Origin of the sequence: Vibrio sp. NC2, from assembly GCF_025195005.1 — a bacterium.
Lineage (GTDB): Bacteria > Pseudomonadota > Gammaproteobacteria > Enterobacterales > Vibrionaceae > Vibrio > Vibrio splendidus.
In genome coordinates this window covers 173,014-222,038 of sequence record NZ_JANVFC010000008.1, presented here as the reverse complement: position 1 = coordinate 222,038, position 49,025 = coordinate 173,014, and the positions used below count along the sequence as shown (strand labels likewise).

The following is a 49,025-nucleotide window of genomic DNA, read 5'->3' as shown; positions in this document are numbered from 1 at the left end:
GGAGCCGGATTTGAACCGACGACCTTCGGGTTATGAGCCCGACGAGCTACCAAACTGCTCCATCCCGCGTCCGGATGCATTGTTAAGTACAATGAAACTTGACCATCTTCTTCAGTGCTAAGCACAAGAGAGAATTTGGAGCGATACATCGGGTTCGAACCGATGACCTCAACCTTGGCAAGGTTGCGCTCTACCAACTGAGCTAGTATCGCAATCTGAAACGTCTTTCGTCGTTCAGGGCTGCGAATTATAAGAGCATTTTTTTGTGATGCAAGTCCTTAATGCAAAATTACGAAAGTTTTTACTCAACTGCTGTAAAAGCACGCAGATTTGCAAAAAAATCAGCTCTTATGTCCCTGAAAAGTTAGATAAACGTGATCATTTGATCTGATTAGATGTTAATAATCGTTTTTCGGTAGTACTGCAGTTCAGCGATCGACTCACGAATATCATCCAATGCAAGGTGACTTCCCGACTTTGAAAAACCATCAAGTACTTCGGGTTTCCAGCGACGAGTCAGCTCTTTCAGGGTACTTACATCGACATAACGGTAATGGAAGTACTCTTCTAGCTCTGGCATGTGTTTGTATAAGAAACGGCGATCTTGGCCAATGCTGTTACCACAAATCGGTGATTTGCCTTTTGGTACCCACTTCTCAAGAAACTCAATCGTTTGTTGAATAGCCTCTTGCTCTGAAACCGTGCTTTCTTGAATTCGTTTCACTAGGCCGCTGCCGGTGTGGGTGGTTGTACACCACTCGTCCATCTTGTCCAATTCACTCTGAGGTTGGTGAATAGCCAAAACAGGTCCTTCAGCCAGGATGTTAAGCTCACTATCAGTAACGATAGTAGCAATTTCAATGATTTTATGAGTTTCAGGATCAAGTCCCGTCATCTCTAGATCAACCCAAATCAGGTTCTGATCGCTAAAGGACATAAGGCGTCGCCTATTTGTTTATGTATAAAAGAGGTACTATACCCAAATAACTATACTCAAACTAGCTTTAGGGCCATCGAAATCAATGGTACCAACAACATTCCGTTTGAGTCCTCAATCATCAAGTTAGATGTGTTAAGTGAAAAATTGTGGCTAAAAAAAAGAAGTTAACCAAAGGTCAAGTGCGTCGTGTTCGTAGCAACCAGAACAAGCGACTCAAGAAAGAAGATTCTATCCAGTGGGATGAGAACATGCTTGGCGGAACAAAAAGCGGACTCGTAATTACGCGCTTTGGCCAACATGCCGATATCGAAGATCTTGAAACCAACGAAGTTCACCGTTGTAACTTACGCCGCAGTATTGAAACGTTAGTTTCTGGAGACAAAGTCATTTGGCGCGCAGGACTTGAATCAATGGCCGGCATCTCTGGTGTTGTAGAAGCCGTTGAGCCAAGAACGTCAATGCTAACTCGCCCTGATTACTACGACGGCCTAAAACCGGTTGCCGCAAACGTAGACCAAATGGTTATCGTTTCAGCTGTACTGCCGGAGCTATCACTTAATATCATCGACCGTTACTTGATCGCCTCTGAAACGGTGAATATTGCCCCGTTAGTTGTGCTCAATAAAGTCGACTTGCTGACAGAACAACAAATTAGCGAATACCGCGAAACGCTGAAAATATACGAGAAAATCGGCTATAAAGTCATGTTCGTCAGTAAAGAGTCGGGTTACGGCATCAAAGAGTTGGAAGCTGAACTGAAAGATCGTATCAACATTTTCGTTGGTCAATCTGGCGTAGGTAAATCCAGCGTAGTGAATGCACTCATGCCGACATTAGACATTGAAGAAGGCGCGGTTTCTGAAAACTCAGGACTGGGTCAACACACTACGACTGCGGCGCGTTTGTATCACTTCCCTTCTGGTGGTGATCTTATCGATTCCCCAGGGGTACGTGAATTCGGCCTATGGCATTTAGAACCCGATGAAGTCACTGATGCTTTCATTGAATTCAAGCCATACCTAGGTGGTTGTAAATTCCGTGACTGTAAACACAATGACGATCCTGGATGTCTTCTACGTGAAGCCGTTGAAGACGGTAAAATTAGCCGCTTACGTTTTGCTAGCTACCATCGCATTATTGAAACAATGGCTGACAACAAAGATAACCGTCAGTACTCACGAAGCAAGAAAGCCGATCTCTAATCGCGTTTTTGTGAACAAATGTGTGCATTTACTGACAATTGGCGCGAATTTAAGTAACATCTCGCGCCCTAAACCGTCATCGACAGATTTAATTGAAAAACAATTAGCATTGGAAAATTAATACAATGGATAAGATTAAAGTTGGATTGCAGTACTGGATCCCACAGCATGGGCTAACTCGCCTAGTCGGTAAACTGGCATCTGCTAAAGCGGGTGGCTTAACGACAGCGATCATCAACTGGTTCATCAAGCAATACAAAGTAAACATGGATGAAGCTCTGCATAGCGATCCAAAACACTTTAAAACATTCAATGAATTCTTCGTACGTGAATTGAAAGAAGGCATGCGCCCTGTCGCAGAAGGTGACTCTGTTATTGTTCACCCTGCTGATGCACGTGTAAGCCAGTTTGGCCCAATTACTGACGGTCAACTGATTCAAGCTAAAAACCATAACTACTCAGCTCGTGAGCTATTGGGTGGTGATGCTGCTCTAGCGGATGAATTTAAAGACGGCGAATTTGCAACGCTTTACTTGTCGCCAAGTGATTACCATCGCGTGCACATGCCATGTGACGGCACACTTCGCCAGATGATCTACGTTCCGGGTGACCTTTTCTCAGTTAACCCGTTAACGGCAGAGAACGTTCCAAACCTATTCGCACGTAACGAGCGTGTGGTTTGTATCTTTGATACTGAGTTTGGCCCAATGGCACAAGTGCTGGTTGGCGCAACTATCGTTGGCAGCATCGAGCAAGTATGGGCTGGCACCATTACTCCACCTCGTGGTAACTCAGTTTACAAATGGGATTACCCTGCACAAGGTGATACAGCTGTCGTCTTGAAGAAAGGCGAAGAGATGGGCCGCTTTAAGCTTGGTTCAACGGTTATCAACCTGTTCGCTAAAGACGCAATCAAGTTTGACGAAACGATGCAAAATGGTGAGAAAACCGTTCTAGGCACCCCTTTCGCGCATATTGCGGGCAAAGACGTTGAAGTAAATGAAGAGACTGCTGAAGCTGTTGATTCAACAGAGAACACAGACCAAGTCTAACTCTCTGAGTTAACTTAGTAAGCTTTAAGGGCGCGTTAGTTTTCTACTTTTAGAGAATAACGCGCCTTTTTCTTATCTAGTTCGAGATATTTCCCTTAAAGATTTCAACAAATCTAACTACCGATAACCTTATTCTCAACGAGCAGTACGTCGAATTACCAAGAAAAAAGATTGACCAAAAACAAAACAACTGTCGAAACCTTAAACAACTTTCCGATTTTACAACCCGTCTCCAAGTACCAAAAATCCAGATAACTTACTCTATTTGAAGATATTTTATTCATAGGGTCTTTGTACATGCCTAAACTCAATGTTGGCGTTCTGGCCAAGCTGTTGATTTGTTTTGCGATTCCCTTGGGCGTGTTATTCATGCCGATAGATTCAATACCAATCGATGATCTCACGCTGATTCAACACCGCTTGTTGGCTATATTCTTGTTGGCCGCTCTACTGTGGGTGCTTGAACCTGTTCCGGTATTCGCCACTTCCATTTTGATCATTGCGCTTGAACTGGTGATGATTTCCGACAAAGGTTTGCACCTATTTAGAAACCCACCAGCAGGACACGATCTCGGTGAGTTAATCAAATATACCGACATATTCGGTGCATTTTCGTCACCAATCATCATCCTCTTCATGGGTGGTTTCGCTCTCGCGATATCGGCATCCAAGTACGAACTCGACAACAACTTAGCGCGAGTATTACTCAAACCATTTGGTACAGAACCGCGCTTCATTATGCTCGGCTTAATGCTGATCACCGCCGTGTTCTCAATGTTCATGTCGAATACCGCCACAACGGTAATGATGCTCGCGCTGCTAGGTCCAATCGTGGCGTCAGCACCAAAAGGCGACATGGGCATCAAGGCGTTGGTGTTGTGTATTCCAATTGCTGCTAACACCGGTGGTATCGCGACACCAATCGGTACACCGCCCAATGCCATCGCACTGCAATACCTGACGGGTGAGAACAGTATCGACTTCCTAAGCTGGATGATGATGGGCTTGCCCTTTGTGATCATTCAACTGACCATCGCTTGGTTCCTTCTACAGAAGTTTTTCCCGTCCAAGGAAAGAAACATGGTGCTCAAGCTTGATGGCCAATTTAGAAAAAGCTGGCGTGCGATTGTGGTTTACGTCACCTTCGCCGCCACTATCCTATTGTGGATGACCACCAAACTGCACGGCATGAACACCTATGTGGTGTCTATCATTCCACTGGCGGTGTTTACTCTCACCGGTATCATGGGCAAAGAAGAGCTTAAGCTGATTAACTGGGATGTATTGTGGCTAGTAGCCGGTGGTATTGCGATTGGTATAGGACTCGATAAAACAGGCTTAGCCGTGGCACTCGCACACGCGATTGATTATGAGTCGCTCTCACCAACGGCGGTAGTGCTAACGTTATCCATCGTATGTTGGTTAATGGCGAACTTCATGTCAAACACCGCAACGGCCAACTTACTGATGCCGATCGCCGCTGCGATTGGTGCATCAATGGAAAGCTTGGTTGCGATAGGAGGCCTGCAAGGACTACTGGTTGTGGTCGCCTTCTCTGCATCGCTAGGTATGATTTTACCCGTATCGACACCACCAAACTCGTTGGCCTACTCGACCGGGCTTATCGAAAGTAAAGACATGGCGAAGATGGGTATCATCTTAGGAATCGTCGGCTTGCTGATGGTCTACCTCGCACTGTTTATTATCACCTAGCACGTTAGCTTATTATCACCTAACACGTTAGCTTTTCACTACAACCCTCCAGATAGCAATCATGATTTCGCTATCTGGAGGGTTTATCAGTTTTTAATCGATAGATAATTGTGATTCTACTTCACGGTTTATTAAAAATAACGATAAGTCATTTTAAATTTTTGATTTTAAACACATTTACTAACATCAAGACAGCGACAATATCCCCCTATAAGAAACACATCAGTTCAATATCAAGTACGTCACTGTCGTTAGCATTTGTCTAATAAGAGAGGAATAAGCTGTGAGACATACTATTAAGTTTAAAATTCAGATCGCGATTGCGGTCATTATCGCCGTCGTGAGTGGCGCTCAAGCCTGGATATCAGTTAATCAGCTGACTCAAGAAACCGAGGTCGCGATTAACCAAGAAATGAAAAATGTCAGTGTTGGCACCACGAATTACATTGCCGATTGGCTCTCAATCCGCAGTGATATGATGCTTGCCAATGAATCGACTATTTCAAGTAGTAGCAACTCTGATCGCGAGTTATTGATCACCAAGCAAGCCGGACAATTCTTGTCTGTTTATGCAGGGTTCAGCGATGGCACGATCGCTTATGGCGACAAAGGTGAAGATTGGCCAGCAGGCTATGACCCGCGCACTCGCCCTTGGTATAAAGATGCCAACGCAACATCAGATCTCATCATTACCGAACCTTATCAAGACTTTGACGGCAGCATTGTCATCAGCTTTGCGAAAGCATTCAGTGGCGATAGACAAGGTGTTCTCGCGGCCGATCTAACCGTAACCAGCATTATCGATACGGTTCTCAATGTAAAACTGGATAACGATGGCTTTGCGTTTTTAGTCGACGGCAATAACAACATTGTGGCCTACAGTGATGAAGAACTGAGTCAAAAACCACTGACCAGTCTGAACCCCGAACTAACAACCAACAAGGTGTCACAACTGCTTCAAGACCAAATGATCACTACTCTCACTTGGCCGGGTCAAGGCGATAAGCTGGTCTATATTGCCAACGTCCCGAATACTGATTGGTCGTTAGGTATTGTTATCGATAAAGAAATGGCGTTTTCTGCAGTATCCGATGCCATTCAATTCATCACGCTGACCTCTTTGGTTTTGTACATCATCATTTCAATTGCGAGCACAATGGTGATTAACCGCCTACTTTCTCCATTACAAACCTTGTCTGAAGCCTTAACTCAGCTCGCACAAGGCAGAGGTGACCTCACTCAACGTATTGATATCACACGTATGGATGAGATTGGCAAACTTGCCGAGCTCGTGAACCAGTTCTTAAGCCAGATGCAAAGCATGTTGAAGGGCGTAATAGAACACAGCCACGATCTCAACAATCATGCAGAGAAAGCCAATCAACTGGCGACCCAGTCTTCGATTAGCGTTGAGAATCAACAAAACGATATCAACCAAATTGCGACCGCGATTCATGAGATGTCCGCCACCGCAGCCGAAGTGGCTAGCCATGCCGAATTAACGGCATCCGCTTCTCAGGCATCCGCTACTGCTTGTAACGAAGGCCAAGAGGTCATCCAACAAAACCGCGATGCGATTACTGGCTTGGCGACTCAAGTTGAAGATGCCGCCAATGTGATTCGTGAATTAGAGAGCAATGCTCAAAGCATCAACCAGATCCTCTCCACCATTCAAGGCATTGCCGAACAGACCAACCTGTTGGCATTGAATGCGGCGATTGAAGCCGCTCGAGCGGGTGAACAAGGTCGTGGGTTTGCGGTTGTGGCCGATGAAGTTCGAGTGCTCAGCCAAAGAACGCATGGCTCGACCGAAGAAATCCGCGTGATGATTGATACGCTGCAGAAGAATACCGAACATGCCGTCGAAAGCATGACCACCAGCACTCAACTGGCAGAGAACAGTGTTGGCTTCGCAGAACAAGCCCATGGCAGCCTGACTAAAATCACGCAAGCAATCACTGAAATCAACGACATGGCGCTGCAAATAGCCAGTGCTGCAGAAGAGCAACGCGCGGTCAGCGAGGACATCAGCCGCAATACGCAAGGAATCAAAGACGCATCCGACGATCTTGCCCAGCAAGCGGAAAGCAGTCGCAATAGCTCAAATGAAATGAGCAGCGCTGCTGAGTCGATGCGCCAAGACGTGGAGCGCTTTAAGGTATAGCGCTTTAAGGTTTAGCGCGCCTCAAGCAAAATAAGTGAACCACACCAGCAAGCGACAGCTGACATATACTAATAACTGAAACAAAGTCGTTCTTTCATAAGAATCACTTTGTTCTCAGTTCGGTTTGATGCATATTGATGAGCTAATTTATCCCAGACACAAGGATGTTATTCAGATGGGATTCGAATGGTTAGCTCTTGCTGCCGCTTTTCTTTGGGCGATTGCGAGCCTGATGTCAGTAAAACCTGCTCAACACTTAGGTTCTTTCGCCTACAGCCGCTGGCGAATGGGTTGTACCGCGATCATCTTATCAAGCATGGCTTGGTTTACCGGTGGTTGGTCAAGTGTGGAAGCTGACTTAGTCACGCCGATGATGCTGTCGGGTCTAATTGGTATCTTCATTGGTGATACGGCCCTATTTGCCTGTTTGAACCGAATGGGACCGCGCCAAGCGGGTTTGCTGTTCTCTTGTCACGCCGTGTTCTCGGCGATTCTTGGTTACTTCCTGTTTAGCGAAAGCATGACTTCGGTGGAGCTTATTGGCTCGGCGTTGGTGTTTAGTGGTGTATTAACCGCAATCTTCTTTGGTCGTCGTGGACAAGCGAACAACCAACTCGAAACCATTAAGGGCACGGTGTGGATTGGTGTTGCGTTGGGAATCACCGCCGCGATCTGCCAAGCATTGGGCGGCATTATTGCCAAACCCGTGATGCAAACTAGCATTGACCCAATAGCCGCCTCTGCCATTCGAATGATCACCGCCTTTGTGGCTCACTCACTGTTTCGCTTAACAGGCGCCAAACTTTCACGCGCACTTAACCCAATGAATAAGCAGATATTCGCGATTACCGCGGTTAACGGCTTTTTGGCAATGGCGGTGGGAATGACGCTGATCTTGTACGCGTTGCAAGAAGGCAATGTCGGCATGGTCGCTCTGTTATCTTCAACCACGCCCATCATGTTGTTACCGATACTCTGGTTGTACACCAAGCAGAGACCAAATGCCTACGCTTGGATAGGTGCCATTGTTGCCGTGGTGGGTACTGGGATTCTGGTCAGCTAGTAGGCACCGGTATTTTGGTCAGATAGAGCACCGGTATTCTAGTTAGCTAGTGAAGCGGATTGAAAGCTGAGAGTTAATAGCTAACCGTTAATAGCTAAGGACTATTAACTCTCAGTAAAAACAAAAGCAAAAAGCTAAGAACGCGGGAAAGGAAAAGCCGTCACGTCATCGATGTGGTCGTAGCCCAGCGCCAGCATGATCAGACGATCGATACCTAGAGCAACACCCGCACAGTCTGGTAAGCCCGCTTTTAATGCCTCAATCAAGTGATGGTCAATCGGTTGAGGCGATAAGCCCATCTCAATGCGTTTGGCATTATCACCTTCAAAGCGCTGAAGTTGTTCTTGTGGCTTATCGAGTTCATGGAAGCCGTTTGCCAATTCAATCCCTTTGAAATACACCTCAAAGCGATCCGCCACTCGTGGATCATTCGGGTTAATCTTGGCTAACGCCGCTTGTGATGCTGGGAAGTCATAAACAAACGCAGGCACTTGCTGCCCTATCTTAGCTTCAACCCCAATACTAAACAGCAGCTGCAATAACGTGTCGCGGTCTTCTTCTGGATCTGCAATGTCGCTGAGCCCTAGTTTCGCTGCAGCTTGCTTTAGCGTATCCATCGAATCTTCCAGTGGACACACACCCAACACATCAATAAAGGCTTGTTGGTAAGTCATTCGCTGTGCTGAGCCTGATTTAAGTACCTGCTGTAACAACAGATCCATTTCATCCATCAAGTCATGATGATCAAAGCCAACACGATACCACTCCAACATAGTGAACTCAGGGTTGTGATAACGGCCATTTTCTTCGTTACGGAAAGACTTACAAATTTGGTAGATACAGCCACTGCCTGCCGCTAACAGTCGTTTCATATGAAACTCTGGGCTCGTCATAAAGAACAGTGGTTGGCCGTGCGCATAACCCGGCCCTACGAATTCAGTTTTGAACGTATGCAAATGCACATCCGTCACCGTGGCGTGACTCATCGCAGGCGTATCCACTTCCATCACGTTTCGTTCTGTAAAGAACTGGCGAATTTGATTAAGGATATCAGCACGTTGCTTTAACTGCTTAATGGTTGCGGCCGGTTGCCATGTAGAGTGCATTATTAAGTTCCATATCACTGAATTCTAGGCGACGAAAATTACCACCTTTCGTCTCTTTTGTAAGCTTCTATCTGTCTATTGATGAAAGCAAAATGTTGTTTTAATGAAGCCAGAAAATTACGTTCTACAATACAATTATCAATACAGCTTTCACATCAACATTGATAACGAAAATCATACTCAACAAGCCGTTAACACCCGCCCTGTGGGTTAATCGTTATCAACAATTCATTGCCGTGATTGCAGTCACATAACCTATAATTTCTATGCCTCCATATGCATTACCGACCTAAAAACCCAAATGCATCAATTTTTGAAATGCCTTCCTCTCTTACACTGAACCTACCACTTAAGGCTTAGGGGTGCTAAATGGTTCCTACGATTTAGAACCTCCTAAATAAGCTTTTTATAATAACAAGCGGAATACTCCGCATCACACTGGAGAATAACTGTGAAGACAATTACCACAGATATCGCAGTCATCGGCGCAGGCGGCGCTGGTCTTCGTACAGCTATCGCTGCGGCTGAAGCTAATCCTGAATTGGAAGTAGCACTGATTTCTAAAGTTTACCCAATGCGTTCGCACACGGTAGCAGCAGAAGGCGGTTCAGCAGCAGTAATTAAAGACGAAGATAGCCTAGATAACCACTTCAACGATACTGTTGGCGGTGGCGACTGGCTATGTGAACAGGATGTTGTTGAATACTTTGTTGAAAACTCGACTCGCGAAATGATCCAAATGGAACAATGGGGCTGCCCATGGAGTCGTAAAGAAAACGGTGAAGTAAACGTACGCCGATTCGGCGGTATGAAAGTAGAGAGAACGTGGTTCGCAGCGGATAAAACCGGCTTCCACATGCTTCATACTCTGTTCCAGACTTCGATGAAGTACGACACAATCAAACGATTTGATGAGTACTTTGTGGTGGATTTGATCGTTGAAGATGGCGAAGTACAAGGCCTAATCGCGATTCATATGTCTGAAGGTGAGCTTGTTACGATTAAAGCGAAATCTGTTGTATTAGCAACCGGTGGCGCAGGTCGTGTTTACCACTGCAATACCAACGGCGGCATCGTGACTGGCGACGGTATGGCAATGGCTTATCGCCACGGTGTTCCACTGCGTGATATGGAGTTCGTTCAATACCACCCAACAGGCCTACCGGGTACTGGCATCTTGATGACTGAAGGTTGTCGTGGTGAAGGCGGTATCATCGTCAACAAGAACGGCTACCGTTACCTACAAGATTACGGCATGGGCCCTGAAACTCCAGTGGGCGAGCCGAAAAACAAATACATGGAACTGGGTCCTCGTGACAAAGTTTCTCAAGCATTCTGGCACGAGCAGCAGAAAGGCAACACCATCAAGCACCCACTTGGTGATGTCGTACACCTTGACCTTCGCCACCTTGGTGAAGAGTACCTGCAAGAGCGTCTTCCGTTCATCTGTGAGCTTGCAAAAGCGTACGTAAACGTAGACCCAGCAAAAGAGCCAATCCCAATTCGCCCTACCGTTCACTACACCATGGGTGGTATTGAAACTAACGGTACGTGTGAGACTCGCATTAAAGGCCTATTCGCCGTTGGTGAATGTGCTTCAGTTGGCCTACACGGTGCAAACCGCCTAGGGTCTAACTCTCTGGCTGAGTTCGTGGTATTTGGCCGCGTAGCCGGTGAACAAGCCGTGAAACGTGCCGCTGAATTCAAAGGCTGGAACGAAGAAGCTATCACTAAGCAAATCAAAGCGGTTGAAGATCGCATCGCAGGTATCTTGGCTCAAGAAGGCGATGAGAACTGGGCTGACATCCGTACTGAAATGGGTCACACCATGGAAGCGGGTTGTGGTATCTACCGTCAAGAAGACTTGATGCAAGAAACCATCGACAAAATCACTGAACTGAAAGCGCGCTACAAGAAGATCAGCATTAAAGACAAAGGCAAAGTGTTCAACACTGACCTACTTTACGCTATCGAAGTGGGCTACGGTCTTGAAGTTGCAGAAGCGATGGTTCACTCAGCGATCCTTCGTAAAGAGTCTCGCGGTGCACACCAACGTCTAGACGACAACTGCACAGAACGTGATGACGTGAACTTCCTGAAACACTCTCTATCTTTCTACAACGAAGATGCAGCACCAACCATCGACTACAGCGGCGTTAAGATTACTAAATCTCAACCTAAAGCTCGTCTATACGGTGAAGCAGCCGAGAAAGCCGCTGCTGCTGAAAAAGCAGCAGAAAAGAATGCGAAGAAGAGCGAAGAGGAGCAAGCATAATGTCAGCGAATCGAATCCAAAAAATTGAAATCCTGCGTTATGACCCTGAGCACGATGCAGAACCTCACTTTCAAACATTTGAAGTTCCGTTTGATGAAACCATGTCAGTACTTGATGCGATTGGTTACATCAAAGATAACCTAGATAAAGACCTGTCTTACCGTTGGTCTTGTCGTATGGCGATTTGTGGTTCTTGCGGCATCATGGTTGATGGCGTGCCAAAACTGGCATGTAAAAGCTTCTTACGTGACTACCCGAATGGCTTCAAGATTGAGCCTTTGGCTAACTTCCCAATCGAGAAAGATTTGATTGTCGACATGACGCCGTTCATCGAGCGCCTTGAAGCAATCAAGCCTTACATCATTGGTAACGACCGCAAGCCAGAAGACGGCACTAACATCCAAACTCCAGAGCAAATGGCGAAGTACAAACAGTTCGCTGGCTGCATCAACTGTGGTTTGTGTTACGCAGCGTGTCCTCAGTTTGGTCTAAACCCTGAGTTCATCGGCCCTGCGGCACTTGCTCTTGCTCACCGCTACAACCTAGATAGCCGTGACAATGGTAAAGCTGAACGTATGAAGCTTATCAATGGCGACAATGGCGCTTGGGGCTGTACGTTTGTAGGTTACTGTTCTGACGTATGTCCGAAGAAAGTAGACCCAGCGGCTGCAGTAAACCAAGGTAAAGTTGAGTCTTCAATGGACTTCGTTATCTCGATGTTTAAACCTGATGGCGAACCGGTTAAAGCGACGGAGGAAGCGTAATATGAGCAATCGTAAACCTTATGTTCGTGAAATGAAGAGAACATGGTGGAGCAACCATCCGTTCTACCGTTTCTACATGCTACGTGAAGCGACTGTACTGCCTTTGATTCTATTCACTCTGTTCCTAACCTTCGGTTTGGGTTCGCTAGTGAAAGGGCCTGAAGCGTGGGAAGGTTGGTTGAGCTTTATGGCTAACCCTGTCGTTGTTGGTATCAACATCGTGGCACTGCTAGGCAGCTTACTGCACGCTCAGACCTTCTTTAGCATGATGCCTCAAGTAATGCCAATCCGTCTTAAAGGCAAATTGGTAGATAAAAGAATCATCGTACTGACCCAGTGGGCAGCGGTGGCATTTATTTCTTTAATCGTTCTTATGGTGGTGTAAGGAGCTTCGTTATGAACACAAATTACAAAATGAAACCTGTTAACCACCTTAAGTCTGTTAACCAAAACCCTAAACGCTCTGATGAACCAATCTGGTGGGGCCTATTCGGTGCTGGCGGTACTTGGTTCGCGATGATCACACCAATCACGATTTTAGTGCTGGGTATCTTAGTGCCAATGGGCATTATCGATGCGGATGCAATGAGCTACGAACGTGTTTCTGAATTCGCCACCAGCATTATCGGTGCGTTATTCATCATCGGTACGCTAGCACTGCCAATGTGGCACGCAATGCACCGTCTTCACCACGGCATGCACGACCTTAAGTTCCACGTCGGCGTTGCAGGTAAAGTGGGCTGCTACTTCGTTGCAGGCCTAATCAGCGCACTGTCTGTTATCTTCATCTTTATGATCTAACAGTTAAGAGCAGATTCGAGATTCGGGTAAACGAGTATCGAAGAGCTTAAGAGCAGATGCGGGATTCGAGTAATCGAGATTCGAAGAGCTTAAGAGCGAAAGATTAGAAGCAGAGCTAGGTTATCCAGCTCTGCTTTTTTGTTGCTTGTCGAATCTCACACATCTAGCTCGCTCTTGTTCTTCCTGCTCTTCGTATCTCGCATCCCGTTTACGCGCATCTGCCCGTCAAGCTCTTCGTATCCCGCATCTCGTTTACGCGCATCTGCCTTTCCCGCTCTTCGTATTTCGCATCCCGTTTACTCGAATCTGCCTTTCCCGCTCTTCGCATCTCACATCTCGTTTACTCGAATCTGCTCTTCTGCTCTTCTGCTCTTCTGCTTTTCCTGATCGCCAGATACAAAAAAGGCCGCTCATAAGCGACCTTTTCTATTTCACTGAGCCATCCTAAACAAGATGGACACAATCAAATTATTTTACACGACCAACGTATTCGCCAGTACGAGTATCAACTTTAACAACTTCACCGATAGCGATGAACAGAGGTACACGAACAACCGCGCCTGTTGCTAGAGTTGCAGGTTTACCACCCGTGCCCTGTGTATCGCCTTTCAGGCCAGGATCAGTTTCAGTTACTGGGATCTCAACAAAGTTTGGCGGAGTAACAGTGATAGGGTTATCATTCCACAACGTTAGAGTACAAACGTCATTTTCAACTAACCATTTTGCTGAATCAGCGACTGCTTTTACGTCTGCTGCGATTTGCTCAAATGTTTCGTTGTTCATGAAGTGGTAGAATTCGCCATCGTTGTATAGGTAGCCTAATTCAACGTCAACAACATCTGCAAGCTCGAAGCTTTCGCCTGACTTGAATGTTTTCTCTAACACTTTGCCTGACAGCAGTTTACGAAGTTTTACACGGTTAAACGCTTGGCCTTTACCTGGCTTAACGTATTCATTGTCGATAATTGCGCAAGGCTCATTATCTAACATGAATTTTAAACCGCCTTTGAATTCATTGGTGCTTACTGACGCCATGATTTTCTCTTCCACATCTTTGAGTTAATTTCAATGCCGCATATCATAACCCGAAAAGTCGAATCTGTTGAGCAAAACTGGCTCAAACAACTATCGAATGCGATCTCTGACCCGTCAAAACTGCTTGAGGCATTAGAAATAGACCCAACACCGTGGCAAGCAGGCTTCGCTGCTCGTGAATTATTTGCACTTAGGGTACCCCTTAGCTTTGTCGAACGAATGGAAAAAGGCAACCCACACGACCCTCTATTGCGTCAGGTGTTACCGCTAAGTGAAGAGTTCGAGGTTCATCAAGGCTATTCAGCCGACCCACTAGAAGAGCAAGAAAACACAATCCCGGGGTTGCTGCACAAATACAAAAGTCGCGCATTGATGATTGTAAAAGGGGGCTGCGCCATCAACTGCCGCTACTGCTTCCGCCGTCATTTCCCTTATCAAGATAACAAGGGCTCGAAGTCTGTGTGGCAAACCAGCCTCGACTATGTAGCCACTCATCCAGAGATCAACGAAGTTATCTTATCCGGTGGCGACCCTTTAATGGCCAAAGACAGCGAACTCGAATGGCTGATCCATGCCATCGAACAGATTCCGCATGTAAAAACCGTTCGAATTCATAGCCGATTACCGGTTGTAATCCCTGCTCGAGTGACGGATGAGCTATGCCAATTATTAGCTCAAACTCGCCTCAACGTGGTGATGGTCAGCCATATTAATCATGCTAACGAGATTAACTTAGAACTCAAGCAAGCCTTTCATAAGCTTAAGCAAAGTGGGGCTACTCTGCTCAACCAAGGCGTGATGCTTAAAGGCGTAAATAACAGCGCTAACTCATTGAAAGAATTAAGCGAAAAGCTATTCGACGCCGGTGTTTTACCTTACTATATGCATGTACTTGATAAAGTTCAGGGCGCCGCTCATTTCTATATTTCTGATGAAGAAGCCAAGCGTCACTTTAAGGGATTAATCTCTGAGGTTTCTGGCTACCTCGTACCTAAGTTAACTCGTGAGATTGGTGGACGCAGCAGCAAGACGCCACTCGATCTACATATTGAATAACTCTATCTCGAGCAATGGTCGCTTCTTATCGTATTGAGTATCAAGAAGCGACAACAGAAAAACTCCCCTAGCTTCACCTTAACGACAAACGGCTGCTAGACTTTAAGTGACCTCTATCAGTCGTTAAGACAAAAATTTTTTGTTCGATCGTCCGGTCTATTATTAGCATACTCGGCTCTATTCTAAATTCTTAGGAGGGGTGATATGTCACAATTTATAGAACAAACTCTCAACCTTGCCCCCTTTAGCTGGGCAGGCCTCGCTGCATGCATGTTATGTGGTTCTTTAATCGGAATAGAAAGGCAAACACGCGGTAAACCCGTCGGAATCCGAACGTCGATTCTGATCATCAGTGGTACCTATTTCTTCCTCACCATGGCGATTAGCCTATCCCCCAACACGCTCGATCAGGCCCGTGTACTTGGTCAGATCATTACGGGTGTTGGATTCCTTGGTGCAGGGGTCATGATGACATTGGATGGCAAGATTCATGGTGTGACTTCAGCTGCGATTATTTGGGTACTCGCTGCATTAGGGATGATGATTGCCTTAGGCCATCTCTCTCAGTCTGTCATCATCACGCTAATGGCATTGGTTATCCTGCTTGGTGTCGACAAAGTGGAAAATAGCTTCCAGAGCCTACGCCGTGGTGTGCATCAGAAGTGGATGAGAAAAGGCCGCGTGAAGAAGTAACCTCAACCGGAAACAGACATTAAAAAGGCCTAGTCACACGACTAGGCCTTTGTGTATCCAACTAATTAATACACCTGAATACACACCTGGTTCTTACCAGCAGCCTTGGCCTTATAGAGCTGCTCATCCGACGAACGAATACTCTGGTTTTCCCACAAGTGGCCGACACTGTCGAATTTATACAGAGAGTAGAGCGTCGCCCCACCAGAAACAGAAATATTCACCTTGTCACCCGTTGGGCATCGATAACTTTGCAGGCTAATATCGTTTTGAATTCGCTCAAAGATCGACGAAAGCAACTCAGAAGATTCACCCGTGATCGCGACAACAAACTCTTCACCACCAAACCGTGCCACGATATCTTGCTGCCTAACGCTGTTCAGCATCAACTGAGCAACATGGCAAATCACCTCGTCCCCCGTTTTGTGGCCATACTGATCATTAACCACTTTAAAATCATCGATATCAAACACGCCAACACCAATAATCGGCTGTTCATCCTGAGCCAGTAATCGAGCTTCAAAGCCACGTCGATTCAGTAAGCCCGTTAATGGATCGCGCATTGCTAGGTCATTCAAACGCTGGTGTTCTTGTCTTGTATAAAAACGCCATAGCCATAAAACCGAGAGCAAATACAAAACCAACAGTATCGAAAGCTGAATCTTCTCCATCGCCAATACATGCAGAAAGTGCTCGATCTTATCTTCTTCAATACTCAGATATAGCTGGGTGTTAATGTCATCAACATAGAGAGGCTTGGAATAAGTAAAGTCCATAAACCCGTACTTGTTTGCGCCTCGAGTGCTGGTGACTTTATAACCATGGGTAGGGTTCGATACGAGGTTAGAGACATAGCCATCGACACCCAATACCCCTTTAAACTCACCATTAACGTAGATCCCTTTGGTTAAGGTCACCACTTTCTTACCTGTTAAGTAATCATCGTATTGGCCGGTATACACTACCTGATCTTGCCCCTGAGCTAAGCCAAAGCGAATCGTATTAATCCAATATGGTCGGCTATTTACGACAGAGTCGAACGTATCGCCTTTCATATATTGGGCAATATCGGAGGGGGAAGAGATAATAAACTTCTCTTTCGAAATGAAGTAAATCGCAGAGATGGTCTCTATGGTATTGGCAAAATAAGCCATGGTCGGCGCGATAAACAGGCGCTTCCCCGCCTCGGTATAAAGGTCCGATTTCGGATCGCACATCTCGCGAGGGCCAGAGAACATAAAGTCAAAGCGAGGGGCATGCTGCTCTTCACTGGTGAAATAGCACGTTTCATCTTCGATCTTTTTCTCATGCGAGAATACGTAGGTGTCACCATGCAGTGGGTAGAGCGCAGTGATGTTGTACTCAAGCGCATTAATGATCTGTGTGAGCTCCGCTAAAGAGCGTGTCACGCCTTGGTTTTCGATTCCATACTGTTTATCTGATTCTTCCGCTGAATCAACGAGCAACAAGCTCAAAACTACTAAAAAACTGGCGGTTAGACTTAAAAAAGCCTTTTTAAAATCGACGGTATGGGTATTAATCAAAGCATATAAATCATCGTTGGAAATTTATCGCACATTGTACTTATAAGTAAAAATACTGCAATAGCAAATATAAAACAGAATGCTTATTGGGTCATTTGAGATATGTGAGTTAGGAATGGAAAGCAATGACGCCTAAGCTCAAGGGCTTAGGCGTTAATAGGTTTAAACATTGAAAGCTTTAAGCCTTACTAAAAAAAGCAACTCGCCAATAGGGAGTTGAAAGGCTCACTACAATTTACTTAGCAAAGTTCACAATCGGGAAGCACGGGAAGAAGCCGTTATCAGCACAGTTGATCAAGCCAATTTGCACGCCTTCAATCTTCGTTGTTTTGTTGAAGATACCAACCTGAACCGTAGAAACTTCTGAAAGGTTCGCCGCACCCACATCAACCATAGTGTCGCCTTCAGAATAGTTAACAAAACTCACGTTCGCGCCTTTTACATCATTAGTGATGTTCACTGCACCCAAGTTCAAACCTGTTGTTTTTCCTGGGTTCCAGTTGAATATACCCAAAGAAGCACCGGTCATTTCTTGGTTTACTTTATGCGCACCAAAAATACCCAAGTTTACACCTGTCGTCGTTTGCGTCTCTGACATACCAATAATAGCAAGGTCGACACCTTTAACGTCATTCACTTGCCCATGAAGCAACGCAACACGTACACCGCCAACCGCATCTGAATCCGGAGCATTGAAGCCGTTGATCGTTGAAAACATAACAGGCGAAGAAGCAAATGCCGCCGGTGCCATTACTGCTGCAGACACAGCAAGTACTGAAAGTAATTTTTTCATTGGGGAGTCTCCACTGACTTATTGTTGACTTGATTAATCCATTTTCAATCAAGCATTTATTATCCTTTATTCAACAGCTATCCATGTTAGATCAATGTCATAACTGTACTGTTGAATATAAGACGCTAAATCATAAAGAGCAATATAAAGAAAGGGATACGGTGAGAGGTAAGAGTAGCGATCTAGGCCCATGTTTCTATTTGAAGGTTGTAAAGATTCCCTATCACGCTCGTGCCTCGCTGTAGGGAATGACGAAACGCAAAATAACTCTAGCAATAACAACCGTCATTCCAGAACTGAGGAACGAAGTATCTGGAATCTCAGTTTAACGACGAATCCAATTATAACGAGCAAAAAAACGGAGACCGAAGTCTCCGTTTTCTAAAGCTTATGTATGGCTTTCTCTGTTATGAGAAAGGGGGATGATTACATCATGCCGCCCATACCACCCATACCGCCCATGCCACCCATATCAGGCATTGCAGGGCCAGAATCTTGTGGCTTATCAGTGATCATCGCTTCTGTTGTGATCATAAGACCAGCTACCGATGCTGCGAACTGAAGTGCAGAACGAGTTACCTTAGTTGGATCTAGGATACCCATAGCAATCATGTCGCCGTATTCGCCAGTAGCTGCGTTGTAACCGTAGTTACCTTCGCCAGCGCGAACGTTGTTAGCAACAACAGATTCTTCATCACCAGCATTGGTCGTGATTTGACGGATAGGCGCTTCCATTGCACGTAGTGCAACGCGGATACCTACGTTTTGCTCTTCGTTGTCGCCTTCAAGGCCAGCAACTTTAGACGCAGCGCGGATAAGAGCAACACCACCACCAGCAACCACACCTTCTTCAACAGCAGCGCGAGTTGCGTGAAGTGCATCTTCTACGCGGTCTTTCTTCTCTTTCATCTCAACTTCAGTCGCAGCGCCAACTTTGATTACTGCAACACCGCCAGCTAGCTTAGCTACGCGCTCTTGAAGTTTTTCTTTGTCGTAGTCTGAAGTTGCATCTTCGATTTGTTGACGAATTTGAGAAACACGACCTTTGATCATCTCTTCATTACCCGCACCATCGATGATGGTTGAGTTTTCTTTAGTGATCGTAATGCGCTTAGCTTGACCTAGGTCTTCTAGCGTTACTTTCTCAAGGTCTAGGCCGATCTCTTCAGAGATAACCGTGCCGCCCGTTAGGATAGCGATGTCTTGCAGCATAGATTTACGACGGTCGCCGAAACCAGGTGCTTTAACAGCAGCCACTTTAACGATGCCACGCATGTTGTTCACAACAAGAGTTGCTAGCGCTTCGCCTTCTACATCTTCAGCAATGATAAGAAGTGGACGAGATGCCTTAGCAACTGCTTCTAGAGTCGGAAGAAGTTCACGGATGTTCGAAACTTTCTTGTCGATTAGAAGAATAAATGGGCTATCTAGATCAACAGAACCTGCTTCTTGGTTGTTGATGAAGTAAGGAGATAGGTAACCGCGGTCGAACTGCATACCTTCAACTACGTCTAGCTCGTCTTGCAGAGCCTGACCTTCTTCAACCGTGATTACGCCATCACGACCTACTTTTTCCATCGCTTCAGCGATGATGTTACCTACTGTCGAATCAGAGTTCGCAGAGATAGTACCTACTTGCGCGATAGCTTTCGTGTCTGAACAAGGAACAGAAAGGTTCTTCAGCTCTTCAACAGCCGCGATAACCGCTTTGTCGATGCCGCGCTTAAGATCCATTGGGTTCATGCCAGCAGCAACGGCTTTTAGGCCTTCAGCGATAATAGACTGAGCCAATACTGTTGCTGTTGTTGTTCCGTCGCCCGCCGCGTCATTCGCTTGCGAAGCCACTTCTTTAACCATTTGTGCGCCCATGTTTTGGAACTTGTCTTCAAGTTCAATTTCACGTGCAACTGAAACACCATCTTTAGTGATAGTCGGTGCGCCAAATGATTTGTCTAGAACAACGTTACGGCCTTTAGGACCTAGCGTTACTTTTACTGCGTCAGCCAGAACGTTTACACCTTCTAGCATTTTAATACGTGCGTCGTTACCAAATTTAACGTCTTTAGCAGCCATCTTAATTTCCTTTAAAATTCTTTATTAAATCAGTTCAATGTGTGGCGCGGATTACTCAACGATCGCCATGATGTCGTTTTCAGACATGATCAGAACTTCTTTGCCGTCGATCTTTTCAGTTTTAGTGCCGTAGCCTTCAGAAAAGATAACAGTATCGCCAACTTTAACGTCCAATGGTTGTACTGAACCATTTTCTAAAATGCGGCCTTTGCCAACAGCTAGAATAGTACCGCGCGTTGATTTTTCAGCGGCAGAACCAGTTAGAACGATGCCACCAGCAGATTTAGATTCAACTTCTTGGCGCTCAACGATAACTCGGTCGTGTAGAGGACGGATATTCATCGGTCGGATCTCCTGATAATTTCCATTTAATTTGATAGTTGCCACGATTGGCATGGGGTTACCCAATATGTTGGGGCGATGTGGAAGAACCCAAGGGGGAAAAGATAAAAACTGTGATCTAAGGGGCAGATAAGAATAGGTAAGAGCAGATGCGAGTAAACGAGATGCTAGATACGAAAAGCAAAAACGCCCCTGCGAATAATCCTGTGTAAATGTCAGGGGGTTAAGCAAAAGAAGGCTGCTTTTCTTTTCTCCGCTTTTAGCTCTTCGATACTCGTTTACCCGCATCTCGTATCTGCTCTTCAATCTTTTCGCATCTCGAATCACGTTACCCTCATCTAGCTCTTTGTATCTGCTCTTCAAGCTCTTCGCATCCCGAATCTCGTTTACTCGTATCTGCTCTTTCACATCCCGCATCTGCTTTTCTTCCCTTCCCGCCCGCATCTGTTTATCCTACGCTTTTGGTTTCTATCGGCGTTTTGCATGCAAGATAAGCACGGGCTATTAACCGCCCCAATTGAGAGTACATTGCGTACCATGACCATACCGACCATATTCGGTATGGTGGCGATCTTGATGTTTAACCTCGTCGATACTTTCTTTATCTCATTACTGGGTACACAAGCCCTTGCTGCGGTGAGCTTTACCTTCCCAATCACCTTTGCGATTAACTGCATCACCATGGGGATCGGCATCGGCCTTTCGACATGTATTGGGCGCTTACTCGGTCAAGGCTGCGCGCAAAACGCAGCAAGGTTTACCTGTCATGGATTATTACTCGCGCTACTTCTGGTCTGTTGCGCTTCCGCCGTTGGCATTATCTCACTCGAACCCCTATTTACTTTGTTGGGTGCCGAAGCGGAGTTACTGCCTCTGATCTCCGAGTACATGCTGATCTGGTATGTCACCATTCCCCTATTAGTGATCCCAATGGCAGGCAACAGTGCCATTCGTGCTAGTGGCGATACCAAAACGCCCGCTAAAATTATGATGCTGGCAGGGTTAATCAACGGCGTTCTCGATCCTTTGCTCATTTTTGGTTACGGCCCCTTCCCTGAATTAGGGATTCAAGGCGCTGCAATTGCCAGTGGGTTCAGTTGGTTTGGCGCTCTGTGCTGCTCGCTGTACATCTTGATTAAACGAGAAAAGCTTCTGGCTTTACCGAATATCAAAAGCATCCTTAGCGATTGGCATCAAATACTCACCATCGGCACGCCTGCTGCGCTGTCCAACGCGCTCAACCCATTAGCGGGTGCCATCATAATGATGATGTTGGCCAAACAAGGAACCGAAGCCGTTGCTGCTTATGGCGCTGCCCAGCGTATTGAATCCATTCTTATCATTGTGTTGATGTCTCTGACCTCGGCGCTTATGCCTTTCATGGCGCAGAACTTTGGCGCAAACAACCCTCAACGCAGCTTTAAGGCACTGTTTCTGAGTATGCGTTTTGCAGTGATGTTCCAAGGTTTGATTTTCTTGATGATGGTGCCGCTAAGCATTCCTTTGGCCGCCCTATTTTCTCAAGAAGAATCCGTACGAGGCATTTTGTGGCATTACCTGTTGGTCGTCCCCTTTAGCTATGGGTTCCAAGGTATTGTGATGATGCTGATCAGCGGCATGAATGCGATGCATCAACCACTCAAAGCCTTTCAATGGAGCTTCATGCGTTTGTTTGTCTTTACCTTGCCGTTTGCTTGGATAGGCAGCCAAATTGATGGTGTCGAAGGGTTGTTTATCGGTTTAGCCTTGGGGAACATTGTCGGCGGTATTTCAGGGTATTGCTTTGCACTTCGTGTTAGGGGTAAAGCAGATGCGGGATGCGAGTAAACGAGATGCGAAAAGATGTAAGAGCAGATACGAGATGCGAGTAACCGGGATACGAAAAGATGTAAGAGCAGATGCGAGATTCGGGTAACCGGGATGCGAAAAGATGTAAGAGCAGATGAGAGATTCGAGTAACCGGGATACGAAAAGATATAAGAGCAGATGAGAGATTCGAGTAACCGGGATACGAAAAGATATAAGAGCAGATGAGAGATTCGAGTATCGAGATTCGAAGAGCTTGAGAGCAGAAAGAGACTAGAAGAAGGAAGATGACATGGAAGACACCACTTACAAAATGCTTTATGACGCACCAATTGGCAAGATGATCATTGTGAGTAACGGTGTGTCGCTTATTGAAATTGACCATGTGAATCACGAAGAGCTAATGACTAGCAATCCAGATGAGCTTTGCCAACTGGCGACGAAACAGTTAGATGAATACTTTGCCGGAAAACGTACAAACTTTGATTTGCCTTTAAAGCCACAAGGTACTGATTTTCAGCTCAAAGCTTGGGTCGCTTTAACAACCATTCCTTATGGCGAAACCATCAGTTACGGTGAGCAAGCAAAGAGAATGGACAACCCAAAAGCCGTAAGAGCAGTGGGTGGTGCTAACGGCAAGAACCCATTTAGTATTGTTGTTCCCTGCCACCGAGTGATTGGTGCGAATGGCACATTAACCGGCTACACCGGCGGCATGAACCGCAAAGAATGGTTGTTGGACTTTGAGCTGAAAATGCTAAACAACGAGTAAAAATAGAAAACGAGCTAAAAATGCTAAACAACGAGTAATAGTAAACAACGAGCTAAAAATCTTAAAAAAACAGATAGCCGAATAAACCAAGATACATGTTTAAGTGCTCTTTAAATCTTCGCAACAGCCATAGCGAAACGTTGTTTTTTCGCCACCCATAACCCACCAACGATAAGAACAAAAAACAAAATATGCAGCCATAACTTTGGCCCGACATCGGTGTTCAGTGCAGATAACGAACTGATAGACGGAAACTGTTTTGTCGTCACGAGTTTCACCACCCATTCATTGGCTGGCGTTGCAATAAGCGTGGTTATCCAACCCAATACGGCGATTTGGATGAGGTTAACGGAAAGCGATGAATTGAAGATAAAAATAAGATTCGAAAGAAAGGCATAACACAATGAAACACCAACATGCACAACCCACGACAACACCAGTGCACTCGTTGGATCATAACCACCTAACGTCACGTACGCAGAGGCGTGTCGAGATGTCAGTGTCGACATACCAAACAAAGGCTGAATCAAGATAAAAGCGATACTAGCCATCACCCCGACAACAAGTGTCATGATAAGCGTCTTTTTATTCATATTTTTAACTTCCATTAGAGAAATAGAACAACTTGAATAGAAAAACACTCCAAGTGCTTATTGTATTTGTCTTCATCAAATCAAACCCTGAACGATCGTTCAAGAATTGAAAATTTAGCACTAACAAAATAGATGTGCAAGGTTTTGTTTATTTGATAAACAATGAGGAAATGAATCCATTTCGCTTCGATGCTTATGCTCATGCTTAGAATCAGGCTCAAACTCATCAAGAGCGGATGTCGGCCATATTGGCTATAAAATAGAAGCAGGATGAAAGATAGGTAGACAGGTAAACAGATAGACACTGGTTTTACTGGCTTGACATTGAGGACAGAAAAATCACAAAAAAAAACGGCCACACTCGCGTGCAGCCGTTCTCGTATTCGATGAAAAGTAAGTAGCTATTTATCTAAAAAACATCTACTTAACTTAAACAGTCACTGCTTATCTTAAACAGTACTACTTAACTAAAATATCACCTGACATTTCAGCTGGAATTGCGATACCAGACAGAGAAAGCATCGTTGGTGCAAGGTCAGACAGCTTACCGCCTTCTTTGAACTCAACGTCTTTGCTGCCCACGTAGATAAGTGGAACAGGTAGGTTAGTGTGCGCCGTGTGGATGCCGCCCGTTTCTGGGTTTACCATCATTTCCGCGTTACCGTGGTCCGCTGTGATAAGCAGTTGGCCATCGGCTTCTTTGATTGCTTCAACTACTTTACCCAGACATTCGTCTAGCGACTCTACGGCTTTAACCGCTGCATCGTAAACGCCAGTGTGGCCAACCATGTCACAGTTAGGGAAGTTACAAACGATAGCGTCGTATTTGCCGCCTTTGATTGCTGCAACCAACTTTTCAGTCAGCTCTGGTGCGCTCATTTCTGGCTGTAGGTCGTACGTTGCTACTTTTGGAGAAGCAACAAGCTGACGCTCTTCGCCTTCAAACTCGTCTTCTTTACCGCCGTTGAAGAAGAACGTCACGTGCGCGTATTTCTCTGTTTCAGAGATACGTAGCTGCGTTTTGCCTTCTTTCGATAGCCATTCACCGTAGGTGTTCTCTAGAGAAGCCGGTGGGAATGCACATAGAAGCGGGATGTCGGCTGCGTATTGAGTCAGCATCACGAAATCGATCGCTGGGAATACATTACGCTCAAAACCGTCGAAGCTAGGCACAAACGCACGTGTGATTTCACGAGCACGGTCGGCACGGTAGTTCATGAAGATAACCGCATCGCCATCAACGATAGCGGCAGACTCTTCGCCTTCCGCTTTGATTTCAGTCGCTTTTACAAACTCATCGTTTTCATCACGAGCGTAAGCTGCTTCTAGGCCAGCGACGGCTGTATCAAACGTGAATTCACCTTTCGCTTCGGTAAGAAGGTCGTAAGATTCTTGAACGCGATCCCAGTTGTTATCACGGTCCATTGCGTAGTAGCGACCAATAAGCGAAGCCACACGGCCTTTGCCTAGCTTAGCGAACAACTCTTGGAAACGCGCTAATGTGTTTTCTGCGCTGCGTGGCGGTGTATCACGACCGTCTAGGAATGCGTGTAGGTAGATTTTCTCTGCGCCACGCTCTGCTGCCATTTCAACAGCTGCGTAGATGTGATCTTCATGAGAGTGAACGCCACCTGGAGACATAAGGCCCATGATGTGAACCGCTTTGTCTGCTTTAACTGCTTTATCAACCGCATTCACTAGCGCTTCCGTTTGAGCGAATTCGCCGTCTGCGATTGATTTAGTAATGCGCGTTAAATCTTGGTATACCACACGACCCGCACCGATGTTAGTGTGACCCACTTCAGAGTTACCCATTTGGCCATCAGGTAGGCCTACATCTAAGCCAGAAGCAGAGATTAGCGTGTTAGGTTGGTTAGCAATAAGACCGTCTAATACAGGTGTATTAGCGTTCGCGATAGCGTTGTCTTGGTTGTCTTCACGGTAACCGTAACCGTCAAGGATCACTAGAGCCATTGGCTTCTTAGCTGACATAGGACTGACCTCGTTCAATTCAAAATAAATCGGTATAAAAACAAATTAGCGTAATTTTACTACAGTTTACAGTCAAAACTGTAGTGGAAGATCAAGAAAGGGCGCAGGTAAGAGGATCGGATATGAAAAAAAATGTCATTTTGTGTTTAAGTATCATGCTTAATAGCGATAAAAGTCAGTAGTTATATTGACAATAATCATAATCAACAGCATGTACATAAAACAGATTTTAGCGTAAAATACACGCAATTAAAATTCATACAAAAAATTGGCTAGAGTTAATCATGTTATTAGAGCTATCATTTGTTGGCTTCTTCTCCTTTTCCTCACTCTTTTTGATGCGAAAAGTGGCGAAATCCATTGGCTTAGTGGATAAACCTAATGAGAGAAAGCTACACACAGGCGCGATCCCATTGGTAGGAGGTATAGCGATCAGCTTAACCATCAGCCAATTCATCGTTACTCACCCGGATGTCATCCCTCATAGCCCACTCTTTTTAGCATCCATTATTGCGCTTATTATTATCGGAGCGCTTGATGATAAATTCGACATTAGCTTCAAGATACGACTTGTAGTTCAAGCTATTCTCTCTATCAGCATGATGTATTTCGCCGACATTCGACTAGAGAACATTGGTAACCTTTTGGGTACTGGAGATTTGCATTTAGGGGTTCTTAGCCCCGTAGTAACAATACTTGCTGTGATTGGGGCTATTAATGCGTTCAACATGGTGGATGGCATTGATGGCTTATTAGGTGGGCTTGCGATAGTGACCTTTGCTGGTATCGCGATTTTACTTAAAGTAGACAGCCAACACGGCTTAGCGTATTTATGCGTGGTGTTTATTGTCGCGATCATTCCTTATATCTTAATGAACCTCGGCATTCTTGGCCGCGAACGAAAAGTGTTCATGGGCGATGCCGGCAGCATGATGATTGGCTTTACCGTAATATGGTTACTGCTGGGCGCTAGCCAAGATATAGCCGAACCTCTGATGCGACCAATTACTGCACTGTGGTTAATTGCTGTTCCGCTGATGGACATGGCTGCCATCATGTTCAGGCGCGTACGACGCGGTGATTCTCCTTTCAAGCCCGACAGAGAACACCTACACCACATTTTCCAACGCCTTGGCTGCACATCACGTCAAACTTTGGCTATTATTTGTTTAATCGCAAGTAGCTTCGCTGGGTTCGGTATTTTTGGTGAGTTCCTAGAAATTGCCGAATCAACCATGTTTATCCTATTTATGATGTGCTTTGCTTCTTACACCGTAGCCATGAGCTATGTTTGGCGCATTACAAGCTGGATTAGAAGTTGCCGAAATCTCCCTGAGAAAGTGTATTAAACCTTAAATAGAAAGCTAGTTTCCGATATCCACCTCCGCTAGCGGAGTAAGAGATTTATCGCGAATAACAGAAATAAAAATGGCCAAGTTCATAGTATGAACTTGGCCATTTTTTATTGACTAGGTTTGAATATCAAGGAAAATTTATAACGCAACTTAGGCTAATCCCATGAGTCTTAATTTAGGTAATCAGGTATCAATGTCATTCGATACTCAATAAGTAAATCAACCTTAAATGGAAGTTACTACCTTATTAAGCGATCTTCCTAGTGAGGAAACATCAATACCTCATGCTCAACGACTACACCTTTTCAGTAGCGGTTTGATCCATTTCTGCTTTGCTGCCTTTCAGATAGACGTTTTTATAACAGTAGTTCGTCGCTTCGATATAGCCATCGACGCTACCACAGTCAAAACGCTTACCTTTAAACTTGTACGCAATCACACAACCATTTTTGGCTTGCTCTAAAAGCGCGTCTGTAATTTGGATTTCACCGCCTTTGCCCGGCTGCGTTTCTTCCAAAATATCGAAGATATCTGGAGTTAGAATGTAACGACCAATAATCGCTAAGTTACTTGGCGCGGTCCCTTGCTCTGGTTTCTCTACCATATCGGTAATGCGAATCAGGTCATCACTTAGGTGCTCGCCGGCAATCACGCCGTACTTATGCGTTTCAGATTCTGGTACTTCTTCAACCGCGACAATAGAGCAGCGGAACTGACGGTACAGCGCGGCCATTTGTGCTAGCACGCCTTTGTCATCATTGATGCACAAGTCGTCAGCCAGAACGACAGCAAATGGGTTGTCACCCACTAACTCTTTGCCCGTTAAAATAGCATGCCCTAGCCCTTTCATTTCACGTTGGCGAATAAACGTATACTGAGCCGAATCAATCAAAGAACGTATATCATCGAGTAAAGACTCTTTATTAGTCCCTTGAATTTGGTGCTCAAGTTCGTAGTTCTTATCAAAGTGGTCCATTAACGAGCTTTTACCACGGCCAGTAACAACGGCCATGCTGGTCATACCCGCTTGAATCGCCTCGTCAACGCCATATTCAATAAGCGGCTTGTTAACAATAGGCATCATTTCTTTTGGCATGGATTTAGTCGCAGGTAAAAAGCGCGTACCATAACCCGCTGCAGGGAATAAGCAGTGTTTGATCATTATTTAGGTTCTTATGTTTTATTAACTGACGTATATAAAATATTGCGGATGATATTGAAGTCGTCATACCGAGGTGAAATGTCTCAAACAAAAAGAGGATGAGACACTATGGGTAGTCTTTATAAACAACAACAATATGGAATTTTAAAATGCCAACATAGATGATGCCTAAATTTTTAACACTTTAATTATTTTTTCAAGATACCCACAACAGTATTGCTTTCTTGAACAATTAATGAAGTTATCCCTTTACTCTCCATCACTTCATAAGCCTCTTGTATATTAAGTTCAGGGGATATTGAAGCCGGATTAATTGAAGCTATATCTTTTGCTACCAAATCGAAGGCATCTCTACCCTTTGACTCCATAGCTCTCCTCAAGTCGCCATCAGTGATAATAGCTAAGGTTTCATTATTTAAATTGACTAATGTTAACCCTAAATGGCTTGATGATATTTTATGAATAATAGAAGTAAAGTCAGCATCCGAAGAAACACTGGGAATGTTGTCAGAAAACATTTCATCTCGTACTTTCGACAGCAACCGACGACCTAAACTCCCCCCAGGATGAAAGCGAGCAAAGTTTTCAGGTTTAAAGCCACGCACATCCATTAGAGCTACAGTTAAAGCATCACCCATAACGAGAGTTGCAGTAGTTGAAGATGTTGGTGCTAACTGCAGAGGGCAAGCTTCTTTAGGTACAGCAATATCTAGATGACAGTGCGAATTTGACGCAAGTGTAGAGTTTTCTTTACCTGTGATCGCAATAACGAAGTTATCATTATCACGCAAGAAAGGTAATAGCTTTAAAACTTCATCAGTTTCACCCGAATTCGATATAGCAATGAACACATCTTCAGGCTTCACCATTCCAAGATCACCATGAAATGCCTCACCGGGATGCATAAAGAAACTTGGTGTACCAGTACTCGCAAAAGATGCTGCTATTTTTTTTCCTATAATTCCGGATTTTCCCATCCCACAAATGATTGTTCGACCTTTTGTGTTAATAATGGCATTGATAGCCACTTCAAATTCAGAACCTAACCTTTTTGCCATGTAATCCAATCCTTCTATTTCGGTTTGAATTACCTCTCTTGCAATATCAATTGAACTAGCCATTTAAAACGTCTTCTCTTCCATTATTTTTTTGATAGTTTCGTAATCGTCACTAGTATCTATACCATGAGGGACGACACCGTCAAATGTCATTGCCCCGATACTCATTCCATGGCTTAGAGCACGTAACTGTTCCAATTTTTCATAACTCTCAAGTTCATCTTCTGCGTATGAACAAAATTCTTTCAAAGCAGAAACCCGGTAGGCATAAATCCCGATATGTCTTTTTGCAAATGACAAATCAGAAGGGTTATCACGATTCATTGGCGACGCGGAACGAGTAAAATAAAGCGCTCGACCATTATGACCAAGAACCGCTTTAACTACATTAGGGTTTACAAAATCATCTTGGGAACGCAAAGGAACTACTGCAGTTGTGAGATGGTAAGAGGGATTTGACAACGTAAATGAGACAAGTTGTTGAATAAGCACTGGTGGGATCACTGGCTCATCTCCTTGCACGTTTACGACAACGGTATCACCGCTCCACTCTTTGAGCTCAACAACCTCATTGATACGATCCGTACCGGATTGATGTGACGAGGACGTTAAAACCACTTGGATGCCCTCATCTTTTAACACATCACTGATTCTTTGATCGTCAGTGGCGACAAAAATATCGGTTTGCTCGATGCCCGCCTCTTTACAACGCTCTATTACATGCCAAATAACAGGTTTATCAAGCAAAGTTAATAAAGGTTTACCTGGCAGTCTAGATGAGCCGTATCGCGCTGGAATTACAACTTTCACACTCATTATTTATTGCTCCATTGTTGCTACGTCATCTAAGCGGATTTTATCAAGTAAAGGTTCGTATACCTCTTTTAGTGGTTTATCAAGTTGTGTCACCAACAATAGGTCAACAAACTCTCTTACCATCCCCTTGCCCCCTTCAAGAGATGAAACCCAATCAGCACTATCGATAGCTAAACTATGAGCGTCAATTGGCGCCACAGCTAAACCTACCTTATCAAAGATCGGTATATCCAGCACATCATCACCTAGGAAAGCAATTTGATCTGATGTAATTTCATATTTAGAGCAGATATTAATTAAAGCAGGAAGTTTATTTTTACAACCAGTAATTATTTCATCAAAACCCAATTGTTGGCATCGAGTATCTAAAGCTGAACTCGCTTTACCTGAAATAACACCAACAAGAATATTATGGCTGCGTAATAACTCGATAGCCAAACCGTCTTTGACATTAAATGATTTGAAGAACTCACCATCTTGATTAATATAAATTGAGCCATCAGTCATTACACCATCAACATCAAGCAAAACCATTTTTATATTATTACAGATCTGATTATCCAACATAATTAAACCAATTTAGATTCAATAAAAGCACGACGATGAACGACTTCATCAATCTCAAGCAAAGTCTCTAGTAGTTCTTCCATATGTTTCAAAGGCAACATATTTGGTCCGTCACATAATGCTTTATCTGGATTAGGGTGAGTTTCCATAAACAAACCATCAATACCTACAGCCACTGCAGCCCTTGCAATAGCTGGGACGTGATAACGATTCCCGCCAGTTGAACCATTCAGGGTACCAGGCATTTGCACACTGTGCGTTGCGTCCATTACAACCTTACACCCGGTTTCTTTCATGATAGTTAAACCAGGCATATAGTTAACAAGTTGACCAAAACCAAAGCTAGTACCACGGTCACATAGCCAGATGTCATCGTTACCGACTGCACGACATTTTTCTACTACTGGAGCCATGTCTGATGGGTGCATCCATTGACCTTTTTTAATGTTTACAGGTTTACCCATTGAAGCAACTCGCTGAATAAACCCCGTTTGACGTACAAGAAAAGCCGGAGTTTGTAAAACATCAACAACTGAAGCGACTTCATCCAAAGGAGTATCGTCATGAACATCAGTTATAATTTTCACTCCTAGCTGATCTTTTGCTTTTTGAAGGATCTTCAATCCTTCTTCAATACCCGGACCAGTAAAAGCAGAAGCTGATGAACGGTTAGCTTTGGTAAAAGAAGATTTAGCGATATACTCAATACCAAGTTTATTTGTAATTTCTTGTAACTGTGCAAAGGTATCTAGGACCAAAGATTCAGACTCTATGACACATGGGCCTGCGATTAAAAACATAGCTAAACTCCTTTATTAAATTTTGATTTATATATTAAATAGATAGTAGACGCCAAGAAAATAGGCACCATAACGTTGGAAATTCCAGACCTTGACAGCATAGGAGTTACATACATTACATTTAGCCATATATAACACACAAAAACACTAATATTTCTTCTTGATTCAACTATAGAACTAACATAACCCAAGAAAGCCGCAAAAAATATACTCCCAAAAAAGCCAAATATTAAATAGCTTTCAGAAACGATACTTGAACCTAAACCACCACCTAACTCATAAGCTTTTGAGTTTGCTAAATAACTTATAAACTGCCCGATGCTGCGTTCATAAAATTCAATATTACCACCAAAAGATGTATAAATAGTGTTCGTAAAGGGTATAAAACTTTTTATGGCCAATCTAAGCGGAACATCAGACACATCAAATATTGAGAAGCCGATAATGCCTAAAGTCGTCCCTTGTGAATATAACAACAAACCTAAAACTTCTATCAAATTAATCGAATCTTCTTTTTCCAAATTAACTCTTAGTGAGAAATTCATGATAAAGTTTACTATTAAAATTAAAATTGACACTAAGAAAAAAGCTCGAACTAACGAAATATCCTTTAATCTTCGACTCGTCGCTGCTAATATTACCATTTTTGAAAAAAAGGCACCTCTCTGCCCAACCACTATATCTAAAAGAGCCAAAAATAAAATAAAATAAACAAATGGTGCTTTTTTATTCTCTGAAAACAAAATAGAAAATGAAACAATAAATAATGTAAAAACAATATTTTTGAAAAGTGTTAAAAAGTAAGAGTCATCTCCCCGCATATACAATGCTAAATATCCGCCTCTCAATACTGAAACTATATCCTGTAGTCTAAAAGACAGCATTAAAAATAATGAAGTAAGAAGAAAAAACGTCACCATCTTGTTAGACTTAACCGGATGGCATTCATTAACGTAAGTCAGCGAAGAATTAACTCTAGATTTTTGGGTTAACATAAGAATAGCACTTGTTAACACATAAACGGCTATCCATAAAAACACAAAAATCAAAATATAGTTTGCCTGATCCATACTAATAGAAGTTTGCACCATTCTCTCTTGCTCAAATATTGTTTTATAATCCGCCGGGCATACAGAGAAACCATTAAAAACCGAAATAGCACAACCTAGAAATCTTCCACCTACAAATAATGAAAAGAACAAAACAAAAACAATAGGTATACTAAAAAAAACATACCCGACCTTTGTTAAAATAAAAATCGACATTATTACAAAAACACTAAATAACAGACTTATGATTGACACATCAAGATCTGATAAAACAAGTGAGAACACAAGAATTGTGAGTATTAAAACATAGATAGAAACGTATATTAAGTGTCTTAAATTCATATTGAAAACTTATTTTTTAAAATTTTAATACTCAGAACTAACATAGGAACAATAAGAATAGATTGAACTAAGAAAAATGGTAATTTAAAAAAATACGAACAATACAACCCTAACATTACTGCGCACGCATTATAAAGGACATAGAAAAGGAAAGGTTCTTCTTGAAAAGAGCGAACTATATTATGTATCACGGACTTAACCAGAACTAAAAAGAAAAATACCATAAGACTAATCAAATTCTGTGATTGTAATAACTTGTCAAATAAACCGAAATCTGGGTACTCCGTCCTAGTTATATATAGTAAGAAAGAACCAGAAATAAAGATAACAAAGGAAATAGTTGAATTGACTACTGTTAGTTTTTTCAAAAGGTCAAAGTCAAACTTTCCTATCGCGTAACTAATCTTAGAAAACTGAGATTGAATGAAAGCAAAAGATATATCATAAATTGCTTTTATCATTGCAAAAGAAAATAGTATACTCGCAATTTCATTTTCATTTATCGGCATTAAATTTACTACAAGAGCGGTACCATTCCAAAAGAAAAAGCCACAAGTCCATGTTGCCATCGTCTTAACTATAATAGCTCTATGCCTATTAAAATAATTTTTAAAATCGACTACAGACAACATCACTGGATTAAAACCTAGCCTCTTCAAGTGTCTCATTGAAAAAAACACAAATGAAACGACTAAAGAAAGTTGTGAAAGGACGATCGCGAGTAGAGTATATCCCAAAAAAATAGAAACAGCATTGACCGTAACAGACACTATTGCTGAATACAATAAAGTTAGCCTATATTGCTTTTGATACTGAAGTCCATCTAGATAAGCATCAATAGGTAAAGATGCAACTCTTAAAGCAGAGAAAAGACATGCAATGACAATGAGAATAAGATCAAAATCGCTAATATTATTTACGAAAAAATAAAAATAAAAACTAGCAAAAAGTGATGAGAATACAAACAACAATAACGAGGATATGGCAAACCATGTCACAGAAAATGACAAGTTCCTTCTGACATCACCACCAATGTTTAGAGCGTACTCTCGCTTAATAACATTCGTCATGCCACCTTCAAATATTGTTCTCATATTAAGAAAACTCAAACACAAAAAATAAACTATGACATCTGTAGGTTCAAATTTATTAGATATGATATATAAAATCAAAGGGGCAGATAGCATCCTGATTCCAACAGATGCCATGTTATAAATAGACGAAACATTAATCACTTCTTTAGTCTCAACATAGATAAAGTGAAACGTGGAAACAAAAGGAAAGAAAAGATTGTCACTTTATGAAAGAAATCCATGCTAATCTTAATCAATTCCATCAAGCTTATTTCACCTCTTACCTGGGCTATAAGTTCAGGTTTGACTTGTTTATATTTGCTCATTCGAATGATTGAGTCGAGTATACCCTTTTTATAACGAACGAACGTAAACAAATCATCACTACCGATGATATCAATAAATTTATTCTTAGCCTGCTTTAGGCCTAGAAAAATATCTAGATATTTTTCTTCAAACTGACTGCTTTTGGTAATTGACCCTGAGCGCTGTCGGTAATAGTAAAAACAATCAGGTATTATTGATACGCTTTTTGACATTAACAAAAGGCTTGTTGTTGTAGGCGTATCTTCAAAATACAAACCTTCAGGATAACAAATACCATTATCTTTAAATAACTTAGTCAAATAAACTTTATCCCATGCAGCAACTCTCATGGCCTGAAATGCTCGAATAAAACTAGTCTCAACTTTTATTTTCTGCTTTTCTAACGAATAAGGCACTACAACATTATTCTCGTACACCAAATTCATTCCACACGCTACGATTTCACTCTCATGTTCTTCTGCAGTTTTTACCAACTCATTATACATTTCGCTAGAAACCCAGTCATCAGAATCTAAGAATGCAACATACTTTGTTCGTACTAATTTTAACCCATAGTTTCTAGCTGAACTTAAACCACCATTTACCTTTTTCACATAAGTAAAATCATCTCGGTCTTTACAAAAATTTATTGCAATATCACCAGTCAAGTCAGTCGAACCGTCATCAACAAGTATAACTTTTAAATTCGCGATAGTTTGTTGATCTAACGTATCCAAGCAATCCTGAAGATATGGGGAAACATTATACATTGGTACAACTACGGTTAACATTGATTCAGTTTTCATTGGATATTTTCTTTTTAAATTTAGCATATATTGAGTTACACATACGCTGTTCAAGTATTTTATAAGATAGCGCTCCAGTTAGTACTGAACCAACTGCCATTAATATAACTAATAATATTGAGTTTATTACCAAGTTCATATCAAATATTCTCACAAAAACAATGGCTATCGCATTTATAACAAGTATATGTGAAAGGTATATTGAATACGACCAATCGCCTATTTTTTCAGATAAGTTTAATACATAACTTTTCGTGGACAAATTATTATTAAATTTAAAAAATAGAGCTATCATAACTAGAACGAACGAAGGTAAACCAAAATATATAATTCGAATAAAGTTGCTATTATGTGATTTATAATCAAAAGAATAAAATAACAACACAATAAAAAAAACAGTTAATATTGGAAAAATAAAAGATGACATTCTCCAACTATTATTCATTTTGTCATTGTAAATATTTGAACAGAACGTTCCTAGAACAAAATCAATCATAAATGGATTAAGTACAAATCCTTCTGTATAGTCAACGCGAGAATAGTATATATTTAATAATATTACTATTACGTACAAGAAATAAAAATAACGATGAAAACTCCAAGGTAAGATTAAAATTAAAACAAAAAAAATAATATAAAAATATACCTCATAACTCAAACTCCAACCAACCATAAGAAGGGGTAATAGATCATGTGGTATAAGAAGAAATGAGTATATTATATTAACATCACCTCCCTGACTACTATTAACCATGGAGGGATATAATAAATATATAACAAGAACAGCTGAAGAGTAAATCCAATAAACTGGGTATATTCTAAAAAATCTCTTAACCAAAAATTTAATTGCAACATCTAATGATGGCTTATAATCTCGACCTATATAAGAAATAATAAAACCACTAATAACAAAGAATAAGTCAACACCGCCAGAGCCATTGCTGAAATAATCACCCATTTCAATTGATGGAAAGTATTTTAAATTAACAGCCTTAATATGATATAACAACACAGAAATTACAGCCAAAGCTCTTAAATACTGTATATTGGTAATACGATTCATACTTTATACCATTCTTTCCTAACTGTACAATATTTCTTAATAACTCTAGCTGGATTACCTGCAATTACTGTATAATTGTCAAACTTTCCTCTAACTACTGCATTAGCACCTACAATGCACTGTTTCCCTAGGGTGGTACCTGCTAAAATTACCGCTCCGGTACCAATAAAGCTATTTTCACCTATAACTGTCTTAGTAACAATATTACCCTGTTCCATAATTGGCATATCTATTTTTTTGTACTCATGATCCATATCAGTCAAAAATACATTACTTGATATCGTAACCCCTTTCTCAATCAAGATTTCACCTGCGCACGTAATATTAACATTAGGGCCAATGGAAGTATTTTCACTTATCTTTAACATTGAGCCCTTACCAATACATTCAATTCTAGCATGAGGGAATACTCTAACCATTCTGCCAACTGAAATATTACCACAACCTTTCAAATACATAGGCTTAGCTATATAAGATGGTAATGAAAATTTTTTAAAAAAAAGCTTATACCACAAAGAAAACAACACCCAAACATATTTACTCACGATAAACCTCCTCTATTCGATCAACAAAATCTTTACAGAGTTTATTGATATCATCATCTCTATAGTGGCCTGTAATATAGTACTTGAAATATAATTCATTCAAAAAACCACACACGAGTTTTGAATCAACTTTATAACTTAAAGAGCTCTGTAAAGTAAATCTTAGTTTTTCAGTCGAATCCAATTTCAAACATATATCACTACTATCATATAATGCATTACCAAGAACAACTGTTGGTTTATTATTTGAGATGGATTCAAGGCCAACCGTTGAGTTATTTACTATAATAACATCAGCTTCATCTAAAGCTAGCTTCAGATCTTTATCACTTTCTATACTAATTCCTGTTGATGCACATAATTCGTAAAGTTCATTTTCATAGCCATTTTTATATAAAGGGTGCTCCCTTACGGTTAAGTAAGTACCTTTAGGCAAGTTATCACTGACAGCTTTTACGATTTCATAATGATTTACAAAATTCGGGCTGTGATAAACCATATTAACATCAAATGGCACTTGTAAAATCAACAAAAACTCTTTACATTCGCTTGTTAACTTATGGCTTGATTCTCGTTTTATTTTCCGCTTAAACTTTGAGGTAACAGTATTATAAGTGGTGTTCTTCATCTCAGGTGGGAGTATTTTTGTTTTACCAAAAATGAAATTAATGATGTAATCACCGGCACGATAGAATGGACTCCTCTTGTATTTCTTATAACGATCTCTTCCATAGAAAGCAGATAAATTACTCTTTATATTTTTTTCTTTCTCTTTATTAGCTAAAAAGACTTTCCCCCTAATACTAGCGTTAGCATTAACACCTTTAGTATCTAATGCTGTTGTATTAAATGGACCTTGTTCAAAATATAAAATTTTTATACCTTCCATTTTAGATATATAAGCTGCTACCTCAGAAGCCAATCTAGAGTCACTACTGCAAATTATTATATCAATGTTGTTTTTTTTTATCCCATCATAAATAGCATCGATATAACCGCATGCTTGCAACATTAAATCTTTAGCATTAACACCTAAACTCAAATGATAACTAATTACATCGCTAAGCTTAATCCCTCGATATTCACCTTGGTTTTTAACAATTGATATGTATTTCCTATAGTTTTTAAGTACTAAGAGCCTAGCTTTAAACGACAAAAGTTCAACTTTTCTATCGCGCAACTTCCAATAAAGGTAGCCACTAGGATATATAGCAAAATGACTGTGATTAACTTGATCATCTTGCTGATTTAGAACTTTTTTTACTTTCAGGAAAAATCTTGAAAAATCATCATAATAACCAATTGTCAATACATTCATGATCTCATACCCATTATTAATGTAAACTCGTCTTAAGCGTCGTTAGTTGTCTTTTTGAAAAAAGGAATCTAACGGCACTTCGAATGTGCCAAACAAAATGCTTAGACAATAACTTCCGATTATTATGTTGTGCGAAATGTATTGCTTCAATCTCATGAATATAACGCACCTTACTATTCAGCATTGCACTCCTAAAACAGATATCAATATCTTCACAATACATAAAATAATTTTCATCAAAGCCACATAGCTTCTTATAGTGCTTTGACCTAAATGCTAAAAAAGAACCAGCAGCCCAGTCTACGTCTAAGCTTCCATTTAGACTTGATTTATCGATAATAGATTCATTACCCAAACCCAAAAATGATTTAATGAAGTTTATTGCCGTTGGAAAATATCGTATCGAGTTATCATATTCAGTTTTACTTTCATTTTTATAAAGATTAATCGAAGCCAAATTTATAACTTCTGATTCCATTATATTTATTAGTTTTAGTATTGCATCTTCATCTATTTTTACATCTGGATTTAGAACTATAAAAAAATCTTCATCCTTCATATCCAATTTATTAACACAATAGTTATATATATAATTATTGTTTTCTCCGAACCCTACACCATAAAAATCATCAATCCAATGAACATTACATTTTTGGGTAATATCTGTTAAATTATCACCAGTTTTATTACTTTTTATTACTACATTAAAGTGATTTGCCAACAATTTCAAACAACCTATGTTATTTATAATCGTGTCATGCCCATGAGAAACAACAGCTAAATAAATATTCATTTTATTATTCCAATTATTTCGCTTAAATTAAATCCATCTATATCTTTCTTTGAAAGTATTGGATTAGAATGTATAGGCCACTCTATATCGAGTTCTGGATCATCCCATTGAATCGAAACTTCGGCATTAGGATTATAATAATCTGTACATTTATAAACAAACTCTGCTTCATCACTCGTCACGTAAAACCCATGAGCAAACCCTTCTGGCACCCACAATTGACGTTTGTTTTGAGCTGAAAGGTATTCACCGACCCACTGACCAAAGGTTGGCGACCCTTTGCGGATATCAACCGCAACATCGAAGACTTCACCCGACACCACTCGTACAAGCTTGCCTTGGGTGTTTTCCGTTTGATAATGCAAACCGCGTAAAATCCCTTTCTTAGACTTAGAGTGATTATCTTGGACGAACTGCGTAGGTTTACCTGTCACTAGCTCTTCAAATTGCTTTTGATTCCAAGTTTCCATAAAGAAACCACGTTCATCACCAAACACACTTGGTTCTATGATTTTCACATCAGGAATATGAGTATCGATTACTTTCATTTTATTAATCCGTATACGCTTGAATATTGTTTAATGCCGCCTTCCAATCGCTCGCTTTAACCGAAAAACCTAGAGTTATTTTTTCAGTACTTAATCGAGAATTGCTTGGCCGCTTTGCTAGCGTTGGGTATTGCTCGGTGGTGATACTCGTTAAGCTTGGCTTATTTGCAAGAACTGCTTGCTCTACGGCAACATCAAAAATGGCATCAGCAAAGTCAAACCAGCTGACGTGAGGCAAACCCGAGTAATGGTAAACACCGTACCCAACCGCATCACCCTGAGTAATGCACTGCGCGATTTGAATCAATGTACCCGCTATATCGCCCGCATAAGTCGGCCCACCAAACTGATCACCAACAATACTCAATGCATCTCGATTTTCAGCCAAACGCAGCATGGTTTTCACGAAGTTATTTCCACTTTCACCAAACACCCATGCAGTACGAAGGATAATGTGTTTTTCACATGCTTCAGCGACCGCTATCTCACCCGCTAACTTGCTTTCACCGTAAACACCTTGTGGATTGGTAGCATCCATTTCCACATACTCACCCACTTTATTGCCTTCAAACACATAATCGGTCGAAATATGCAAAATGGCGGCACCAACACTTTGTGCGGCTTCGGCTAAGTATTTGGGACCGTCACGGTTTATCGCGTAAGAAAGGTCGACTTCCTCTTCTGCTTTATCAACCGCGGTATGTGCCGCCGCATTAATAATGATGCTCGGTTTAAACTCAGCAACCGCTGCATTGACGGCATCTTGACTTGTGATATCAAGGTGCTCTCTATCAAGCGCTAACACTTCAGTATTCTCATGGTTCGCTAACTGCTCAGTTAAACTTGAACCCACTTGGCCATGGCAACCCGTAATTAAAATACGCATTAGCTTACTGCCTTTTTCTGAGTTTCAGTCACTAAACGCGTCAAATACTGACCGTATTCGTTTTTCATCATCGGCTTAGCGAGCGTCAATACCTGCTCATCACTCAACCAACCGTTACGCCATGCTATTTCTTCTAGACAAGCTACTTTCAAACCTTGAACATTTTCAATCGTTTGCACGAAAGAAGACGCTTCATGCAGGCTTTCATGAGTCCCTGTATCTAGCCAAGCAAAACCACGACCCAATAACTCTACGTTTAATGAACCATCATTGAGGTACATTTCATTTAGTGTGGTAATTTCTAGCTCACCACGATGAGATGGCTTCACTTGTTTGGCCATTTCCACCACGCGATTATCGTAGAAATACAGCCCTGTTACCGCATAGTTGGATTTTGGTGCTTCCGGCTTTTCTTCAATAGAAACAGCTTTCATCTCTTCATCAAATTCAACCACTCCAAAACGCTCTGGATCTTTGACTTGATAACCAAACACGGTTGCACCCGATTCTCTTGAAGCGGCACTTTGCAAGGTTCTTGAAAAAGATTGACCATAGAAGATGTTATCACCCAGAACTAAACACACGCTGTCATCACCAATGAACTCTTCACCGATGATAAACGCCTGTGCTAAGCCATCTGGGCTTGGCTGAATAGCATACTCAAGATTAATACCAAAATCGGAGCCATCACCCAGTAGACGTTGAAAGCCAGCATTATCTTCTGGTGTAGTGATAATCAAAATATCTTTGATGCCCGCAAGCATTAGTGTCGATATTGGGTAAAACACCATTGGCTTATCATAGATAGGCAACAGTTGCTTTGATACGCCGCGAGTGAGTGGGTATAAACGTGTGCCAGAGCCGCCCGCTAATACAATCCCTTTCATTATTTATTCACCTTTGATTCTGTTGTTTCTACACCCAAACGCTCACGTTGGTAGCTACCATCTTGCACATTTTGGCACCATACCGAGTTATCTAAATACCACTGAACCGTTTTACGAAGACCGGTTTCGAATGTCTCCTCAGGTGTCCAATTTAGTTCACGCTGCATTTTACTCGAATCAATCGCGTAACGGCGATCATGACCAGGACGGTCTTGCACGTAGGTGATCTGCTCTGCATACGCTGACTCTTTCGGTACTAACGTATCTAGGATGTTACAAATCGTATTGACGACTTCAAGGTTTTTCTTCTCGTTGTGGCCACCGATATTGTAGGTCTCACCCACTTTACCTTCAGTCACCACTTTGTAGAGTGCTCGAGCATGGTCTTCAACAAACAACCAATCACGAATTTGATCGCCTTTACCGTAAATAGGCAAATCTTTACCTTCTAGCGCATTAAGGATAACCAGTGGAATCAGCTTCTCAGGAAAGTGATACGGGCCGTAATTGTTAGAGCAGTTGGTTACGATAGTAGGCAGGCCGTAAGTGCGTAACCATGCACGCACTAGGTGGTCACTTGAAGCTTTTGATGCAGAGTATGGGCTTGAGGGCTCATAAGAGGTTGTTTCTAAGAACATTGGCAACTTTTTATTGGCTGAAGGCTCTGTCCCTACTTCCACGTCATCTGGATGTGGAAGATCACCGTAAACTTCATCAGTCGAGATATGGTGAAAACGGAACTCTAATTTCGCTCGTTCTTCAAGCGTGTTCCAGTATTCGCGTGTCGCTTCTAGTAGCGTATATGTTCCAACAATGTTGGTTTCGATAAACGCCGCTGGACCAGTGATTGAACGGTCAACATGTGATTCAGCCGCAAGGTGCATCACCGCATCTGGTTTGTGATCAGCGAACACTCGGTCAAGCTCTGCTCGGTTGCAAATATCGACTTGTTCAAAGGCATTGCGTTCACTTGAATCCACTTCGATAAGAGATTCTAAATTACCTGCGTAAGTAAGCTTATCAACGTTGACCACGCTGTCAGATGTATTCTTAATGATATGACGAATAACTGCAGAGCCGATAAAGCCAGCACCACCAGTGACGAGGATCTTCATAGTTTTCTCTTGTAATATACTGTTTAGAACAACTCACGAGCGTGAAGATGTATAAATTTTTGAGGTTTAATCTCACGAGAACATCTCAGTCAATATTAAGCCCCTGAGACACTTTTTATTCATTTTGAGACAGTCTATTTTAGACAATCCCATATAAAACCTAGATTTTGCTTACTTTCTTAAAACCGTCCCAATAGGCCTTATAAACGGCTAATCAAACCCTTTAGGCTTGCCGCATCTTTTAACTTGCTATTACTTGCTAACAAGCTGCATTTGGGTACGCTACCGCCCTTAGGTTTGGCTCCTAAAGGCAATAATGACAAGTTGTTCGCTTTTATGCGGTTTTCATACGATTTTAAATTTGGGCGCATTTTAGCAAAGTAAGTGCATATTAACCAGTTTGAAATTAACCCTATTTGGACTGACCTCTCACCAAGCATTTACCCAGCGGAAGCATTGTACGTCTTGCAGGTACTGAGTGCCTATGTGGTAGCGGTTTTCTTGTGCTGCATCGCAATAGCGCTTTTCTATATCAATAAAAATGTTGCCGTTGCGATACAGCGACACGAAGCTTGGGTTGTTGTTCACCGATAATAACGCTTTGATCTCGGTGCGTGTTAGCCCTTGTGGGTAGTGGCTAACCAGCAATTTCAAGAACTCGCCAATGCGCCCTTCCACTCGTGCTATCTCTTTCTCTAAAATGGTTACTTTTTCTTCCGTTGTCAGTTTCTTTAGGCTGGTATCGTCCATGGTGCCCTCTCCCTAATTCTACTTTTGTATCTTGACGTTTTTTGTCTGTATTCACGTTTGGTTCGCCTTAGCCCTTGATCTTTCTAAGTTATTGTTTTCCAATAGCTTTGGGCTGTGTGAACAAGCGTTTAGTCTGTTAATAATCGAATGGTCACTGCTTAGAATCCGTGCCGGGCGATTTGGATTGAACTAGGGCCTTGATACGCGCTTCGAACGGGTTGGTGGTGCTTTTGGCTTTGTAGTCCGCTAGGGCCTGAGAGACAGGTGTGGGTTGTTTCGGTTCCATGGGCTTAGTTGCCTGTTGGGTGTTAGCTGCGTTGGTTGGTGTAGAAGCCTTTGCTGGTTTTCCTGCCCTTGTTTGTTTAGCCGCTCTTGTTTGATGGGGAAATGGCGATGAGCTCTGCTTCGCTTTGGCTTGGGCGCTTCTTCTTAGCCAGCCATTCACAAAGTGGCCAATGTGCTCGAAGGGTTTGCGTTTATCGGGGTTGATGTACAACCACGCTTGCATGGCATGCAGTTCTTGCAGCACATCTAGCTTTGGGTAGGTGCGTTCTAATATTGTGCTGAACTCATGATAAATCGGCGCGCTGCCTTCTTTGGTGAGCAGGTGAATAACGGCTTCATTCTTTTGGCTTATGAGTTTGGTCGCTTTGGCTTGAGGTGTTGCTGGTTCTTTCTCGAGGGACAAGGCAGCTTCAAGATCTGGGGCTGCTTTACAAGAAATGTCTGTTTTATGTTCTTTATGAAAGATTATGTGTGCAGGATGATCACTCTCCGTGTTAGATCTTGAGTCACCCTGGGGAGTGTCTGAATGGCCTATTTCCTGCGCATGTTCGGTTTTCTTTGCATTTTCTGACGAGGTTGGCGGTAAGTCTGTTTGTTCTACATTGGCATTATCTAGGTCGGTTTGATCATTTAGGTCTAGCTCTCTGTCTTCTTGATCGAGAGCTCTGGCTGCTTGGTCTAGATCGGCCTGCTGAATGTGGCTGTCGCTGGGTAGGCGCAGCTGATATATGTTGCTGCGCTGGCGTCCTGAATCATCAAACCGCTTTATCCGCTTCACAAAGCCTTGTTTTTCCAATTCATTAACGTGTCGTTTCACAGTTCTTACCGACACTTCGCAATATTGCGCCAAGTAATTTAGGGAAGGGAAACACACGCCACGCGCATCTGCGTTATCGGCCAATTTTAATAACACCAACTTGCTAATAGGCGAGCCGGTTTTTAATGGGATGAAAGAAAGAATGAGGGAAACACACATGGGTAACGCTCCTTGTTAAATGATCATTCGTACAGAAATCCATTGATATAAAGGGCATTAACAACACTTTTTGGCGCTTTAGGGGCGAAAGGCCTATGAGATAAGTTGTAAGAAAAGATGTTTGGTTAATCGCCTCGGATAGATATGCAACATTAACCTTATCAAGCAATGACTTTTCGAAGCATCTCTCACTTTTTTGTGTTCCTCCGTTTTCGCGCTATTACCGCCAACCCCAATCAAGAATCTTGAAGTACATTGCCCTCCCCATGCAGCAACAAGGTGCTTAATGAAGGCGATAGTTTCTCTTTTTATTTCAGCGTACCAACCCGGAATGGCGAGTATCGAGTGCCGACCTTACTCCCTCAACCAGTCGCGTCAGCCGTTATTTTTTAGTGATAGCTACGGGTGTAGCCAAGTACTGAGCTATGAAGCTAGCGGTTATAAAGAAAGCCAAATGGAAAGTTGTCATTTTAATGAGGATGAATGCGGTGACGTCCCCAGCTATGAAGATATTTGTTGGATGATCAGCCGAGCACGGCGCAGCCAGCCACTGGGTTATTGCGTGATGTATTTACGTTATGTCAGCCACCACTCTGGTTGTGCCAAAACCGTAGCCACCAGTTTGCGACAACACATCGCATTGCACCCTACTTTAAAAGAATCGTTATCAACGTCTTTAATCTCCTATTTACAACAACACGAGGATTTATTTTGTCAAACACTCCACCAGCAACTGATCGAGTTCCACACCAGCCGTTAGAAGCGTCTGCTGATTCACAAGAACTGGCTGACTCGGAAGAGCGAAGTCCTTCGTTAGAGCCTTGTTTTTCACTCGCACCCTATTCCTTCAGTCTCGTTTCGGTTTTACTCCGTTTGCCTCATTGCCCAGGATTCTCATTTATTACGGTGCATTGCAGCGCAACACCACCACAACAAGATGTAGACGTAGCCGAGATTCGTCGATGGCATAAAAAGAAAGGCTGGCGCGATGTGGGCTATCACTTTGTTATTCGTCGCAACGGGGATGTCGAACTTGGCAGGCCACTGTCGCAAACCGGCGCGCATGTGAAAGGACACAACAAGGGCAATATTGGGATTTGTTTGGTCGGAGGCTGTAATGCCGAGCTGCAACCAGAAGACAACTTCACACTTGCGCAGCGTAAGGCACTGTTTGGTTTGACGGCTGCATTGCAAGAGCAGTTCTTGATTTCAGATGAGAATGTTAAGGGGCATAAAGATTGGGGCGTGAATAAGGCGTGTCCGGTTATGGCTTTAAGAGCTTAGGAGCAGATACGGGATTCGAGTAATCGGGATACGAAGAGCAGTAGCGGGATTCGGGTATCGGGAGACTAAGAGCGGATGCGAAAAGTGAGGAAAATAAAGTGAGAGTGGTGCTTTTAGCTCCTCCCCTTTATCACGACTGTTACTTGGCAAGAAATATCCAATATAAGGGGAGGCTGGGAGGGGTTGGTTAGGCATTAACTAGCACCCCCCTCTAACTCCCCCTTCTATTAACATCACCACTCACAATAGTCCGGTGTTCAAGAGGGAGGACAAAAAGCTAAGTCTTCGAATAATTTGAAGTGCAGATGTGGGATTCGAGCCAGCAGGATACGGAAGGCTTAAGAGCAGATTCCAGATACTTCGTTCCTCACTTCTAAAGCAACAGAATGGCGGAATGACGAGAAAGGCGAGAAAGGCGCTATATAACCATCAATAAACCAAGGAGCAGTATGACATTGTTCGGAAGAATATTCGGGAGCCAGTCTTCGATTAGCAAGGGGTTAGATGCACTCACCAACACAGGAGATGCGATGTTTTTTACTGATGAAGAAAAAGCGAAGCACAAGCTGGCACTGCTTAAAGCGTATGAACCTTTTAAGTTGGTACAACGCTACATTGTGTTGTTGTTCACCATTCCTTATGTGGCACTGCATGTGATGGTGATTTTGGGTTGCATGCACGGCTACGATTGGAAACCGTTGGGGGAAATGACCAATGAAGCGTTTGGCTATCCGGTGTTAGCGGCGATTGGATTGTATTTAACGGGTGGGGTGGTGAAGAAGTAGAAGAGCAGATGCGAGTAACGGGTAAACGGGATACGAAGAGCTAAAAGAGCGGATACGGGTGACGGGTAAACGGGATGCGAAAGGCTTAAGAGCGGATGCGGGATACGAGTAACGAAGAGATGAAGAGATGAAGAGATGAAGAGCAGATTCGAGTGGCGCTTTTCGTATCTCGCCACTCGAATCTCGTATCTGCCTTTCTGCTCTTCGTTTACCCGGTTACTCGAATCTCGTTACTGCTTTTAGTTATTTCTTGTCGCTCGAATACGTGTAGTTGTAGTAGCCGTAAGAGCTTGATGCTTTCTTCTCGATGGCGTTGAAGATAACGCCTTTCACTTCGATACCCGATTGTTCGAAACGGTTACGAGCAACATCGATTTCTTTAATGGTGTTTTGGCCGTAACGCGCAACCATTAATGTGGTGCCAGCGAAGGCACCGACAATGCTTGGGTCGGTTACTGCCAGTACGGGTGGAGTATCGACAATCACCAAGTCATATTCTTTTGATGCCCATTCCATTAGTTCTGCAAAGCGCGGGTGCATTAGCAGCTCAGATGGGTTGGGTGGCACTTGACCACGGGTAATGATTTCTAGGTTTTCGACTGGGGTCGACTTCACTGATTGAGCGAATTCTGTCTTGCTGCTCAATACATCAGAAAGGCCGTTTTCCCACTTCAAACCAAAGCTTTGTTGTAGATAACCTTTACGCATGTCGGCATCAATCAACAATACCTTTTGGCCTGTTTTTGCAGCTACTGCGGCAAAGTTAGTCGAGATGAATGATTTACCGATACCCGGTGCAGGGCCAGAGATCATCAAGACGTTATTTTTCGCTTCTAACATCGCAAAGTGCAAGCTGGTACGAAGGCCACGCAGTGCTTCAACCGAAAGGTCCGCAGGGTTCGATTCGGCAAGCAGAGCTTGGGTACCCTTGGTTTGCTGTTTTTTCGATTTAAAGCGGTTGGTTAGCTCAATCTGTAAATCAGATTTAGGTACCGCTGCATAAACAGGCAGACCAATTTGTTCAATTTGATCTGGGCTTTCAACGCCACGGTGGAACGCAGCTTTCACTAATACAAACGCCACACTCAACATACCACCCAGTAGCGTCGCTAATACAACAATCAGCGGCTTCTTCGGTTTAACGGCGCGAGCATAAGCTTGTGCATCATCTAAGATACGAACGTTACCAACCGTACCGGCTTTAATAATGCTCAGTTCTTGAACCTTGTTTAAAAGCTGGATGTAGATTTGTTGGTTTACTTCAACATCACGTGTCATACGCAGTACTTCACGTTGTGTTTTCGGTAGCTTTTGTACTTGCTTGTTTAGGCGCTCTTTCTCACCCAATAGCGTTTTACGCTTATCAAGCAAGGCTTTGTATGCAGGGTGATCTTTAGTGAAGCGTTGGCTGATTTCACTCTCTTTAAACGTCAGTTCATTCAATTGCGCTTCAAGCTCTACCATTACTTTCAAGGTTGATTGCGCCTCTAAGCCCAAGTCGATCGATTCGTTCTTTTGACGGTAATTGTTCAGTACGTCTTCATAGCCGGTTAGCTCAGATTTAATGCCCGGAAGGTGGCTTTCTAAGAACTCTAGGCTCTTCTCTGCTTCTGCTGAATTACGCTTCACGTTTTGTAAGAAGTAGATCTGGCTAATGTGATTAAGGATCTCAGAAATCTGTTGCTTGTTTTCACCTTCAAAGCTTAGCTTCAAAATACCGGTTTGCTTACCTTGCTCAGACAGAGACAAAGAAGCTTTCAACCATTCGATCGCTTCTAGTCGGCTACGCTGACCTATTGAAAATTCAAAATCGTTATGCGATTCAAAACCCGCCACAAACAAGCTGTAGTCGTCAGCGGTGGCTAGCTCACCCACTTTGCCTTGCAAAATAACACGCTCATCGTCACGAACCAGTTGGTAAGTGCCTTTTTCAGCATCAACGATTTGAATCGTGTGTCCGTAATCGCTCGCGTAGCTTGGCAAGGTAAAACGACTCACTGCGATGTGGTTGATATCGCCAGTTAGGCGAGCAAACCCCTTACCGACGATGGGTGCATAGTTGGGTGAAGTCACAGTAGTCAGGTTAAACTTATCAACCGTTTCGCCCAAGATCATACGAGATTTGATGATCTCGACTTCTGTTGTGGCAGAAGACTCCTGAGAGAACAGATCCCCCATATCACCGACCATGGATGAAATGCCGCCAGAGCTCTTCTCTTCTATTTGAATCAAAGCATCGGCTTTGTATATCGGCGTTGAAAGCAGAGCAAACGCAATACCAAACACAGCAAAAACAAATGTGGTCAGTATGATTAACCATTTAGCATCTAATAAGATACCAAGCAGTTTCCCTAGATCTATCTCATCAGAGTTATCTGTGTGTGATTGCTGAGATGGTTGTGTTGTCATCAGATTACTACTTCCTAAATTATTGCTATTTAAGAGACGATATATACGCTCCGCGTACTTCTCTTCTATATGATTCTGTTAGTGGTTTAGCCACGCCTACGTGTAGAGCATGACATTTAAAAAGCTGTCTATTTAAACCTACTGTCTTTTTAAACCTACAGCTTTTTCGCCCAAGCTTGTGCGGCTTCGTCAATCAGCTTATAAGCGTATTCAAACGCTTCGCGGCTTTGACGGTGCGGGTCGGGAATATCTTTTTGACCAATCCACT

The 49,025-nt window shown here is 42.7% G+C and carries 46 protein-coding genes and 1 tRNA gene (1 of these 47 running past the window's edge); 17 read left to right on the top strand and 30 right to left on the bottom strand.

Features of this window, described 5'->3' with window-relative positions:
- Window positions 1-136: 136 nt before the first annotated feature.
- Window positions 137-212 (bottom strand) — tRNA-Gly (locus tag NX845_RS13320).
- A gap of 179 nt (window positions 213-391) precedes the next feature.
- On the bottom strand, window positions 392-937 hold the full coding sequence (gene orn, locus NX845_RS13315; RefSeq protein WP_004733351.1) for an oligoribonuclease: 546 nt from the start codon (window positions 935-937) through the stop codon (window positions 392-394).
- A 149-nt stretch (window positions 938-1,086) separates the two neighbouring features.
- Here orn and rsgA point away from each other — a divergent pair, with 149 nt between their 5' ends.
- From rsgA to NX845_RS13290, 5 genes are all read left to right on the top strand, one after another.
- Window positions 1,087-2,142 carry a small ribosomal subunit biogenesis GTPase RsgA gene (gene rsgA, locus NX845_RS13310; RefSeq protein ID WP_004733350.1) on the top strand — a complete coding sequence of 352 codons (1,056 nt, stop codon included), beginning with the start codon at window positions 1,087-1,089 and terminating at the stop codon, window positions 2,140-2,142.
- 125 nt (window positions 2,143-2,267) lie between these two features.
- Window positions 2,268-3,194 carry an archaetidylserine decarboxylase gene (gene asd / locus NX845_RS13305; RefSeq protein WP_102575981.1) on the top strand — a complete coding sequence of 309 codons (927 nt, stop codon included), beginning with the start codon at window positions 2,268-2,270 and terminating at the stop codon, window positions 3,192-3,194.
- A gap of 297 nt (window positions 3,195-3,491) precedes the next feature.
- Window positions 3,492-4,907 (top strand): DASS family sodium-coupled anion symporter, encoded by a 1,416-nt coding sequence (locus NX845_RS13300; protein ID WP_004733348.1) that lies wholly within the window; start codon window positions 3,492-3,494, stop codon window positions 4,905-4,907.
- Window positions 4,908-5,190: 283 nt separating this feature from the next.
- Window positions 5,191-7,071 (top strand): methyl-accepting chemotaxis protein, encoded by a 1,881-nt coding sequence (locus NX845_RS13295; protein WP_017086895.1) that lies wholly within the window; start codon window positions 5,191-5,193, stop codon window positions 7,069-7,071.
- A gap of 175 nt (window positions 7,072-7,246) precedes the next feature.
- Window positions 7,247-8,134, top strand: coding sequence for a DMT family transporter (locus tag NX845_RS13290; protein ID WP_016799445.1), 888 nt, complete (start codon window positions 7,247-7,249; stop codon window positions 8,132-8,134).
- 134 nt (window positions 8,135-8,268) lie between these two features.
- Here NX845_RS13290 and epmA read toward each other — a convergent pair whose 3' ends face one another.
- Complete coding sequence (epmA, locus tag NX845_RS13285; RefSeq protein ID WP_017061301.1) at window positions 8,269-9,240, bottom strand: elongation factor P--(R)-beta-lysine ligase; 972 nt, start codon at window positions 9,238-9,240, stop codon at window positions 8,269-8,271.
- Between the two features lie 451 nt (window positions 9,241-9,691).
- On the opposite strand from epmA, the gene frdA reads away from it, so the two are divergent.
- Genes frdA through frdD form a run of 4 tightly spaced genes read left to right on the top strand, consistent with a single transcriptional unit; the run spans window position 9,692 to window position 13,080 of the window.
- A complete protein-coding gene (frdA, locus tag NX845_RS13280) occupies window positions 9,692-11,515 on the top strand; it encodes a fumarate reductase (quinol) flavoprotein subunit (RefSeq protein ID WP_260256902.1) in 1,824 nt (607 codons plus the stop codon).
- The gene (locus NX845_RS13275; protein WP_004733343.1) at window positions 11,515-12,279 is read left to right on the top strand and encodes a succinate dehydrogenase/fumarate reductase iron-sulfur subunit; all 765 of its coding nucleotides are present in this window, start codon (window positions 11,515-11,517) and stop codon (window positions 12,277-12,279) included. The genes frdA and NX845_RS13275 overlap by 1 nt, the downstream gene beginning before the upstream one ends.
- A 1-nt stretch (window position 12,280) precedes the next feature.
- Entirely contained in the window at window positions 12,281-12,664 is a 384-nt protein-coding gene (frdC, locus tag NX845_RS13270; RefSeq protein ID WP_004733341.1) for a fumarate reductase subunit FrdC, read from the top strand.
- A gap of 11 nt (window positions 12,665-12,675) precedes the next feature.
- Window positions 12,676-13,080 (top strand): fumarate reductase subunit FrdD, encoded by a 405-nt coding sequence (gene frdD, locus NX845_RS13265; protein WP_004733339.1) that lies wholly within the window; start codon window positions 12,676-12,678, stop codon window positions 13,078-13,080.
- A gap of 468 nt (window positions 13,081-13,548) precedes the next feature.
- On the opposite strand, the gene efp is transcribed toward frdD, so the two are convergent.
- Window positions 13,549-14,115, bottom strand: a complete 567-nt coding sequence (efp, locus tag NX845_RS13260) for an elongation factor P (protein WP_004733338.1) — start codon at window positions 14,113-14,115, stop codon at window positions 13,549-13,551.
- Between the two features lie 33 nt (window positions 14,116-14,148).
- Between efp and epmB the strand changes: the two genes are divergently transcribed.
- The gene (epmB, locus tag NX845_RS13255) at window positions 14,149-15,171 is read left to right on the top strand and encodes an EF-P beta-lysylation protein EpmB (RefSeq protein ID WP_102575983.1); all 1,023 of its coding nucleotides are present in this window, start codon (window positions 14,149-14,151) and stop codon (window positions 15,169-15,171) included.
- Window positions 15,172-15,375: 204 nt separating this feature from the next.
- The gene (locus NX845_RS13250) at window positions 15,376-15,864 is read left to right on the top strand and encodes an MgtC/SapB family protein (RefSeq protein ID WP_004733333.1); all 489 of its coding nucleotides are present in this window, start codon (window positions 15,376-15,378) and stop codon (window positions 15,862-15,864) included.
- Between the two features lie 65 nt (window positions 15,865-15,929).
- Here the strand turns inward: NX845_RS13250 and NX845_RS13245 are convergent, their stop codons facing one another.
- The 4 genes from NX845_RS13245 to NX845_RS13230 all read right to left on the bottom strand — a co-directional run bounded on the left by NX845_RS13245 (window position 15,930) and on the right by NX845_RS13230 (window position 20,616).
- Complete coding sequence (locus NX845_RS13245) at window positions 15,930-17,408, bottom strand: diguanylate cyclase (RefSeq protein ID WP_102575984.1); 1,479 nt, start codon at window positions 17,406-17,408, stop codon at window positions 15,930-15,932.
- 235 nt (window positions 17,409-17,643) lie between these two features.
- Window positions 17,644-18,201: a VC2662 family protein gene (locus NX845_RS13240; protein ID WP_102536759.1), complete on the bottom strand. Its 558-nt coding sequence runs from the start codon at window positions 18,199-18,201 to the stop codon at window positions 17,644-17,646.
- Between the two features lie 426 nt (window positions 18,202-18,627).
- Window positions 18,628-20,274, bottom strand: a complete 1,647-nt coding sequence (gene groL / locus NX845_RS13235; RefSeq protein ID WP_017079119.1) for a chaperonin GroEL — start codon at window positions 20,272-20,274, stop codon at window positions 18,628-18,630.
- Window positions 20,275-20,325: 51 nt separating this feature from the next.
- Window positions 20,326-20,616, bottom strand: coding sequence for a co-chaperone GroES (locus tag NX845_RS13230; RefSeq protein WP_004733324.1), 291 nt, complete (start codon window positions 20,614-20,616; stop codon window positions 20,326-20,328).
- 483 nt (window positions 20,617-21,099) lie between these two features.
- Between NX845_RS13230 and NX845_RS13225 the strand changes: the two genes are divergently transcribed.
- Window positions 21,100-22,443 carry an MATE family efflux transporter gene (locus tag NX845_RS13225; protein ID WP_102575985.1) on the top strand — a complete coding sequence of 448 codons (1,344 nt, stop codon included), beginning with the start codon at window positions 21,100-21,102 and terminating at the stop codon, window positions 22,441-22,443.
- Between the two features lie 271 nt (window positions 22,444-22,714).
- Window positions 22,715-23,194: a methylated-DNA--[protein]-cysteine S-methyltransferase gene (locus NX845_RS13220; RefSeq protein WP_102575986.1), complete on the top strand. Its 480-nt coding sequence runs from the start codon at window positions 22,715-22,717 to the stop codon at window positions 23,192-23,194.
- A 110-nt stretch (window positions 23,195-23,304) separates the two neighbouring features.
- Here the strand turns inward: NX845_RS13220 and NX845_RS13215 are convergent, their stop codons facing one another.
- Together NX845_RS13215 and gpmM are read right to left on the bottom strand one after the other, a co-directional pair.
- Entirely contained in the window at window positions 23,305-23,787 is a 483-nt protein-coding gene (locus NX845_RS13215) for a hypothetical protein (protein WP_102575997.1), read from the bottom strand.
- Window positions 23,788-24,246: 459 nt separating this feature from the next.
- Window positions 24,247-25,779 (bottom strand): 2,3-bisphosphoglycerate-independent phosphoglycerate mutase, encoded by a 1,533-nt coding sequence (gene gpmM / locus NX845_RS13210; protein ID WP_102575987.1) that lies wholly within the window; start codon window positions 25,777-25,779, stop codon window positions 24,247-24,249.
- Window positions 25,780-26,063: 284 nt separating this feature from the next.
- Here gpmM and wecA point away from each other — a divergent pair, with 284 nt between their 5' ends.
- Window positions 26,064-27,128 carry a UDP-N-acetylglucosamine--undecaprenyl-phosphate N-acetylglucosaminephosphotransferase gene (wecA, locus tag NX845_RS13205; protein ID WP_017094101.1) on the top strand — a complete coding sequence of 355 codons (1,065 nt, stop codon included), beginning with the start codon at window positions 26,064-26,066 and terminating at the stop codon, window positions 27,126-27,128.
- A gap of 301 nt (window positions 27,129-27,429) precedes the next feature.
- On the opposite strand, the gene galU is transcribed toward wecA, so the two are convergent.
- The 18 genes from galU to NX845_RS13115 all read right to left on the bottom strand — a co-directional run bounded on the left by galU (window position 27,430) and on the right by NX845_RS13115 (window position 44,279).
- Window positions 27,430-28,296: a UTP--glucose-1-phosphate uridylyltransferase GalU gene (gene galU / locus NX845_RS13200; RefSeq protein ID WP_102393322.1), complete on the bottom strand. Its 867-nt coding sequence runs from the start codon at window positions 28,294-28,296 to the stop codon at window positions 27,430-27,432.
- A gap of 188 nt (window positions 28,297-28,484) precedes the next feature.
- Window positions 28,485-29,417, bottom strand: coding sequence for an SIS domain-containing protein (locus NX845_RS13195; protein WP_260256901.1), 933 nt, complete (start codon window positions 29,415-29,417; stop codon window positions 28,485-28,487).
- A complete protein-coding gene (kdsB, locus tag NX845_RS13190; protein ID WP_260256899.1) occupies window positions 29,418-30,170 on the bottom strand; it encodes a 3-deoxy-manno-octulosonate cytidylyltransferase in 753 nt (250 codons plus the stop codon). It lies immediately after the preceding gene.
- Between the two features lie 3 nt (window positions 30,171-30,173).
- A complete protein-coding gene (locus tag NX845_RS13185; RefSeq protein ID WP_260256898.1) occupies window positions 30,174-30,737 on the bottom strand; it encodes an HAD family hydrolase in 564 nt (187 codons plus the stop codon).
- Between the two features lie 2 nt (window positions 30,738-30,739).
- Entirely contained in the window at window positions 30,740-31,537 is a 798-nt protein-coding gene (gene kdsA, locus NX845_RS13180) for a 3-deoxy-8-phosphooctulonate synthase (protein WP_260256896.1), read from the bottom strand.
- A gap of 2 nt (window positions 31,538-31,539) precedes the next feature.
- Window positions 31,540-32,928, bottom strand: a complete 1,389-nt coding sequence (locus tag NX845_RS13175; RefSeq protein ID WP_260256894.1) for an O-antigen polysaccharide polymerase Wzy family protein — start codon at window positions 32,926-32,928, stop codon at window positions 31,540-31,542.
- Complete coding sequence (locus NX845_RS13170) at window positions 32,925-34,115, bottom strand: hypothetical protein (RefSeq protein ID WP_260256893.1); 1,191 nt, start codon at window positions 34,113-34,115, stop codon at window positions 32,925-32,927. The genes NX845_RS13175 and NX845_RS13170 overlap by 4 nt, the downstream gene beginning before the upstream one ends.
- 44 nt (window positions 34,116-34,159) lie before the next feature.
- A complete protein-coding gene (locus tag NX845_RS13165; RefSeq protein WP_260256892.1) occupies window positions 34,160-35,113 on the bottom strand; it encodes a glycosyltransferase in 954 nt (317 codons plus the stop codon).
- Window positions 35,103-36,176, bottom strand: a complete 1,074-nt coding sequence (locus NX845_RS13160; protein ID WP_260256890.1) for an acyltransferase — start codon at window positions 36,174-36,176, stop codon at window positions 35,103-35,105. The genes NX845_RS13165 and NX845_RS13160 overlap by 11 nt, the downstream gene beginning before the upstream one ends.
- Complete coding sequence (locus NX845_RS13155) at window positions 36,173-36,721, bottom strand: DapH/DapD/GlmU-related protein (RefSeq protein ID WP_260256889.1); 549 nt, start codon at window positions 36,719-36,721, stop codon at window positions 36,173-36,175. Before NX845_RS13155 ends, NX845_RS13160 begins: the two co-directional genes overlap by 4 nt.
- A complete protein-coding gene (locus NX845_RS13150) occupies window positions 36,714-38,039 on the bottom strand; it encodes a hypothetical protein (protein WP_260256888.1) in 1,326 nt (441 codons plus the stop codon). Before NX845_RS13150 ends, NX845_RS13155 begins: the two co-directional genes overlap by 8 nt.
- Before the next feature lie 16 nt (window positions 38,040-38,055).
- Entirely contained in the window at window positions 38,056-38,832 is a 777-nt protein-coding gene (locus NX845_RS13145; protein WP_260256887.1) for a glycosyltransferase family 2 protein, read from the bottom strand.
- The gene (gene rfbC, locus NX845_RS13140; protein ID WP_260256886.1) at window positions 38,829-39,380 is read right to left on the bottom strand and encodes a dTDP-4-dehydrorhamnose 3,5-epimerase; all 552 of its coding nucleotides are present in this window, start codon (window positions 39,378-39,380) and stop codon (window positions 38,829-38,831) included. Before rfbC ends, NX845_RS13145 begins: the two co-directional genes overlap by 4 nt.
- Window positions 39,381-39,384: 4 nt before the next feature.
- Window positions 39,385-40,266 carry a dTDP-4-dehydrorhamnose reductase gene (gene rfbD, locus NX845_RS13135; RefSeq protein ID WP_260256884.1) on the bottom strand — a complete coding sequence of 294 codons (882 nt, stop codon included), beginning with the start codon at window positions 40,264-40,266 and terminating at the stop codon, window positions 39,385-39,387.
- Window positions 40,266-41,153 carry a glucose-1-phosphate thymidylyltransferase RfbA gene (rfbA, locus tag NX845_RS13130; RefSeq protein ID WP_260256883.1) on the bottom strand — a complete coding sequence of 296 codons (888 nt, stop codon included), beginning with the start codon at window positions 41,151-41,153 and terminating at the stop codon, window positions 40,266-40,268. Before rfbA ends, rfbD begins: the two co-directional genes overlap by 1 nt.
- Complete coding sequence (gene rfbB, locus NX845_RS13125; RefSeq protein WP_260256882.1) at window positions 41,153-42,268, bottom strand: dTDP-glucose 4,6-dehydratase; 1,116 nt, start codon at window positions 42,266-42,268, stop codon at window positions 41,153-41,155. The genes rfbA and rfbB overlap by 1 nt, the downstream gene beginning before the upstream one ends.
- 429 nt (window positions 42,269-42,697) lie before the next feature.
- Window positions 42,698-43,018, bottom strand: coding sequence for a hypothetical protein (locus NX845_RS13120; protein WP_260256881.1), 321 nt, complete (start codon window positions 43,016-43,018; stop codon window positions 42,698-42,700).
- 151 nt (window positions 43,019-43,169) lie between these two features.
- A complete protein-coding gene (locus NX845_RS13115; RefSeq protein WP_260256878.1) occupies window positions 43,170-44,279 on the bottom strand; it encodes a helix-turn-helix domain-containing protein in 1,110 nt (369 codons plus the stop codon).
- A gap of 286 nt (window positions 44,280-44,565) precedes the next feature.
- Here NX845_RS13115 and NX845_RS13110 point away from each other — a divergent pair, with 286 nt between their 5' ends.
- The 3 genes from NX845_RS13110 to NX845_RS13100 all read left to right on the top strand — a co-directional run bounded on the left by NX845_RS13110 (window position 44,566) and on the right by NX845_RS13100 (window position 46,348).
- Window positions 44,566-45,039, top strand: a complete 474-nt coding sequence (locus NX845_RS13110; protein ID WP_260256877.1) for a hypothetical protein — start codon at window positions 44,566-44,568, stop codon at window positions 45,037-45,039.
- The gene (locus NX845_RS13105; protein WP_260256876.1) at window positions 44,991-45,563 is read left to right on the top strand and encodes an N-acetylmuramoyl-L-alanine amidase; all 573 of its coding nucleotides are present in this window, start codon (window positions 44,991-44,993) and stop codon (window positions 45,561-45,563) included. Before NX845_RS13110 ends, NX845_RS13105 begins: the two co-directional genes overlap by 49 nt.
- 449 nt (window positions 45,564-46,012) lie before the next feature.
- Window positions 46,013-46,348 (top strand): hypothetical protein, encoded by a 336-nt coding sequence (locus NX845_RS13100; RefSeq protein ID WP_004733275.1) that lies wholly within the window; start codon window positions 46,013-46,015, stop codon window positions 46,346-46,348.
- Window positions 46,349-46,591: 243 nt separating this feature from the next.
- On the opposite strand, the gene NX845_RS13095 is transcribed toward NX845_RS13100, so the two are convergent.
- A complete protein-coding gene (locus NX845_RS13095; RefSeq protein WP_260256874.1) occupies window positions 46,592-48,757 on the bottom strand; it encodes a polysaccharide biosynthesis tyrosine autokinase in 2,166 nt (721 codons plus the stop codon).
- A gap of 155 nt (window positions 48,758-48,912) precedes the next feature.
- Window positions 48,913-49,025, bottom strand: the final stretch of a protein-coding gene (locus tag NX845_RS13090; RefSeq protein ID WP_065682067.1) for a low molecular weight protein-tyrosine-phosphatase. 328 nt of this gene lie beyond the right edge of the window; the window shows 113 of its 441 coding nt (coding positions 329-441); the start codon falls outside the window, past its right edge; its stop codon occupies window positions 48,913-48,915.

Coding starts and splice junctions, on each gene's coding strand:
- frdC (WP_004733341.1), top strand. CDS start 12,281: ATGAGCAATCGTAAACCTTATGTTCGTGAAATGAAGAGAACATGGTGG.
- rfbA (WP_260256883.1), bottom strand. CDS start 41,153: ATGAAAGGGATTGTATTAGCGGGCGGCTCTGGCACACGTTTATACCCA.
- NX845_RS13170 (WP_260256893.1), bottom strand. CDS start 34,115: ATGCTATCTGCCCCTTTGATTTTATATATCATATCTAATAAATTTGAA.
- NX845_RS13145 (WP_260256887.1), bottom strand. CDS start 38,832: ATGAATATTTATTTAGCTGTTGTTTCTCATGGGCATGACACGATTATA.
- NX845_RS13165 (WP_260256892.1), bottom strand. CDS start 35,113: ATGAAAACTGAATCAATGTTAACCGTAGTTGTACCAATGTATAATGTT.
- rfbC (WP_260256886.1), bottom strand. CDS start 39,380: ATGAAAGTAATCGATACTCATATTCCTGATGTGAAAATCATAGAACCA.
- NX845_RS13175 (WP_260256894.1), bottom strand. CDS start 32,928: ATGAATTTAAGACACTTAATATACGTTTCTATCTATGTTTTAATACTC.
- NX845_RS13290 (WP_016799445.1), top strand. CDS start 7,247: ATGGGATTCGAATGGTTAGCTCTTGCTGCCGCTTTTCTTTGGGCGATT.
- NX845_RS13215 (WP_102575997.1), bottom strand. CDS start 23,787: ATGAATAAAAAGACGCTTATCATGACACTTGTTGTCGGGGTGATGGCT.
- NX845_RS13230 (WP_004733324.1), bottom strand. CDS start 20,616: ATGAATATCCGTCCTCTACACGACCGAGTTATCGTTGAGCGCCAAGAA.
- wecA (WP_017094101.1), top strand. CDS start 26,064: ATGTTATTAGAGCTATCATTTGTTGGCTTCTTCTCCTTTTCCTCACTC.
- NX845_RS13185 (WP_260256898.1), bottom strand. CDS start 30,737: ATGTTGGATAATCAGATCTGTAATAATATAAAAATGGTTTTGCTTGAT.
- gpmM (WP_102575987.1), bottom strand. CDS start 25,779: ATGTCAGCTAAGAAGCCAATGGCTCTAGTGATCCTTGACGGTTACGGT.
- epmB (WP_102575983.1), top strand. CDS start 14,149: ATGCCGCATATCATAACCCGAAAAGTCGAATCTGTTGAGCAAAACTGG.
- orn (WP_004733351.1), bottom strand. CDS start 937: ATGTCCTTTAGCGATCAGAACCTGATTTGGGTTGATCTAGAGATGACG.
- NX845_RS13150 (WP_260256888.1), bottom strand. CDS start 38,039: ATGAATGTATTGACAATTGGTTATTATGATGATTTTTCAAGATTTTTC.
- NX845_RS13220 (WP_102575986.1), top strand. CDS start 22,715: ATGGAAGACACCACTTACAAAATGCTTTATGACGCACCAATTGGCAAG.
- galU (WP_102393322.1), bottom strand. CDS start 28,296: ATGATCAAACACTGCTTATTCCCTGCAGCGGGTTATGGTACGCGCTTT.
- NX845_RS13240 (WP_102536759.1), bottom strand. CDS start 18,201: ATGAAAAAATTACTTTCAGTACTTGCTGTGTCTGCAGCAGTAATGGCA.
- NX845_RS13120 (WP_260256881.1), bottom strand. CDS start 43,018: ATGGACGATACCAGCCTAAAGAAACTGACAACGGAAGAAAAAGTAACC.
- NX845_RS13225 (WP_102575985.1), top strand. CDS start 21,100: ATGCAAGATAAGCACGGGCTATTAACCGCCCCAATTGAGAGTACATTG.
- epmA (WP_017061301.1), bottom strand. CDS start 9,240: ATGCACTCTACATGGCAACCGGCCGCAACCATTAAGCAGTTAAAGCAA.
- groL (WP_017079119.1), bottom strand. CDS start 20,274: ATGGCTGCTAAAGACGTTAAATTTGGTAACGACGCACGTATTAAAATG.
- NX845_RS13300 (WP_004733348.1), top strand. CDS start 3,492: ATGCCTAAACTCAATGTTGGCGTTCTGGCCAAGCTGTTGATTTGTTTT.
- NX845_RS13095 (WP_260256874.1), bottom strand. CDS start 48,757: ATGACAACACAACCATCTCAGCAATCACACACAGATAACTCTGATGAG.
- NX845_RS13100 (WP_004733275.1), top strand. CDS start 46,013: ATGACATTGTTCGGAAGAATATTCGGGAGCCAGTCTTCGATTAGCAAG.
- rfbB (WP_260256882.1), bottom strand. CDS start 42,268: ATGAAGATCCTCGTCACTGGTGGTGCTGGCTTTATCGGCTCTGCAGTT.
- kdsB (WP_260256899.1), bottom strand. CDS start 30,170: ATGAGTGTGAAAGTTGTAATTCCAGCGCGATACGGCTCATCTAGACTG.
- frdD (WP_004733339.1), top strand. CDS start 12,676: ATGAACACAAATTACAAAATGAAACCTGTTAACCACCTTAAGTCTGTT.
- kdsA (WP_260256896.1), bottom strand. CDS start 31,537: ATGTTTTTAATCGCAGGCCCATGTGTCATAGAGTCTGAATCTTTGGTC.
- NX845_RS13250 (WP_004733333.1), top strand. CDS start 15,376: ATGTCACAATTTATAGAACAAACTCTCAACCTTGCCCCCTTTAGCTGG.
- NX845_RS13115 (WP_260256878.1), bottom strand. CDS start 44,279: ATGTGTGTTTCCCTCATTCTTTCTTTCATCCCATTAAAAACCGGCTCG.
- efp (WP_004733338.1), bottom strand. CDS start 14,115: ATGGCGTCAGTAAGCACCAATGAATTCAAAGGCGGTTTAAAATTCATG.
- rfbD (WP_260256884.1), bottom strand. CDS start 40,266: ATGCGTATTTTAATTACGGGTTGCCATGGCCAAGTGGGTTCAAGTTTA.
- NX845_RS13160 (WP_260256890.1), bottom strand. CDS start 36,176: ATGAATCGTATTACCAATATACAGTATTTAAGAGCTTTGGCTGTAATT.
- asd (WP_102575981.1), top strand. CDS start 2,268: ATGGATAAGATTAAAGTTGGATTGCAGTACTGGATCCCACAGCATGGG.
- NX845_RS13110 (WP_260256877.1), top strand. CDS start 44,566: ATGAAGGCGATAGTTTCTCTTTTTATTTCAGCGTACCAACCCGGAATG.
- NX845_RS13195 (WP_260256901.1), bottom strand. CDS start 29,417: ATGGCTAGTTCAATTGATATTGCAAGAGAGGTAATTCAAACCGAAATA.
- NX845_RS13275 (WP_004733343.1), top strand. CDS start 11,515: ATGTCAGCGAATCGAATCCAAAAAATTGAAATCCTGCGTTATGACCCT.